Below are 57,671 nucleotides of genomic sequence, written 5' to 3' on the forward strand. Positions count from 1 at the left end.
CGTCCCGCCTGCTTCATACCATTCTTTTTCTATAAATTTAACTTCTGAACTAAACCTCATCCCACCCTGGGAGCACAGGAGTCTCGCCTGCTTTATACCATTCAAAATTTAAAATTCACTTCTCACTATACCGCCCGTCGATGGCTGGCAAGCCTCGCTGGGAAGGGGACAGAGTCTCTAGACTGCCTACAGGAATTTAACTTCTCCCTCCGCCTTCTACCGCCTGGTCGAGGAATGGCAATTCCTCGCGGGGTGTATGAGGGGCAGAGCTCCCTCATCTAATAATTCCAAAATATCACTATAATCCCCCCTACGCCCGTCGATGGCTGGCAAGCCTCGCTGGAAGGGGACAGAGTCTCTAGACTGCCTATATAAGTTCATCTCCCCTATTGCCTACGGTATTAGCCACAAGCCGCTCTTAAACTGTACCTTCCTTCCGGAGGAAACATTCTCACATGGGGATGCCAAATTGCCGCACTAAAGACTTATTCATAAAAATAGCTTACAAATTCAAATCTATTTGTAGCGACCTTCTCGCCTAAGCTTTGCGGAGTACGCAAAGCCCTGCTCTATTAAAGTATTGATATTTACTTGGAGGTAGGAGTCACTCACACAACACAATTCCCACTATTTTCACAAAAGTGCTTTACCCACTTTTGATGCGGAGCCTGTCTTAATCAAGACATAACTAAACGTCAAATAATACCTGAATAACGGTATTATTCACTTGTTAAATAACACCTGATTTACGACATTATTTACCGATGCTACCAAAATCAAAAAGACTTTAAAAGGAATGAACTTATTGAAAAATAATAAAACCCCCGAGTTATTCACTCGCCAAATAATATCCGAATAACGACATTATTTACAGCTAAAGCAAATTGATACAACAGGCACCCATAATAGAAACAAGTACAATTATCACCAAAACCACTTCACGTTATACAACAGACGAATTAACTTAGAAATCAAAAATCCCGGGAAAATCAACCGCCATATAAAACCATGTTAGATTAGACAAATAATGAAAACATATAAAAGTCATAATAAAAATTTAAGAATTTATCCTTCACCAGAAGATGTGTTTTTATCTGATATAGAAACTCATAAAAAATATTTGTTACCCTGTTCCCTCTTATACTTACCTAGTTTAGATAATTCATTAGATGGATATCTACCCATAATTATACCTATAGAACCTGAATGGGGTTGTGTAGGTTATCTAACAAATGACTATCATAATTATTATAGTAGAGAAAACTGGATTGGTTATAAAATAAAAAATGGTAAATGTTCTTTTATAGGAGACTTTAAATTTTTCCATCAAAGTGCATTTGAAAACAAACCTAGTTTAACTGAAGACGAACATTCTTTGTTAGAAGGTGCCATAACAGGTCATCCAATAATCCTGAACAGTTACAACTTGCAAAAGAAACGGTTAACCCAATTAAATTTTTTAAGTAAAATTTTAAATAAACAAAACAATCCTATTTTATTTAGCAGAGAGCTAGATGATAATAGTTCATTAGGTAATTGGGCTCAAGTTGAAATGCCTTTATCAGAATCAGCATATATTGACAGCCATGGTGATCGCAGTTACAAACGTGTCCCCATAACTCAAAGTGGTAAAGAATTTATTTATATTGGTACTGTAGAAACAAATAACTATGTAGCTCTTTCAGATGATATGTATTATGGAACACAAATGTTGATTTTTTATCAACCAGAAGAAGAACTCATGTTAACTACATTTGAATACAGTTAATAAATCTAACAAGAAGCCGGAAGGAAGATTTTCGCTAAGGCTCAATCTCCCTCAGCTTAGACGTTAACTAGTAATAAAAATAGATGAAACGAACTTTTAACAGATTTGATTATTACCTCGACGACGACAATCAAAAGGTTGCATGTAAAAGAAAAAGAAATCTGAAAATTCACCTTATAATTAACGTGGCATTGATTCTATTTCATTATTTATTTCAACATGCAATGAGTGAGGTGTTATTTATCGTAATATGGGCATCATGGTTAAGTATGATAATTCATTTATATCCAAAATATAAATGTACCAAATGCAATCAAAAAATGGTTAAACAATTAAACAGAGCTGACCACATAATGTTTACTTGTGATAAATGTAAATTGTATATAGACTCTAACTTAAAACAAGAAGAAATAGACTAAAAAGCTAACAAATGAACATACTTTTCATATGCTCCATGAACCGATGGAGGAGTCCCACTGCAGAACAAATCTATAAAAATCATAGTCGCATTAATGTTCGATCTGCGGGAACAAGTAGAAAAGCAAAAAGAACTATTTCATATTCCGACATAAAATGGGCTGATGTAATCTGCGTCATGGAATCAAAGCACAGAAGTAAGTTGAAAGCTGATTTCAGAGATTTGATGAATCACAAGAAAATATATGTCTTAGATATTGAGGATAATTATAAATATATGGACTTGGAACTTATTGAATTATTAAGTCAAACAATTGATCCAATAATCGAAAGCTCAACGGGACTATAATCAGCAAAGATCTATATCCTAAATCGTTTTCTCTAGGCTAGAATGCAGATGGCACCATGATAATCTAAATTTTCTAAAAACAAAAAAGCCTCATTTAGTTGAGGCTTTTTTGTTGTGATATTTTGTGAGTGGATATAGCCTCTTGATAGAAGCGTATGAGAAGATCTATTTCTTATACTTCTTTTTATGTTGATCGGATTTAAGGGAGTGAAGTTTTTTTGTTAATGCATGATATTCATCCCATGAAATATCGCCCCATTTTCCTTCATCGGCTAATTTAGCGGCATTCTTTTTTATAGCGGCTAAGCGGAAGTAAATTTTAGAGGCTTCAGGGTACCCCTTTTCCAAACTCTTTTTCGCTTTCATTTCGTACTCAACTGCGGCTGCACGAAAATCATCACCTCCCTTACCTTTCTTGCCTTCAGCAATTAAACTTGTACTCAAGCACAGAATTAGTATGATAATTAATTTTTTCATTGTTCTACCCTTCTTATTATTAAAGATTTACCGAAACTCATTGTGGAGCTCTTACTTACTTAATCTATAGGATATAGTAAAAACCTTTCACGACGAAAGATATTTTTATAAATTTCTTTGAAATTAGTTTTTTAAAATAATTATGAGGATCGAGGTTTTATTTAAACATTTCGGTATAAAATACATTTTAAAGACATCGTAAACTTACCTCAAGTAGAAGTAAGACAAGAAATAAGCTACATAAAAAAGAGAATAGCCTACATTTAAAAAGCACGCGAGCTTGCTATTTTTTATACTGGCAGTATATGGAGGTCGCAAATTTAAAAAACTGAGGCATACCGATAAGAGCCCGGCAACGACCGGCGTAAGGTTTTTTATGAGATGATAAATAAGCACTTCTGACTTATTTGATTTTTTTGTCGGTGAGCCTTAACACAAAGGTATCTATTATGGATAAATTCACCGATCTGGGCCTCGAGCCCTGGATTACTCAATGTCTTGAAGCTAAAGGTTTCAAAGAACCATCTCCCATTCAAGAACAGGCCATACCTGTTTTATTAGCTCAGGATCACGATATTATTGGTCAAGCTCAAACGGGAACAGGTAAAACTGCAGCTTTTGGTCTTCCTATTGTTCAAAAAATTGAGCCAGGCCTCAAAAAGCCACAAGCTCTCATTCTTTGTCCTACTCGCGAATTAGCTATTCAAGTTAATGACGAAATCAAAAGTTTTTGTAAAGGCCGTGGTATCACGACTGTTACTCTTTATGGTGGCGCTCCGATCATGGATCAAAAACGCGCACTTAAAAAAGGTGTTGATTTAATTGTAGCCACTCCTGGTCGCTGTATTCACTTCATTGAAGATGGTAAGCTCGACCTTACTAGCCTTCAGTACTTAGTACTTGACGAAGCTGACGAAATGCTCAACATGGGTTTTGTTGAAGACGTAGAAAAAGTTCTTAAAGCTTCACCAGATGAACGCACAATGCTCATGTTCTCTGCAACTATGCCTCCACGTCTGAAAAAGATCGCTGAATCATACATGCGTGATAGCATCACTATTAAAGCTAAATCTGAAACCATGACAATGGAAACAATTGATCAAGTGGTTTATGAAGCTTACCCTGAAAACAAATTTAACGCGCTCTGCCGTATCATGGATCTTGAGAAAGATTTCTACGGGATCATTTTCTGTCGTACTAAAGTTGAAGTAGAAAAAGTATCTGCGGGCCTCGCAAATGAAGGCTATGCTGCAGACTATATCCACGGCGACGTCGCACAGGAAAGTCGTGAACGCTTACTCAAGCGTTTCCGTAACCGCAACATCTCTTTGCTCATTGCAACTGACGTTGCCGCTCGTGGTATTGACGTAACTGACCTTTCACACATTGTGAACTTTTCTCTACCCGAGCAATACGAATCTTACGTTCACCGCATCGGCCGTACTGGTCGTGCAGGTAAAAAGGGTACAGCTATCACTCTAATTACGCCGAAAGAGCGTAGTAAAATGAGCTTCATCGAGAAGAAGACTGGCGCTAAGACTGAGCGTCGTAAACTTCCTTTCGGCGAAGAGATGATCAAACTTAGAATTCAAAAGCTCAGTAAAGAACTCGCTCATTTCCAAGAAAATAATGCAGAACTCGAAGAGCTCGCACCAATTAGAGATGTAGCGACTCAACTTCTTGAAGAAAACTCTCCAGTTGATCTCATTACTGCTCTCCTCTCAAAGATTTTTGGTACAAAACTCGATGCGAGCAACTACCCAGACATCAACTGCTCTGCAGCTAAGAAAAAGTCACGTGACTCACGCAATTTCAAAGGCAATACTGATTCTGGTGATAACAAGTCACTTTTCTTTGCCAAGGGTAAACGTGATGGCATGATGCCTAAAAAAGTTATTAGCTTCATTTGTGGTAAAAGTAAAATCCAACCACGCGGGATCGATAACCTCAAAGTATTTGATAAGTTCTCTATCTTTACAACGAATGCAAATGATGCAGAACGCATTATCAGATCTTGTAACCGTAAGGGCATGACACCTGTCGTTCGTTACGATCGCGGCTAAGCTTAGCCCCACTTGATTTTAAAAAGCCTGAATGATTTCATTCAGGCTTTTTTGTGCCCTCATGTCAACAGTGTGATACTGTTTATATGAGTGCACTATAAACAATAACATAATTATCCATCTAAGCGTGACCAGCTTGTTTATGCGCCGTTCCTTCAGAACGGTAAAACTTCTTAAATATCAGCTCTATGGTTAAAACCACAGTCTGAATTATACTATGTACCATTGGCACAATCGAGTCTCATCGTTAAGTAGATAACCGTACACAATAATTAATACTGTCATTAAGTTTTATCAGTAGAACTACTATCTAAACACAAAAAAAGCAGTGATTGACTCACCGCTTTTTTCAAATTATGACCTAGCTAATTAGCCGTGGCACACTTTATATTTTTTCCCTGAACCGCAAGGACATGGATCATTGGGGCGAACTTTAGGTGTTTCACGCTCAATGGGTTTACGCACTGGAGGAGCCTCAATAATCTCTTGCTCTTCAGGCTGAGCTTCCATTTGCATCATATCATCAATGGAGACGCCTTCTGGATCAAGCCCCTGCTGCTGAAGTAACTTGAGTTGCTGAATGAGGTTTTCAAATTCAACATCTTGCGCTGACTGCTCAGTCATTGGAATATTGTGTAACATCTCTTCAATAGACTCAAGTGAAACTGCCGTACGGAACATGTTAGATAAAATCTGCTGTGAGATATTATCCTCGAGCTCAGCAAAGAGCTGGAAAGCTTGTTGCTTGTATTCAATGAGAGGATCTTTCTGTGCGATACCCGCAAACTGTACGTTTTGGCGCAAGCTATCCATAGCACGCAAATGTTTAATCCACAGTTCATCGAGTGCACTTAGCATTATGTTGCGCTCAAGGTACTGAATCTGAGCTGGATCTTCGTGACTTTCTTTCTCTTCATAACCACTAACAACACGCTTAATGATGACATCTGCAAGCGGTGCAATTTCGATGGGCTGTTCGAAATCAAAACCATTCAAATCGAAATCAAGTGGAAAAGTTGTTCCTAACCATTGCTCGAGCTTCTCTTTGTCGACACGGTAAGCACCGCGACGCCCCGTAGAAAAGACTTCAACTTGGTCTTCAATTGTGTTATTAAGGATATCATAGAGGCGGATTTTTGGGTCATCAGAAACTAAGATATCTTTACGTAGTTCATAAATAATCTCACGTTGCTTATTCATCACATCATCATATTCAAGCGTGCGCTTACGAATCATGAAGTTTTGGTTTTCAACTTTTTTCTGAGCATTCTCAATCATCATGGTGGCCATGCGACCCTCAATGCTCTCGTCTTCATCCATGCCCATTTTCATACGATCTAGAATTCCAGTCATACGGTCGGCAAAAAGACGTAAAAGGTCATCTTCAAAACTTACATAGAAAACACTTGAACCGGGATCACCCTGACGTGAACAACGACCACGTAACTGACGGTCAATACGACGTGAATCATGTCGCGTTGCACCCAAGACGTGAAGTCCACCCAATTCAACAACTTCTTCAGTCAATTTAATATCGGTACCACGACCAGCCATATTAGTTGCAATAGTGATTGCACCACGTTGACCCGCATTAGCAATGATCTCTGCCTCTTCTTGGTGACGACGAGCATTCAAAACGCGGTGGGGAATTTTCTCCATGCGCAAGAAGCGACTAAGGATCTCTGAAACTTCAACTGTGGGAGTACCAATGAGAATTGGACGACCAATTCCATTGACTTCTTTAACTTCATTAATGATTGCTTTGTATTTGCCTTTCATCGTAACAAAAACACGATCATCAACATCTTTACGAATACACGGACGGTTGGTTGGAACTTCAAGGACATCTAGCTCATAGATATCTTTAAATTCTTTGGCTTCCGTTACCGCTGTACCCGTCATACCACCAAGTTTGTCGTAAAGACGGAAATAGTTCTGAATTGTAATTGTTGCTAAAGTCTGTGTCTCACGTTCGATACGAACGTTTTCTTTAGCTTCTAGAGCTTGGTGTAAACCCTCAGAGAAACGACGACCCGCCATAGCACGACCAGTATTTTCATCAACAATGACAACGCGATCTTCGCCATTATCATCTGGCGCCACAATGTAGTGAATATCTTTGATGTAGAGACAGTAAGCTTTTAAAAGCTGAGAGATATTATGCATCTCTTCAATTTTTTGTTCATACTGATCCTGCGCTTCACGTTTCTTTTCGATTTTCTCAACATCTTCGTAGGCTTCATTAGAATCAATTTCTTGCATGAGTTCTAAAATATCTGGAATGACGTAAGCATCTGGGTCGTTTGGCGACATGTAGCTACGGCCCTGGTCGGAAAGGTCGGCGTCGTTCTGACGTTCGTTAATCACGAAATAAAGTTCGTTCTTAACTTCTTGAAGAACTGATTTATTGGCATCTGAATTGATAAAGAGCTCTTTCTTTTCAACCGCACGGCGCACATCAGGATCTTCTAAGATACGGATAACCTGATTATTACGGGGCATACCCATACGCACTTTACAAATATCGAAAATTGCTTCATCGAATTCATCTGAATCTTTTGCTGCAGACTTAAGTTTTTCTCTAGCATCGGCAATAAGCTTGTTACAGATCTCGACCTGCTGTTTGTAAACGCGATTAACATGTGGATTAAACTTATCAAACTGATGCGTTGACTGAGCAACTGGCCCAGATATGATGAGAGGCGTTCTGGCTTCATCAATCAAGATAGAGTCAATTTCATCAATAATCACAAAGAAGTGATCGCGCTGAACGAGCTCTTCTTTCGACATCGCCATACCCATGTCGCGCAGGTAGTCGAAACCAAATTCTGAGTTTGTACCATAAGTAATATCGCACTTGTATTGCTGACCTCTAATATCAGGTGGCATCATACTTTGAATACAGCCCACTGTTAGACCTAGGTAGCGGAAGATGGTTCCAATCCACTCCGAGTCACGTTTCGCAAGGTAATCATTGGTTGTTACCAACTGACAGTTTTTACCAGAGAGTGCATTGAGGTAAAGCGGTAGACTCGCTGTAAGAGTTTTACCCTCACCCGTCATCATTTCCGAAATACCACCATCGTGAATCACCATACCGCCGATGAGCTGAACATCGAAAGGGATCATGCTCCAAACTTCTGTCTTGTCCATGTAAGTGACTTCTTGACCATAGAGGCGACGACAAGCATTTTTTACAGTTGCAAAAGCTTCAATTTTCAAATCGTCCAAAGTTTCACCTTTGGCTAAACGGTCACGGAATTCTTGCGTTTTTCCTTTGAGTTGATCTTCGCTAAGGCTTTGGTATTCTTTTTCTTTTGCGTTAATCGCATCAACTAGGGGCTGCATGCGTTTAACAAAACGTTCGTTAGACGAACCAAATAATTTCTTTAATAAGGGGGCAATCATTTTAAATCCTGATTGTAATGATGTAAATAAAAAGGGAGTTTGAACCGGGGGTTCAAAAAAGTGTGCTTAGGCGCAAATAGTTATTTGCTGAGCCGGCTCATCATCATATAAAATCAATTGAACTGATTGTAACAATTCAAGACTAGGTGCTATGAGCGTGTGTGCTTGATAATGATCGACAGCCTTCTGCGAAGCATGCTCATACGGAGTCTCTTGCTTTGTAAACTGCTGGTAAAAGTCATTAGCTTGTGATGATTTTTCAAGAATATTAAAACGCAAGCCATTGAGTGTCGAGCTTTTGTCTTTAGTGACTAAAACAGCGGTAAGGCGACTTCCCTTTTGCTGTTTTTCAATGCGTAAAACTCCTTCTTTTTGCAAGCGATAAGATGTCTTCGGGCTGAGCTGAAGCTCGCCGTGGACAAAATCGGCTTCGATGTCATTCATGGCATTAACTGCGAGAACGACGAGGAGTAAAACTTTTAGATTTTTTGGCATCTTGAACTTTTCTAATTATTGATCGCTCAAGATAGGTAAGTTCGAGTGGAAATCAATCCTTATAAAGGCCTTATTACATGAGTTTTCACAAGAAAAGCCGCTGTGAACACAGCGGCTTTTCTAATCATGAGTTTTTGTTTTTAAAAGCGAACTTTATTTAGCTTCACTCTCTGACTTTTTCTTAGCGTGATGATGACGTTTGTGAGCCCATTTCTTTTTCATCTGCTCACGCATTGCCTTCAATGTATCAGGCGACACACGCATGGTCATTTCTAGAATGCCATCCATTACTTGAGTCTTAAAATTATCAGCGCTCATTTTCATTTGTGGTTTTGCGATTGCAAAGCCCATCATCATTTTTACAAAGCTTTCAACGCCTTTTAAATCCTCTTCTTTCTCCATGGATAATTTAGTTTCAACAATGAAATCTTTTTCAAAAGTCACTTTACCAAAAAAACCTTGGTAAGTCTGCATCATGGGGTGAGCGATCTCAACTTTGCCTTTGGGTTGATGAACGGCAAAAGCAAGTGTGTCCTTATTGGATTCTAATTGATTGATGAAGAAACTATCCGAAATAAGTGATTCTGATGAACTTAAGGCCAATGCCTGTTTAACTGTTTCATACTCACCTGCCACCCATTGAGTCGGAGAAATTTGTGCGTAGGTGTATTTGCGTTGTTTAAATGGAACTACATAAGCGAGTTTGCCAGCGATCGAAGATTTCTCAAAATTTAAGCGATTCTTGCCTTGGGCTTTTTTCTCTTTATATTTAGCTTCTAGCTCACTTAAATTAGGTGCAGTTTTATATTCAATGAACATCAACCACTGACGAATACGCTCTAATTGAGCTTCCGAAGTTCGAGTTTGCTTGAGTTTAATAAACTCCGACATATTTGCGGTAAAGGCAAAACTTTGCATGTTTTTGAGATCAATCCCCACCTTCTGACACCACTGCATCTTGGGATTTTCTGCATACTTTGATTCCATACATTCCATCACCATGGGAAGTTCAGCCACAGATTGAGGCTGTGAAGAAAATAAATAATCAAAATTTTGAGGGCTATAGCGCAAGGCCAATGGTTCGGCAAAGAGGCCAAAACTAAAGAATAAACTTACTATTATATACTTCATATCACATCCTATCATTTTTTTGCGTGAGTATAAAGCTATGCTAATAAAGAAGATAAAACAAGATTTTATTGGGTTTTATTCAAGTTAAGTTACAAAATATGTGATACTTTAATCTATATCTCGATCATATGAAAAAAGCTAGGCAAATAAACCAAACAACACAGGCTAAGGAAGCCGCAAAAATCGCTTGTGGCGCCTGACTCTTTACATGATCCATTAGGTCACACCCCGTACTCATGGAACTTAAGACCGTCGTATCAGAGACTGGCGAGCATTGATCGCCAAATACCGAGCCATCCATCACACACGCAAAACAAATTGTCATGAACAACATTGCGGACTCCGCAGGAATCGCTCCACTATTAGCAATTGACCACGCTAAAGGCATCGCCAAGGGGAAAACAACTGCGTAGGTTCCCCAGCTGGAACCAGTTGAAAATGCAATCACAATAGAAATCAAGAAAAGGATAAAAGGAAGAAGCATGTATGAGACATCTCCACCAATAATCTCGACTAAATAAGTTCCCGCTCCAACTTCTTTACTAACTGCCCCCGTCACAAAAGCCATCAATAGAACAATTGAACCACCAAGAACCCCTTTCATTCCACTCACGGCCGCCTTAATTGTCTCCTGAATCTCCATACCTTTAAAGACTGCCATAGTAATCGAAAGTGCAAAGGCCAAACCAAATGCTAAAAGAATATCGGGAGAGTCGTAAATAACATATGTTCCTATTGCGACACCAAGAAGCGTAAATAGCGGGAGTAAAAACTCAATCACATGCGGATTGTAACCCTTTGGCATATCGACATTACTCAACTCATCTACTGCTAAAGGTTCCGAGTTTGGCGCATCCAGTTCTCCAGTTTCACGCGAGCGTTTTTTAGCCTCTTTGAGGCGCTTGCAAGTGAACCAAGGCTTTTCAATACTGAGCATAAAGGTCCCCAAGACCGCAAAAATGGCATAGAAACAAAAGGGAACTGATTTAAAGAAGAAATCGATACGATCCAATTCAGTCGCCAAAAAAGCCACACCAGGAACATAGATGAAGGCCTGCACATATCCTGGCCAGGCATTAAAGGCTAACTGAGACGCAATTGGCGAAGAAGTTGAGTCGACTATGTAAGACAACTCTTCATGGGAAATATTTTCTTTATCCGCCACAGGTTTAACTGACGTTCCCACCAAGACTGAAGAAATAGTTCCACCTTGAAAAAAAACCACTCCCAATCCCCAAGCCACGAGTTTAGCTGAGCGTGGTCCTTTAACAAACTTTTCAGTCATGAAATTCGCAAAGGCCAAGGAGGCTCCCGTCCTTTGCCATATGCCAAGAAGGCCGCCCAATAACCACAAATATAGAACTAAAGTTTTGGCGGGACTTTTTTGCGCTAACATCTCGACGGTATACTCAGGAAAGTGATAGGAACCAATCATGATCGCTCCACAGGCTGCGCCAACCGTCAAGGAAACGATTGGTTCACGAGTAAAAAAACAAAGTACAATCGCTGCCAAGGCGGGGAGTAAACTAAAGAAATTAAAGTGATAGGCTTTTTTGAACTGAAAATACGAGGTCTTTTCGTCTTCGATTTTTTTAAGAAACTGCTCTTCGGGAAGTTCATCAAGCTCACCTTTTTGAGTAAAAGGACTCTGCTCCCACAAGACGGCTTGATCAAGAAAAACTTTTTTCTTCTTGTAGGTATAATAAGCTTGCCCCTGCTCATCCACTTCGTGCTGGAGCTTAATTTCTTGAATGGCAACATTGGGCTTAGTGTATTTACTTAGGCCAAAAGCCAAGAGGAGAAATGAAACAATGAGAATTGCCTCAAAAAATGTTTTTTTCTTCATAAGTTCATTTCTTCCTATTATTCATTTAAATTTTTCTTGGATTCAACTTGGGCACAAAAAAGTCTCGGTTAAACCGAGGCTTTTTTATTAGTGCTTAAGCTTTTGCGGAAGCCGCAAGTTTTTTGAGTGCAGCAATATCCTCAATTGTACTCAAATCACCTTCAATATCACGACCTGCAGCGATCTCTTTCAAGACGCGACGCATGATTTTTCCAGAGCGAGTTTTAGGAAGTGCATCAGCAAAGTGAATTTGATCGGGACGTGCAAAGGCACCGATTTCACCAGCAATATACTTTTTCAAAGCAGTCTTATCTTCTTCTGTTTGAGTGAAACCACTATTAACGATGACATAAGCAGCAATGCCTTCACCTTTAATATTGTGTTCAAAACCAACTACTGCAGCTTCAGCCACACTTGGGTGAGCCACTAGACAACTCTCGAGTTCCATAGTTGAGAGGCGGTGACCTGACACGTTTATCACATCGTCGATACGACCGAGAATGGTGATATAACCCTTCTCGTCTTTAACGGCACCATCACCAGCGAGGTAATAACCCTGCTCTGCAAAGCGACTCCAGTAAACATCTTTAAAACGCTCGAGGTCGCCCCAAATATTAGTAAGCATTGAAGGCCAAGGTTTACGGATAACCAAAAGACCACCTTTACCATCGGGTACTTCATTACCTTTTTCATCAACAATTGCTGCATCTACACCAAAGAAAGGAGTCGTTGCACAACCTGGACGCGTTGCAGTCACACCTGGAAGTGGCGTAATCATCACAGCACCAGTTTCTGTCTGCCACCAAGTATCCATAATAGGACAACGAGAAGCGCCAATTTTTTCGTGATACCACATCCAAGCCTCTGGATTAATGGGTTCACCTACTGTGCCGAGAAGGCGAAGTGAGGAGATGTCATGCTTCTCAACATGTTCGTCACCCCAGCTCATGAAAGCACGTATCGCTGTAGGAGCTGTATAGAAAATTGAAACTTTATACTTTTCGATCACATCCCAGAAACGATCGAGATCAGGGAAGTTTGGAGCACCTTCGTACATGACAATTGATGCACCATTAAGTAAAGGCCCGTAAACCAAGTAACTATGGCCTGTAATCCATCCAACATCAGCTGTACACCAGTAAACGTCAGTATCTTTCATATCAAAAATATATTTTGTCGTCGTGTAAGTCCCCACCATGTAACCAGCAGTTGAATGCTGAACACCCTTGGGCTTACCCGTAGAACCAGAAGTATAGAGAAGGAAAAGTGGATCCTGTGACTTCATTGTTTCTGCTTCAAAAGCAGTACCTGCAGCAGGATAGATATCGTTCCAGTAAATATCGCGGCCATCTCTCATTTCGTGATCACATTCTGCGCGCTGAACAACGATACAAGTTTTGACGATATCAGTCTGGTTAATAGCCTCATCAACAATGTTTTTAAGACCTAAAGTTTTCCCACGGCGCCAGCCACCATCAGCAGTGATGACCACTGCGGACTCCGCATCTTTTACTCTGTCTAAAATGGCACCAGAAGAGAAACCACCAAAAATCACTGAGTGAATTGCCCCAACTCTCGCACAAGCAAGAACTGAAATCATTAATTCTGGAACCATTGGTAGATAAATTGTTACACGGTCGCCTTTTTTGACGCCTTGCTCACGTAGCATAGCCGCCGCACGACAAACGCGGTCGTGAAGTTCTTCATAAGTAAGTGTCAAACTATCGCCAGGCTCGCCTTCCCAAATTAAAGCCGCTTTTGTGCGTCTTTCTGTATCTAAATGGCGATCGAGGCAGTTTTCCGTAATGTTAAGTTCCGCACCATCAAACCATTTCGCGACTGGAGCATCTTCCCAGTTAATGACTTGGTCCCACTTCTTTTTCCATGTAAAGCCTTCCGCAATATCACCCCAGAATTTCTCTGGACTACGGATTGACTCCATATACATGGCATCGTATTGACCTTTTGATTTAATGTGTGCTTGTTCAACAAATTCGAAAGTAGGTTCAAAAAGCCTATCTTCCTGCATAGTTACTTCAATATCGTTACTCATCTTATCCCTTCAATTTTTATTAAAACTTGACTAAAGAATGAACTGGACCTGACTCCAGTAGCTGTTTTCCATTTAAAAAACTTAGTTCGACAAAAAATGCGTATCCCGCAGTTTTTGCTCCCATCTTTTCCACTAAATCACTTGCAGCACGTGCGGTCCCACCCGTTGCCAAGACATCATCGATCACGAGGACCCGATCGCCTGCATTAAAGGCATCTTCTTGGATTTCTAGGGTAGCACTGCCATACTCTAAATCGTAGGATTGTGAAACAACTTTACCCGGGAGCTTCCCTGGTTTTCTTGCCATCACCATGCCTAAATTGAGTTTTTGTGCTAGAGCAGTTGCAAAAATAAAACCTCTCGAATCAATTCCTAGGAGATAATCTATCTCTTGATTTTCGATAAGTTTTGCCATCGCATCAATCACCTCAGTGAATTTTTGTGGATTAGCTAGTAGCGGACTAATGTCTTTAAATATGATTCCCGGACTCGGAAAATCCGGAATATCCCTCAAACAGGAACTAAAGTCCTCACTCATTCTTATTACCTAAATTTATTTTATATTTCATTTTCTAGCAACGACACCACACTAAATTGCAAAAAAACATCTGTAAAAGTAGGAAAAAAAACTCTAAAGTAAAGCCATACTGCCTTGAAAAGGCGAGCCTCAGAGGCAGTTTTTAAAGGATTTATCATTTTTTTAACTTTGGGGAACAGAAATGTCATATTCCTGTGAGCACTGCGGAAGGGTTTTCGAGACAAAATTATCGACAGATGGAGGCATAGATTTCTGTTCCTTTTGCGACAAATTAAACATTGCCATACTAGACAATGGTTCTGATATCATTTTTGGCGACTTTTTAATTGAAGAAGCCATTGGCGCTGGCGGTCATTCTATTGTCGTAAAAGCCAAACATATACCATCAGGAATTGACTACGCTTTAAAGCTCTTTTTCAGTAAATGCGAAGATGATAATCACATTTCACAAGAGTTCCTACAAGAAGTAGAAACGGCTTCACAACTCGTCCATGAAAACATTGTGCGCATTTACGAAGGTGGGGTCCATGAAAACATCATGTATATTGTCATGGAACATATAGATGGCCTTAACCTAGGAGAATATTTAGAGCTCTACGTTCAAATGGAACCCAAGGAAGCCGTTGCCGCCATGGTACACGCCTGCAATGCCCTCGATTACGTTTGGTCCAACTTCCTTATGATTCACCGAGATGTAAAACCCCACAACATTATTGTCACCAAAGAAGGGGCTGTAAAACTTTGCGATTTTGGCTTAACTTCAAATCATGAAATGGCTGTCCAAGAGAGTCGTAATATTTTGGGAACTCCTTTTTACCTCTCACCTGAAATGATTCAAACTGATATCTACCAAGATAATCGTTCTGATATCTATTCTCTGGGCTGTACACTCTATCACTTAATTGTAGGCCTACCGCCTTTTAATTATGGCGGACTTCTAGAAGTTGTTAATGCGCGAATTGAAAATCCGCCACCGGACCCTAGAGAAGATTTTGCCGAATGCCCCGAGGCTTTGGCAAAAATCATCATGACGATGATGGCTACTGATTCTGACGAACGCTATGCCACTGCCTTTGAAGTTTCCGAAGACTTATTAAGATTTTTAAAAGACGAGGCTCCGCACTTAGTGGATCCCAACCGAGAAAGAGCCAATCAATGAAAAGTAGCAACAACCTTGTATGGATGGATTTAGAAATGACTGGACTAGATCCAGTAAAAGATAAAATCATCGAAATCGCCACCCTCGTCACCGACAGCGAACTCAACATTATTGCCAAAGGTCCCTGCTTAATTATTCACCAAAGTGACGAAGTCATGAACAACATGAATGACTGGTGCATTAAACACCATGGCCAGTCAGGCCTTACACAAGCTGTCAAAGACTCCAAGGTAAGCCAAGAAGAAGCTTGCCAGCAAACACGTGACTTTATCTTAGAGTTTTGCGAAAAGGGTCGCGCTCCCTTATGTGGTAACTCTATCGGTCAAGACCGCATGTTTTTAATGAACCACATGCCTGAAATTATTAACGTTCTGCACTATCGAGTTGTTGACGTTTCAAGTATGAAGGAACTCTTCAATCGCTGGTATGGCCAGAAGAAATCCTACTTCACCAAAAAAACAACTCACCGAGCTTTAGATGACATTATTGAATCAATTGAAGAATTAAAATTTTATAGAGAAAAGTTCCTCATTCCAAAAGATGAGTTGAAATAGCCTTAGATCTCAACCAAAAAAAAGCCCTTCGTTAGCGAAGGGCTTTTTTGATTTTATAAAACTAAGAACTACTGATGCGCCATGGCGTAGTATAAACTCATCAAAGCATAAGAAGTTACGAGTTGGCGATTATTTTCCTGCCAACGCTTTTCGGGATTAACCCAACTGCCCTCTTCTGCTTGCATAGAGAGTAATTTTTTACAAAGATCCTTGCGCCAGTGGTGCTGAGCTCCACTTTCACCTTCGACTACTTCAATTTCAGCTGCATGTAAAGCTTTTGCAAAAGTATGAATGTAGTAAAAATGTCCCTGAAGTTTCAAACCAGGGTTTTCATCTAAAGTGTAATTATGCTTTACCCATTCCATGGCTGCTTTAATACGCGGGTCATCTTTATCAACTTTTGCATAAATCATTGACTTTATACCCGCATAAGTCATACCAGCATAAGGAGCCTTATCTGGACCTTCAGTTTTTGAGCGATCTGGTGAGTAACGAAAGCCACCATAGTTTCTTTCTTTCCACTCGATATCTAATTTTTCGTCATTTTCTTTCGTCGACTGACAGCGCTCAACAAATTCCAATGCTTTTGCCCACGCCTCACGTGTCGCTTTTACATCTTCAGGACTCACACCTTCTTGATCAACTGATTCAGTTAAATAAAGGGCCTCTAAAGCATACTGAGTATTTGAGAGGTCTGACTTTGTTTTTGTTGAACCATAACCGATACCACCTTCTTCCACGCCTGTTTCAGGTCCGAACTGACTTTTCACTAAGAAGCGTCGTCCTTTACGAATCACATCACCATATTTCTTACTATCAACTAAATAAAAGGCCATCAAGGTTACTGAGGTCGTGTAATTTGGGTAGGCATGTTCACTACGGTCATGTATTGATCCATCGGGATTCACAAATTGATTTAAGTACTTAACCGCTTTGGTAATCTGTGGCTCGTATTGATCTCGTGATGGTGACATCGCTAAAGTTGTCACAGACAAAGCTGTGTAAGCAGGAACCCCACCGTAAAGCCCCCAAGATCCGTTATCGTTTTGCTGAGAAAGCAAAAAGTTTTCACCCTTTTTCATCGAGGCTTTAACTTCAAACTTTAATGAGTTATCTATACTCGCTTGAGCAACAGTACTCATGGCAAGTAGTAGAGCTAGAATAATCTTTTTCATAATTTCATACCTAATATTTTTTCAACAAAGTGTCACTTATGTCAAATTTATCACTTTTACATAAAAAACCCAGTCTAAACTGGGTTTTTTATCAAATCTTAAAGAATTAACTTCAGATTAATGGTGAGAGAAAATACGCTCTGGTGCGTGGTACAAAGCCACACCCAATTCATTAGCGCGCTTAATCACATCTGCATCCTTTAATGAACCGGCAGGTGCAATGACTGCCGTAACACCAGCTGCCGCAGCAGTTTCTACACCATCTGCAAAAGGAAAGAAACCATCACTGGACATTACTGAACCTTGAATATCTTCCTCACCCTCATACTTAAGTTTAAACTTAGCAATAGCTTGTTCAATAGCTCCAACACGATCTTGCTCACCTGTACCAACTGAAACAGTCGTACCATTTTTCACAAGAACAACGCCATTGGAACGAACATTAATATTGAAGTACCAAGCCGCTAACATATCTTTCTTTTCTTGCTCAGAAGCTTGCACAGTTGATTCTTGAAAACCACAAGCTTTATTTTCACCGGTTGCCGGTTTCAAATCTGCAATACTTTTTAGTGATGTGGTTAAAGGAGCCGCAATTACAATGGAGCCATCTGCTAAAGTCTTTAAGCTATTGTGACGATCGGCTTCTTCACCAGTATAACGTGGTAAATCGCTCAAATTACCACACTGAAGAATACGAATAGCTTTATTCATTTTTACATCAGGATTAGTAAATACAGCCATCGCCGCTTCATCTACTTCAGGAGCTACAACACATTCAACAAATGAAGACATAATCTCTTTGGCCGTAGCTTCATCAACAGTCGTGTTAAAAGCAATCGTACTACCAAAAGCCGCTCTTGGATCTGCATCACGAGCTTGGACATAAGCTGTAAAAACATCTTTAGCCGTAGCTGCGCCAGAAGGGTTAACGTGCTTCATAACTGCACAAGTTGGCTCATCAAAAAATTTCACGATGTTTAAAGCATAAGAAATATCTTCTAAGTTTGTCTGAGAAAGACCACTCTTACCGTTTTTTAAAACTTTGAGATCGCCAATAGGACTTGCGACTCCAGCAGGCTTGTAAAAAGCAGCTGTTTGGTGAGGGTTAGTACCGTAACGCAGGTCATCAACTTTTGAATAGTCAGCACCACAGATAACAAGATTGTCTTCATAGGAACCCTCATTACGATTGAGGTATGCACTTCTAGATAAAGTCTTTTCAGACATGATTATTTTTCCTTTTTTGATGTTTGTAAATATTTTTTGATGTTAATAGCGCCAGGTAAAACCGCAAGTAATTCAGGACTAGTTTCACTAAAAACAATAGTTAATTTATTAATGTAGTGATTACGCTTGGAGACTTGGATACCTTGTGCAAATTTTTGAAAATCTGAAATTGATAAATTTATTAATTGCGCCGAATAATTTGCACAAGCAGCAATATACCAAGTTGCGCTCGAATGTTCATTCAGCCAAGCACTCGCTTTTTTCTGATCAAACTGAGCCCACCTTTTAAGCACGACAGAAACTAAGCTATAGTTGAGAAAATCATTACTTTCAGCAAAGTCTAAAAATCTCGGTATATTCTCCTCTTTCACTTCCCATGCCAAGAAGTTAACCACCAGATTACTCATATCCTTATCCTCTATACTCCTAAAGAGTGCCAGACTCTCTGGGCTAAAAGTGTAATTGGGGTGGATCAATAATTGCGTCGTGTATAAATCTCTAAGCTTTGAGCCCGTTATTTTATCGCGAGAAGATTTTATTTGTTTTTTACTGAGTTGATATTTTATAACTGAGCTCAACATGTGCTTAACGCTTGCTAAATAATCATCATATATTTCTTTTGCATTTATAAATGAGGAATTTAGAAGATCATCAATCAGTGGCTTTTTATTAACTTCAGCTGGGAAGTTTTCTACAAAATAAGAAGATAACTGAAGGTTCTTAGTCATCCCTGAAACAAGGTCATCCTGACTATAAAATATCAATTCTCTTAATAGACTCTTTGGCGTTTCGCTTATTAGCCAATCAAAGGCTTTCTGTGGGTTTTTATCCGCGAAGCCACGTAAGAGCGAAGAACGTATCTCCCCCAACTCACGCAATTCAAGTACACTTAGATCTGCCATCAAACGACTTGGGTTTTCTTTGGCGAGTTTACTATTGACTAGGTTTTTAAATTTTTTCAGTTCTTTTTTGGAACGAATTTTACTTAAATAATTTTCTTTTGGCTTAGTTTTCTTACCAACCGAAGTCACTGCGATCCAGCCATAACATAAATCTTTTTTGTAAGACGAAAGACTAAGTACTTTTTTGAGAATCACTTTTTCGTTTTTTGGAAAAGCTCTTTCTATAAAATCTTTCAAATAGGCTTCACGTTTCTCTGGTTCTAAGCTAATAAAAATCCAATCGAGATAAGACACCGCATTAGTGGCGCAATTGAGTAAAAAGACGAAACGAATCAACTTTTCTTTATCGGGGTTTTTGGAGTTCACCATCCATTTATAGGCTTTCGCAAAGTCATTTTGTGCCCAAGTATTCAAAGTTAAAAGAAGTAGATTCTCATACTCAGGTAAAACTTTTAGGTCATCCAAATAACTGACGGCTTGTTCGGGTCTACTTTGAGCCCAAATTAAATAGATTCCTTCTAGAGTGTACGAACGCCAATCTCTTTGTTTTAAATTCAAAGCTAATTTTATACCGTGGTAAGGCGATAACTCCCCACGGTCAACAACCGCACGTAGTAAGCCCTCTTCAATAAAGGCTTGATCTTGATTTGAAATCAACCATTCGCCACACTCTTGAGGTGAGCTTAGCATCCACATGGGTAAAAGTTCACTAAAAACTAGTGATTTACGCTCATTTGATTCCAGACTGAGTGCCCAAGCCAAAGTGCCTTGAGCATTCTCCCTTATCCAAGCTTGAAGGGACTCCTGAAAATAAGTGGTATTTGCCGAGATTTCAGTTTCCGGCAATTCACCGATTGCAGGTGTTGAGTTCTCTTCTAGAGACGTAGGCTTTTTTATTGCCTTGGTAAGCTCAACTAAGTCTTCGGCTTTATATTTTTCTTTAGCTCTTGCTCCACGCCAGCTCAAAACTGATACATAAACCGCCATGGCAGCACATAGAGCGATTAAAGCGCGGAGAGATAAGCGAATCATTTTTTAGCGTGATCTAACAACCCGATCAGCTAGCTCAGCCAATGCAGGCATCATATTTAAGAAGCATTGCTGATACATTTCATCATCTCCACCAACGGGATCTTCGACACCTAACTTACTGTCGAGTAAAGTTAGTAAGAGGCGAGCTTTTTCTTTGGCTTCTGGAAAATCTTTAGTCAATTCATTGAGCTGAGCTTTCTCCATACAAAAGATCGCTTCGCAATCACTTACCATCTCAGCCGTAACACGACGAGAAATATGATTTTCAATAACGACACCTAGGTTGGACATAAGTTCAACAGCTAATTCAGAGGCAGCAGCACCTTCAAGTGCTTGAGTACCAGCAGAGATCGCAGCAACACCCGTAATTTTATTTTGAGTGCACAAATGATTAAAAAAAGCGGCAGCCATAGGGCTACGACATGAATTGGCATTGCAGACAAAAAGAATATTCATCATTTATCCTGTATCTTAAAATTTATTAAATATAAAAACTTAAGGTAATGCAAAAATCATTTTTCACCTCATTGAACAATGATAAAATGACTTATTTATCTGCCCAACCCCAACGTTTTGAAAAAGGCCAAAAAACGGCAAAGGCTGTACCCATTAGGTTTTCACGTGGGACTGTGGCCCAATAGCGGCTATCTAGGCTATTATTGCTATTGTCACCCAACATGTAGTACTGATCTTCACCCATAGTGAAAAGATCTGCGTCTTCAGTAAACTCCATCTTGTAGCCATTATTAAATTCAGCTTTAACTAAATAAGGCACGTAAGAATCAGATCGATAAAATAAAATTGCGTCATTTGTCGTAACTTTAATCATATTATCACCCAAATCTTCTACAGGCTTAGTTTTATTCCCCAGTGCAATCGAATAAGCATAACGCTCATTAAGGGGCACTCGTTTATAACCATTAAAACCATCTTTTTTACTCATGACATTTGCAAATCCCTGATGAATTTGGTCCATTTTTACAAATTGTTCTTCACCTTGTTTACGCAAGTATAAATCACGGTTTGAATCAATTTTTAAAGTATCACCAGGTAGCCCTGCCAAGCGTTTAATATAAAATTGCCCGCCTAAACTTTTACCATCATACTGCTTAATATTTTTAGTCTCAAAAACGGCAATATCACCCCTTCTCGGCTCGCGTAAATTATACACATAGCGATTAACGAATAAATTATCACCGGTCTCTACATAACCATTCATTTTCTGAGAACCCGAATCAGCATACTTCGATTTTGACCATAATTCGTAAGCCTCGGCAAGGTGCTTCATTTGCCCTGGGAAGTCATTTTTCTCGCCTTGGTTCACGGTGTAATAAGTACGAGTAAACAATTTTTGAACTAAAAAATTTCTTTTATCATCAAGCTGCTCCGTAGCACCAATAATAGGAACATCATCATTAAAATATGAACGCCCAAAATAGATGGGGTAGAGATAATTTTCACGGAATTTTTCGACTTTAGAATCGTCTTCTAAATAAACATTAATTCCGTGAAGCGTGGGACGCATTGAGTTGGTTGGAATCTTAAATGGCTGTAAAATAACAGCTCTAAAGGCAAAGGCTATAGCCACAACAACCACGAAACCTTCGATCTTAGCGCCCCAATCTGAGTACTTCTTGCGAGGAATTTTGTTATTCACCGCATCGAGTCTTTCTTCAATTTTTTCTACTTCAGCAGACTTATCTTTTAGAGCCGCTTGAACTTCTTTGCGTAAATCGCGCAATTCCTGATTCAGCGCCTCGGGGTATAAATCTTCATTCATACGAGTTTCGTGTTTAAGAAAACGTAAGAACTCTTTGAGCTTACGCTGACGTTTAACCGATGCAGTCAGAGCCACATGAGCCCACACAGCCCAGGAAATGACTATAACTAATAAAATATGAAGATATAAATCGCCCATGAATTACTCCGAAGTCGAGGCCTTAAGCACCTGGACAAAAGCTTCCTGAGGAATATTCACTGTACCAATCTGCTTCATGCGTTTCTTACCTTCTTTCTGCTTTTCAAGAAGTTTTCTCTTACGTGAAACATCGCCACCATAACATTTGGCAATTACGTTTTTGCGAAGAGCGCTAATTGTTTCACGTGCAACAATTTTACCACCAACACATGCCTGAATTGCAATGGCAAACATTTGACGTGGAACTACTTCTTTCAAACGTTCGGCAATTTTACGGCCACGTGATTCAGCGTGGTCGCGATGCACAATAGATGCAAAGGCATCAATGGGATCACCATTAACTTGTAGATCTAATTTAACGAGAGGAGCTTGCTGGTAACCGCTTGGTTCATAGTTCATCGAACCATAACCACGAGTCATAGATTTGAGGCGGTCATTAAAGTCAATAACAATTTCATGCAAAGGTAAAGTTGCAGTCAACATAACATGACGATCATCCACTGCTTGAGTATTTTCACAAAGCCCACGTTTTTCCATAATCAAACTCATAGCGGCACCAATGTAGTCATGCGGGATCATGATATTAGCTTTAATTACTGGCTCTTCGATATAATCAATTGTTGATGGATCAGGTAAATAAACGGGGTTATCCACTTCTAGCTTTTCACCACTTTTTAAGTAGACATGGTAAATAACTGAAGGGTAAGTCGAAATAATATCCATACCATAGTGACGTCTTAAACGCTCCTGGATAATCTCCATATGCAAGAGACCTAGAAAACCACAGCGAAAACCAAAGCCCAAGGCGGCCGAAGACTCTGCTTGGTAAATAAAAGAAGGGTCGTTCAATTGCAATTTACCCATACTCAAACGCAAAGCTTCAAAGTCGGCACTATCAATTGGGTAGATCCCCGAATAAACCATTGGTAAAACTTCTTCAAAACCGTCCAAGGCTTTTTCTACTGGAAAGGCTTTAGATGTAATTGTATCACCAATTTTTGATTCAGCTGTATCTTTAATATTAGCAATAAGATAACCTACTGAACCTTCCGTAAGCTCACTTAAAGCTTTCATTTTTGGCGTAAAAACACCCACTTCTTTAACTTCGTAGGATTTATTGGTCTGCATCATAGTAATTTGATCACCAGCCTTCGCAGTTCCTGAAACAACGCGAACATAGTTAATCACACCGCGATATGAATCATAACTTGAGTCGACGATTAAACTTGCCAGGCGATCTTCTTCTGGATCTGGAGGACAAGGGATACGATCAATAATTGCTTCAATGATTTCAGGGATACCCTCGCCAGATTTAGCGGAACAAAGAAGTGCTTCTTCACTTGGAATGGCTAAAATCTCTTCCAATTGCTCATAACACATAGCTAAATCAGTCGCAGGTAAATCAATTTTATTGAGCACAGGGATAATTGTTAAACCCTGCTTCATTGCTAAGTTAATATTCGCTACCGTCTGTGCCTGTACACCTTGAGTTGCATCAATAATTAGAACTGCGCCTTCACAAGCGGCTAATGATCGACTCACTTCATAAGCAAAGTCCACGTGACCTGGAGTATCGATTAAATTAAGTTCGTATACTTCCTCATCCTTAGCCTTATAAGCCATAGTAACGGGGTGAGCTTTAATGGTGATTCCGCGCTCGCGCTCCAAATCCATATTATCCAATAACTGCTCTTCCATTTCACGATCACTTACCGTGTTGGTCATCTGTAAAAGCCTGTCAGCCAATGTCGATTTACCATGATCGATATGAGCAATAATACTAAAATTTCGGATTTTGTTTCTTTCCATAGTGTCTATCTCTAAAGTTATTTTGTTTTGAGCGCTATCCATAAATGATTCATCAAGGCACTCTAATCTAAATTAATCCTTTGAGGATAATCGTTTTAACCATCAATTCAACACTAACACAAAGCAAACTGACTGATCATAAAGATCAAATATATTAATCCGCTCTAAACAAACAAATGACTTTTTTTCAAAACTCATTATATTGCCCCACTTTGATAATTTAACATTAGGAAACAAGATGGATCCAGAAGACGCACTCATTGAAAAAATTCAAAACAATTTAAGCAACAATGGCTTCCCAGAGAAAATCGTTGCCTTCCCAATAGACAAGATCCAAGCCATCGTAGAGAAAGATCAACTAGAATTAGATATGATCTTATCACGCCTATCCATGGCGGGTATCTACTCAGAAGAACAAGGCGATAAATTAATCTTCTCATCTTCTCCTGACAGCTTCAGCACTCAGAATGATGAATCTAATGAAGATCCCGCAACAGCCACTGATGGTCTTGGTGATTTACTCAAAGGACTCGGAGATCTACCCTTTGATCCCGCATCTTTTGCAGGAAAATCGAAAGACGACATAATGAACATGGGTAAAGAAATGATGGAGAAAATGTCTGAGACTGATAAAGCTGAACTCTTTCAGAAATTCATGTCTATGCCCGCTGAACAAAAAGAAAAGCTCATGGGAAAAGCAAAAGATTTTAATCTTTTTTAAAAGCTACGCCAAGAATATAAAATAGAACTCAGTGGTCGTCTAAAGAACGCCTACTGAGCTCAACCCACATGGCTGCTTCATCTTCAAGCTGACCTTGCTTACGAACTTCTATCCAAGAATCCAAAGTTGTGTGTGAGCCATTATCCAAATAATCGTTAATAAGTTCTTCCCAATCGTCTCTTGGGTACCAATGAGAACTCATGATGTCATACTCCATCACTGACTGTAACTCTTTTGGGATTTGCTCTATAGAGTCTTTATCTAGGTACTCACAGCCCTGCAAGAGAACAATTACCGCTTCTCGATCAATATGCTTTAGGTCAGAATACTGAGGTTTCAAAGGTAGCTTTTCGCTAATATCCGGAAAACACTGCTCTAAAGCCAAGCCCTGAATAGGCTCGATTTCATCTAAGCTCAAACGCTCATCAAGCTCTTTCTGTAAAAGTCCCTCAAGTAAAAGGGAGATATCTTCATCAGGACCTAAACGAGGCAGTATTTTCTTCAGTAAATCCTGCGACAAAGGAACATTAAGGTCTTTTTTATCCTTAGCCAAGACCTATTCCTTGAGCCCTATATTACTACCTGGATAGGCATTAAGATAGAAGTATACCATAATGCGATATTCATCATCATAATCTTCAAAACGAACCGCACCCGTCCAAGCATGTAAACGGCGCTGCAGCTCAACCATGTAACGAATAAATTCATTTTCTTTAGGGTCATAACTTGCTCTAAAAGACAAAAAGTTGTTATACCACAAACGATATCTCACCCCTGCTGTCAAAGTCTGTCTCTCTTCATAAAAACGAGAAAAACTTGATGCGTATGTTGAGCTATACATCGTTGAAGCATTTGAATACAAGTTTTGGCTCTCAAACTCATTTCTATAGAGATAATTCAAAGTGTACTGAAGTTTATCGGGATCTCCCACCGCGGCAGTAAGTGAAAAAATATTCACATCATTCTCTTCTAAGTCTACGATAATATCTGACTCGAAAGACAAATTATCCCTTGGGTCAAAGGTCACATTCGTACCCAAGTCGCCCACACCTTCACGAGCATCATCTTCATCACTCGGCAAATGAAAATCGACCCAAGTATTTACAGTAACCAAATTATGTACTTGACCATCTCTTCTTGTTTGAAAGCGGTTTTTAACACCCGTACGCACCCAGTGCTGTTCGGCTATCCTATCGGTTTCATCAAAATAATACAAGTTTTCTCTATCTTCTGAAACATAAGGGATGTAGTTATGGTTCATGTAAGGCTCAATCACATGGCGCAAACCATTAACGTTCATCCATTCATTTTGAACATCGAGATTTACCTTATAAGCCTTGAAACTTAATTCATAACCAATTTCCGCCACCAACCTAAGGGCATCATCACCGTCATCATCATAGTTGTTATACGTATAACCGGGATCATTATAAGGATCATTCCCATATATCAATCGACTCAAGTCTTGATCACTCACATCACCATCACTTGTATCTGAGTAATAGGTCAACCTAACAGCTGCACGTGGCGTAAAATTCAGCCAATTATTTATTTTTGTGTTATAATGAATGGCATGTAAACTATCCAATCTTGCTGATTCATAATCTTCTAAATCAGAGATGGGATCATCATCAAAGTCGCGCCACTTTGCTTTATAGGAACCAAATTTATTTTCATTGGTGTAATAAAAATCACTATTAGCTATACGATAATTCGGCAAGTCATAGCGTAACTCGGGGAGACGTTCAACAGTGGAATCAAAGTCATTTAAACGTGCATTCGCACCTAATGATAGAGAGTAGTTGTCACTTAAATATTCCAAGTCAACATAATTGAGCGATGAGTCAAAGTTTTTATCAAAAGAGCTTCCGTTCTCAACATAATCTTCTTTATACTGTAAATCAGAAGTCAAATCCAATTTCAAACGCCAAGTAAGCTTATCCATTATATCCCAGCGATGAAATACATCGACATTATACCTATCATCAGGCTCGTCAAATCTCTCGAAATCTTCTTCATCAAAATTTGCATCTGTATTGGGCATATAATAAAACAATGATTTAAACTCGTGATTTTTACCTTTGCTCTCTGTCGACACACCATAGGCCATGCCGTGATCTGCACGAAAATCAACCATTGGAGTTACTTTGACATTTTTATTGACTTTAATCTCGCGACTAACGAGTAAAAAAGCTCCCCAATCTGAGCTATAACCTGGGACAACTTTAAATTGACCATCACTACCATCTAAGTGGCTTGTTAGATAAGGTAGATAAAAAATTGGAACATCTGCTACGTAGGTTTTAATTCCGTGGGCATCATATGAGCCATCTTCGTTATAAACGACCTTGTCTGCCTTCCAGTAATAGTGAACATCATGACCAAGATCACCAAGGTCACAAGTCGTAAACTTAACGTTATAGCCAGTAATAGTTTTATCTTCTTTACTCTCAATCTTGTCACCTAACAAATACCAAGAGCCAGTTTTCCCCTGGTATTCACCCACATTTATCACGCGGGTTTTTATGTTACCTGTAACTTCTTGAGCTTTGATTTCGTCTCCCGCCTCCAAGCCAGTGGCTACCACATTGCCAGTGGCTTTAAAATCAAATGTCTGAGTATTAACCTCAGCGTAATCACAAGTAATTAAACCTTTACCTGTACTTATTCGCACATTATTCTTGAGGATGAAAGTATTTGTTTTTTGCTGAAACTCAGAAGAGTCAGCATTCACTTGAGAACCCTTAAAGTTAAAGAGCCCCTGAGCATTCAAGTCACTACTTGCTATAAAAATTATACTTAGACAAACTGTAAGCCAGTTATACATTCGTTTCATTAAACAGTCCCTTATTCTAATAAGCTATCAAGATACTCTCAAAGCAGTCTCTGTCTAACCAAGAGAGTAGCTTTCATTAGCCATTAAATACTTTTTAAAGCTTAGAGCAAGGCTTTGTAGGCTTCTACCGTTTTTTCAGCTATCGAAGTCCAACTAAATTCATCGACTGCACGCTGACGACCTGCTTGCGCCATGCGTTCACGCAAATCGGGATCTGCAATTAAACGGTTGACTTCTTCCGCCAAATCATCAGAAAAATTCTGTGGATTAACAGGTTCGTAAGGAGCCTCATCGAGTTGATGAACGGGAACTAAAAAACCCGTTTCATGATGCACAACCACTTCTTTAATGCCGCCAACTGCACTTGCAACAACTGCCGTCTCACAAGACATTGCTTCGAGATTTATAATGCCAAAGGGCTCATATATAGATGGGCAGCAAAAGATGTCAGCATGTGAATAAAGTTTAATAATAGACTTTTTATCCAACATTTCTGAAATCCAGATCACACCTTCGCGATTTTCGCTTACACGATCAACCGCCTCTTTCATTTCTTGTTCAATCTCAGGTGTATCAGGTGCACCTGCCGCCAAAACAATCTGCGCTGAGGGGTCAATTTTTGGAATTGAATTCACAAGATGAATTATCCCTTTTTGACGAGTGATCCTACCCACGAACAAAACTATGGGACGATCTGGGTCAATCCCATAGGAGCGCATGAGATCGGGGTCAAGTGTTTTCGAATATTCTTCCGTGTCAATACCATTATAGATAATCTGCACTTTTTCTTCATCAACATTAAAGTGCTTCATCACGTCATCTTTTGTATCTTTAGAAACTGCTATCACTAGATCTGCAGATTCGATCGCAGTCTTTTCTACCCATGAAGAGACATCATAACCACGACCAAGCTGCTCAGATTTCCATGGTCTTAAGGGCTCTAAACTATGAGTCGTCACAACCAACTTTGATCCGTATAACTTTTGACATAAAAGCCCTGCAAAATGCGTATACCAAGTGTGACAATGAACAACATCTGCATCACTAGGCTCCATCGCAAATGATTGACAATGATTTAGGGTATTAAATAAGCCTTTGAATTTTGCTTCGCCATTTTCGGGGAAATTAAGCTTAGGCTCATGTCCTTTGACTGAAATATTCTCACCCTGCACGTCCTGATCACCAAAACACCTAACTTCTGTGGGAATCAATTTTGCTAATTCTCTACTTAAATACTCAATATGAACACCAGCACCACCATAAACGTTGGGGGGAAATTCATTTGTTAACAAAAGACTTTTCATACCTATCCTTTTTTCTTATAATAATTGATCAATAACTTTCCTTATCTCACCGGAACCCCATCCGCGCCCAGCTAAATAACGGTATAATTTTTGACGTTTTTTAAATTCATCACTTTCTCGATGCAAAGATTTTAACTTCTTTTGCGCCAAACGCAACAGTTCATCAGGGGCCTCGTCTTGAGATAGTGTAAATTCTTGAACAATTTCACGTACTAAATTAGCCTCCAAGCCACGCATGCGCATTTTCTGACTCACAACACGCGGGCCAAAACCTTTCTTCGTCAACTCTTTACAATAGAGCTCTGCAAAACGCCTATCATCTAAATAACCATAGGATTCCATTTCTCCTAAAACCTTATCGATGAGTTGAAGACTAAAATCTTGTTTGTCTCTGAGCTTTTTTCTAAGCTCTCCCCTACTATGTAGTCGTCTAAACAGTAAATCGGATGCTTTTTTGCGACATTGATTTAAGAGTTTTTCTCCGAAAAAGCTCTGGTAAAGCTCCTCGGAAATTTCGGCACCTAAGTCCAAACTCTGACTTCTATACTGGAAGGGATCTAAAACGAATTTCTCTTTTGTATCTAAGCTTATTTCTAGCCTACCATCTTCAAGAAATTTGCGTTTAATTAACCTCCTTTCAGCCAAGGGTTAACCCCATATTATCAATAAGTCGTGCGGGACCGAATTTTGCAGCAACGAGAACTCGAATCTCTCCAGCATTCATAAAACCATCTAACTCTTGGAGGCTCTCTGCATTTAAAAACTCAATATAATCTACTTGACCACCACTAGATTCAATCATCTCATGCATTTCACCCTTCAGAATCTCAGGTGTAATTGAAGGCTTGTTTTTAATTTCTTCCAAAGCGTAATTGAGAGATTTTGAAAGACTCAAAGCATTGCTTCGCTCTTCATTACTTAAATAACGGTTCCTAGATGACATGGCCAAGCCATCCTCTTCCCGAATTAATGGTGCCCCAATAACTTCCACAGGAAAATTAAGATCCCTCACCATACGTCGAATAACTGCCAGCTGTTGAAAATCTTTCTCACCGAAAATCGCACAGTCCGGAAGCACTGCTAAAAATAATTTTGTGACAATTGTAGTCACTCCACGAAAATGACCCAGTCGCTTAGCACCACAAAGACCTAAACCCACTTGAGTTTCATCCACCCAAGTGGAACTACCTTGCGGATACATTTCCTGTGCAGATGGAGTAAAAACAGCATCAGCGCCTTCTAAATCACACAAATGCATATCTTCCTTTAAAGGACGTGGGTATGCATCTAAATCTTCTCCCTCACCAAACTGGGTCGGGTTAACAAATATAGTAACGATGATTTTTTGAGCGTACTTCTTTGCAAGTCGTATTAGGGACAGGTGCCCTTCGTGTAAAGCTCCCATCGTAGGAATTACAGCTACCTTATCACCACAAAAATGCCACTGCTTAGAAAGCTCCTGCATTTGAGCAATCGTCTTAACTTGCTGCATTAATACCAATTCTCATCAGAAGGAAAAAAACTCGATTTTACATCTTGCTTGTATTGACCAAAAGCCCCTTCAATCTGCTCAGCTAAATTTAAATACTTTCTAGCATGCCTAGGAGTAAAACGTGGATCCAAACCCAGGATATCATGCATTACTTGAACTTGGCCATCACAGATAGCACCTGAACCTATACCAATAATGGGGATATCTACAGCCGCAACAATACGCTCAGCCGCCTCTTTTTTGACACATTCCATCACTATCGCAAAAGCGCCAGCTTCTTGGAGGGATAAAGCATCTTTTAATAATTGTTCTTCATCCTCTTCCGTTCGCCCACGAACTTTGTAACCACCTTTCACTAAAACAGCCTGAGGCAACAGACCTATATGTCCCATAACAGGGATCCCACCTTGAACCATCAATTTAACGAGATCAGAAACCTCTTCGCCACCTTCAATTTTCACTGCGCTAACTAGACTCTCTTGCATAAAACGCGTCGCATTCTTCAAGGCCTCATGACTTGAACCATGATAAGACATAAAAGGCATATCTGCCACAACCAAAGCTTCCTCTGAACCTCGCACAACAGCTGCACTGTGACGCAAACAATCTTCTAAACTGACTGGAACTGTTGTCTCATGACCTAGAACCGTCATACCCAGTGAATCACCAACAAGTAACAAGTCCACCCCTGCACGATCAGCCAACAAGGCCGACGTTGAATCATAGGCGGTGACACAAGCAATTTTCTCAGCACTTTTATAGAGCTTCCAGATATCGCTGACTGTATTTCTCATCTTTAATCTTCCAAAAATTTTTACGGCTCATAGGCTAATTCTTATGTCCCATTTTTCAAGCTAATCTCACTAGCCTTTTCGCCTCAAAAACTAAATTGAAAAAAACGCCCACTCCATATTAGCTAAAGCTATCACGGTGGCATCCACATTTAATCCACCCTCCAAAGTGAACTAAAAGTAGTAATTCAAGCTCAGACCAAATTCGTTCCAATCTTGGTGAAAGGAATCCGTCCACTTAAAGAAACCTGTTAGGCTCAAGCTTTTGCTTACGCTCCAATTCAGACTACTCTTCAACTCAGTCATCTGATTACTCTGCCCCAAAACACCCCAGCTATGACGCCCAGATAACTGCGCCGAACTATGCTGATTGAAGTAATACATAGTCCCTAACTCTGGACCAATGGATAACATATAACTATCATTGAGAACTCCTGAGAAATGAAGCGATGGACGCAATAGACCATAGACAAGTATTGAATCTTTAAAAAGAGAACTTTGACCAAAACCAGTATCAATATAAGTCGCCACATGCAAGTCCTCATCATCTTCTCTCAAGCGAAGCGCCTCTGCCCCCACATCAACTACCCAAGACATCGGATTAAAATACTCATCCACAGGTGCTAGTGAATGAATCGTCGCCAACTGAAACTTTCTCAACTCCAAGTCTTTATCATCATAAAAATAATAAAGCTCAGTATTCAGAACCTCAATGGCACTACCCTTTAAATAACCCGCCCAGGCATCTTCTAAAGCATGGTATGCAGGACGTAAACTCAAACCCACAAAGGCTTCGTCATCATAAGAACCCACACTTGTTTTTACACGCATGGAATCATGACCTTCTGCAGGATCAAAAGGCACCGCATATTCATAAGGTTTATCATTTCGCCCCAACTTAGATCTTGTCCGTAAAGTACCTAAGTAAAGCTCTTGATACTCATCCTGATCCATTTCTCCATCGGCTAAATGAATGAGCATGAGTTCCACTGCCACATCGTAAATTCTGCGTTGCTCTTCCATCGTGTAAGTCGACAAAAGTTCCACTTCTTCTGGCTGGGCTTCTCTTCTCGATAATTTTTTTGACAAATTTTTCTGTGAGGGTTTTAATGGCTGGGCGACAGATCGTATTTTGGTTGATTTAGAAGGTCTATACTGACCTTCTTTAAGTAAGCCATTGCCTTTCACTAATTTAATTGTATCCACTGGCAAAACCCAAAAATCATTTGCTTGTCTTGCCAAATTCAACCCTGGTCGTGCAGCATCAATGGCAAAAAGCAGATTGTAAGAACAATTCTCATCAAAGAAATAATAATCCGAATTAACCTCTTCCATTTCAATGACATGCATCAAAACACGCTCAACTTCTTTTTGCGTAAATTTAAAATCGTATTCCCACACATCTCTCATATTGTGGTCAGAGTACTCGATAACTTTCTCGAAGTACCGCACTATATTAAATGTCCCTGGGTACATACCTAGAACACCCTTGATAGCAAACTGCACGCCATCTGTTTCTTCAGTCCTCGCTGAATAATTCACCGAATATGCCATGAGTTTCTTATTGCGCTTACCCTCTATGTTAAGAAGTGTATGCCCAAAAAGGGACGAAGGATTATTCATGTATTGACTTGGAAAAATCAATTGAACTTTATTGGGTTCAATATTTTTAAGTATGCGCTCAAACTTAGGACTATGATCGGAAACAAAGACTTCTTTTGCCTCTGGAATCACTTCCAACAACCAATCTAAACGCGCGGGAAATAGATTCACTACATGCTCATTTTCACTAGGGTCACCCCTTGAAAAAGCCTCCAAACAAGCCTCTAATTCAGCCTCGGGATTATACTTACCTTGCGGAGATAGAAAAAACTTGTCATCATCAACAACACTTGCTTCCGAAAAAAAACCTTTATCATAGTGAAGTAAATTCAACCAATGCCTCTCGGAGGCCACACCACGTTCTTTTGCTAATTCTTTTAAACCAGCTACATCCATTGCACCTACTGACAAAAGCAGTAGGAAGCATAATAAATACTTCATCGTTTCCCTTTATAATATTGACAGTATTAATATACTTGAAATGACGATCTTATACAGATAAAACGAGTGATTTAAGCACAAAAAAAAGCCGCCGATTTTCATCGACGGCTTAAAAACTATAGACTTACTGAGCCTTTTGCAAAAGTCATAAAACAAGCTGAATAAAAGTAGAAACATGTTATCTCAATAGTTACCAAAACAAAAAGAGAAAAAACATGAATCTACCCGGCTTATGGGATACCATAGAAAAGTATTTATTTCCAGGCTTAGAAGAACTTTTAGGCGGAGAATTAACTAAGAAAGAGAAAGAGTTTGTTCGCATCTGCACAATAACTGAGCTTGATCAGTTCAGCCATGAATTTGAATGGTGTGGATTTGGGCGACCTCCGAAAGATCATTTTAATATAGTGAAAGCTTACATAGCCAAATCCGTTTATAACTTCGATACAACAAGATCTTTTATAGACTTTCTCAAATCAAGTACAAAGATACGTCGTTTATGTGGTTGGGAATTTGCAAAACAGCTTCCTCATGAAAGTACTTTTTCTAGAGTATTTGCAGAAATCACCGCCTCTCAGCTCTGCCAAAGAATCCATGAATTCTTAGTGGTAAAACATTGTGGAGACACCTTAGTACCGCACATTAGTAGAGATTCTTCAGCAATTGAAGCTAGAGAAAAAGTCATGTCTGAACCAGGGGCTGAGCCTAAAGCCCCTAAGAAACGAGGGCGGCCTAAAAAAGGTGAGATCCGAATTAAAGAAAAAACCGTAGTGGAAAAGCAGGTCGACCGGTCACTTGAAGAAAACTTAAAAGAGCTCCCAACGCACTGTAATAAAGGGACAAAGAAAAACAGTAATGGTTATAAAGTTTCATGGAAAGGCTACAAGCTTCACTTAGATTGTATTGATGGAGATATACCAGTCGCAGGCCTATTGAGTTCAGCGTCTTTACACGACAGCCAAGCGGCAATCCCTTTAGCACAGATTAGCGCACAACGCATAACTAATTTATATGATTTAATGGATGCAGCCTATGATTCACCTTCTATCCATAAATTCAGCCATCTTTTAGGACATAAATCTATTATTGATCACAATCCTAGAAAAACTGGGGAGAAAAAGATTTTTGACCCGCCTGAAAAAGAACGGTACAAACAGCGGTCATCTGTTGAAAGAGTCTTTTCGAACTTAAAAGACAACTATGGTGGTAGGATGATCAGAGTACGAGGACATGCAAAAGTCATGACTCATCTAATGTTTGGCATTATTGCAATAACAGCAAACCAACTCTTCAAGACTATTTAGCAACTAACATAAAACTATACGTCATGATCAACTTGCGTCCATTTTTGGCTTGTTTATACTCACATGTATCCAATTTCGAGATACATGTGAGCGAGATCTTAAGATTTATCCTGGATGAACTTTTTAATCACTCTAATTCAGGACTTTTGCAAAAGGATCTTACTAACTTAGCTTTTTGCAATATCCATGATATTTGCTACAACTTCAGTGTGAGTCACTTCGTTAGTAGAATAGATATTAGCGAAGTTATCTTGAAGCTGAGTCTTGAAAGCTTCTTTGTCTTCAACATTCAAGATTGTTGCAATAGTATCTACTGCTTCACCTTGGCCCATAGCGATATCCTTCGCTACGTTATCCATATTACCAGCGATGAAAATATTCATCTGCTCTTGCGCCCAGAACTCAGCAGGTTTTTCTGCATCTAAAGTACCAGAAGTAATACCGAATGTTTGGTTACAAAAAATATGGTTAGTTGTAACAGCGGCAGTCTGAGACATTAAACCGTCGTTATCTTTGAAGATCATTGTACCTACACCAATACCGACGTTATCCTGTGGAACTGCAAAAGCACTTACTGCACCAAAGAATAAAACTGACGTTAATAATTTTTTCATTGTATTACCTCTTTTGTTTATGTTAGGGTTGCGATAATTTTACAAGGTCAATTAATACAACGCAAGATTTTCCTTGAGGAAGCTGGCTACATTAACTGATTTTTAATATTGCGGATCCCTACTTAAATTTGTCGTGATTTTTCTATATAAACTCCTTGCAGGAAATACTTTTTACGATACCTTAGCCACTCTTTAATTGATCGCACCAGCTCTCTCTCATACCAAACGATGTGCAATCGAATCAAGATTTTAATATTATAGAATAAGCATAAGGGCAAATCCATGTCTATCACACTCAAGGCCGCTAAACGTGAAATCGTTGGCAAAAAATCAAAGAAACTTCGTAGAGAAGCTATCGTCCCAGGCAACCTCCAAGGTCGCAAGATCGAAAACGTAAATATCCAAATTGAAGAAAAAGCTCTTCAAGTTGCTATCAAAGCTGCTGGCACTACTAACATCATCGAACTTGATGTTGACGGCACTAAGCACGAAGTACTTCTTCGCGAAGTTCTCCGTACCACTAACCAACAGCACTTCGTTCACGTTGAGTTCTACGCTCCTGACATGGACACAGCAGTAAAAACTTCTGTACCAGTAAAAGTAGTTGGCGACAACAAGCTTATCACTGCTGGTGGTATCCTCGTTACTCCTCAGTCAAACATCGAACTTGCAGCTTTACCAAAAGCGCTTCCTGAGTTCATCGAAATTGACATCTCAACTCTTGAGTCTTTCTCAGATGTTATCACTGTTGCTTCACTTCCAACTCTCGAAAACGTTGAGTACCTCAGTGCGCCTGGTACTTCACTTGCATACATCGCAGAAACTCGTGCTACACGTTCTGCTGCAGCTGAAGAAAAAGCAGCCGAGTAAGTCTAATTTAGTTTTTAAGAAGCCGACCTTTTGGGTCGGCTTTTTTTATGAGGTCAAACATGTCATTTCCAGATACCCTTCCCGCTCCCATCAAAACTTGGTTTGAAAAACAAAGTTTCAAAGAACTCCTTCCCATTCAAGGTCTCGTTCTGAGAAGATCTTTAGAAGAGAAGCAGCTAATTATTTCATCACCCACGGGGTCTGGAAAAACCCTTGCCTTCCTCATCCCCTTAGCAAAAAAGCTCGCAACATCACCGAAGTCTCGCATCCTCATCCTGTCGCCCTCACCTGAGCTCGCCATGCAAAACATCAAGGTCATCCGAGATATACTCCCAGAAACTAAAGCAACTGCCGTTATTGGTGGAGTTAATATTGATCGCCAAAAAGATCAACTCAAAAAACGCCCGCAAGTCATCTCGGCAACCCCTGGTCGCCTACGCGATTTCATCGTTAGAGGACTCATCAAGCCCAAAGATTTTGATCTACTCATCATCGATGAAATTGATGCCCTGCTCCGCGAAGGCATCGAGAACCTAGTTGCAGACCTTCTCCAAAACATGCCCGTCGAAACACACGAGTGCATCGTTGCTTCAGCAACTATAACCAACAAAACAGAAGAGTTACTCACCTACTGGCGTCCAGAATTTTTCTTGATTGAAAATCGCGAGATGCCCACAACTCAACACTCCTACATCTTCACCAACCCCAATAGGCGAGACATTTGCCTAATGAAACTTATCCGCAAGGAAAAGATCAAACGGGCCATTGTCTTTGTCAATAGCTTCGAGCACACCCGCCACACACTTAAATTCTTCGAAAAAGACAAACTCAAAGCCACTTTTCTCGAGGCCGGCATTAGTAAAACTGCACGAACTCAGAGACTGAAAGAATTCAAAGATGGCAAAACCAATTTCCTCATCACTACAGATCTACTAAGCAGAGGCTTTGACTGCACCGACACAGCCGTCATCCACTACCACTGCCCTATCACTATTGAAAGCTTTAAGCACCGCAGTGGACGCACAGGAAGAGGCTCACAAAATGGCGCTAACTACCTTATCATTACTGAGACCGAACTATTTTATATGGGTAAGTACGAAAGGAAGATGGACATCAAATTTGCCGAAATTGATCTGGCCAAAAACCACAAACCAAAAACACTCGACGATAAAGACACTCCTGATGCCCCCGAAAACACGAAGCCAAAAGCTCCGCAAGAAAAAACTCGCCCAGTGGTAAAAAACAAAAAGAGTAAAATCAAAGCTCAACTTGCCAAAGAAGCAAAAAAAGAAAAGTTGGAAGCGGCGAAGAAAAAGAAAAAGCGCACCAAACGCAAAGGCAAACCCGGCTCACATAAAAAGAAAGGGCCTCAGAGCTAAGCTCAGAGACCCTAAAGACTAAGTTTTTAAAAAGCTTAGATACCGCTGTTTGATAAAAAGTTGGAAACGCGCGAGAGTAAACCAGTCACTTGTGGATGAGATGACTCAAAATCCTCAATCATCTTGGTCAAATCATTCACCAAACCCTCTTTCTCTGATTCCTGTTCAGATTTCAACTTGGCCACTAAAGCCTCTAACTCAAGCTTTTTATCGCTATCGAGTTCAGCATTGTGGATCTCCTGCTCTAACTTTTCTAAAGTTTCATTCATTACAAATCTCCTGTTTTACTTAATATAAATCCATGCGCAGGAATAAAAGCTCAGCACAAACAAAAAAGCGACAATTATTGTCAAAGCTCCCCCTCCTTAGAAATAAAGAGATATACGACAATTGTATGACAGATTAAAAAGCATACGTTTTTTGTAAAAGCATCTGTAAGTTGGTGCTTCGCACTCACTTGAGCATAAAATAGAAATATCTGTTAAAAATTTAACAGGTAGTCTTGATTTCCTCATTCGATCATTTATTTTATGCGCGATTTATGAATGAACAAAAAAACAACAAACGACCCCCTTCGTGGATAAGTACTAGCAGCCTGGGTCTTGAACTTGCAATCGTCCTTGGCGTTGGAGTTTGGGCAGGAAACAAAGCTGATCAAAAGTACGGATGCGAACCACTAGGAGTTTTATTAGGAGTTTTTTTCGGATTTATCTACGGATCATATTCTTTTTGGAAATTACTCAAAATGAATACAACAAAAAAAAAGAAGGATAAAAAAAGACAGTGATGCAAGCTCTTAGCAAGCCACTCAACCTCGCAGCCATCTTAACTGGCCCTGTACTTATTGCGATTTACGCAATAAGCGCAAACGTCTCTTTTTTATCCGCCAACTTCATCACCCCACTCTGCCTCATCCTTATTAATAGTGTTGCACTCATCATTATTAACCAGATTTTCATGACGCTAAAAAAAGACATCACTCTTGGCCTCGGACTCAAACTTGCCAAATCTTTTTTATTGATTGCGATCCTCGCAATAGCCCTTTTCGCTCAGATCTTAAGTGACCCAAAATTCGCTTGCTTTGCCTTCTTGATTGGCTATAGCTCAAGCATGATTTTCGAAACCCTTTCATATAAAAATAACATCTCAAAAAAAGTAAATTAGCATGAACGTACTAAATACACTCCTTGCGGCTTCAGGCCAAAACCACCCCACCAAGATGGATGCAATTATCCACTGGATTAAAGATCACATGTCACTCGCAGGCAAGCACTGGTCACCTGCTGGCTTTGGTGAAGGCCCTCACATCTTCAGTAACAACTTCACAACTCAGTCATTTTTCTTGATTCTATCCGCTACAATCACTTTAATTCTTTTTGGTGTGCTCTATAACAAGAAGCAAAAGACTCCCACTGGTCTAACAAACTTCCTCGAGCCTTTCGTTATTTATGTTCGCGATGAAATCGCTGTTAAAAACATGGGCGAAAAAGATGGTAAAGCTTGGACACCATTCTTTTGCTCACTCTTCTTCCTTATTCTTGGTTCAAACCTTCTCGGCCTTATCCCTGGCAACGCCACTGCTACAGGTACTTTTTGGATCACTGGTTCATTAGCACTCATCGTTTTCCTTTGTATGACGTTAGTTGTCGCGATCAAATTTGGTCCCGTAAACTTCATCAAGGCTTTCATGCCTCCTGGTGTTCCTACTTGGGTTCTTCTCCTTCTCACTCCACTAGAGATGATTGGCCTCGTAGTTAAATGTGTTTCACTCACAATTCGTTTGTTCGCCAACATGCTTGCGGGTCACATCGTACTTTTCTCTATCATGGCACTACTCTACGTATTCAGCTACTACGCTATCTTGGCTTACCCTATCGCAATCGGCATCTACGCTCTTGAAGTATTTGTTGGTTTCCTACAAGCTTACGTATTCACTTTCCTTGCAGCTCTATTCATTGGCGAGATGTTCCACCACGCACATCCTCACCACGATCATGACGAAGAGCACGCACACTAAACCCCTTTCTTGAAAAACAAGATTCTTAAACAAAATAACAAAACAAAACAAAAAATAAAAAACGGAGAACTAACATGTTCAACTCTATCCTCGCTCAAGCAACTGAAGCTGCTGTAACTGGTACACAACTAATTGGTCCTAAAGCTGGTGCTGCAATCGGTGCTGGTATCGTAGCTGTAGGCGCTGGCCTTGGTATTGGTAAACTTGCTGCTTCAGCAATGGAAGGTATCGCTCGTCAACCAGAAGCTGGTGACAACATTAAAGGTTCTATGATTGTTGCTGCTGCACTTATTGAAGGTGTATCACTTTTCGGCGTTGTTGTTTGCCTTCTTGCAGCACTATAATCCTTTAGCGGTTGAATTTTATGAAAATGGTAAAAGTTAAAGCATTAGCTTTTGCCTGCCTCGTTCTAACAGCTATGCCAACTATGGCGGCGGATGGAGCAGATGCGGCGGGACAATACGGCGAAAATGCCGCCATACCTATGGCAGTCATTTCGTGGATTTGTTTCTTCTCACTCCTCATCGTCGGCGGCAAAATCGCTTGGAAGCCAATTTTGGCTAACCTCGATGCACGTGAAACGCGCATCCGCGAATCTCTTGAAAACGCTGATCGTATTGATAGTCAGTTAGCTGATGCTGAAGCAAGCACTAAGAAGCTTATTTCAGATGCCGAAGCTAGCGCTAAAACTATCATTACTGGTGCTAAAGAGACTGCTCAAAAACTCGCAAAAGAAATTAACGACACAGCAAAAGCTGAAGCTCAATCACTTAGAGAGAATGCCCTCAAAGATATTGAAAACGCTCGCGCCAAAGCCGTTTCTAGCCTTCGTGACGAAAGTGCAGAACTAGCTGTAACACTTGCAGGCAAACTTATCGGAGAAAATTTAGACTCCGAAAAAAGCCGTGTACTAACCGATAAAATAATCGATACTCTCTAATCATGTTGACCTCAAAAGCAGCCAAAAGATATGCGAAGGCCTTTTTTAGCCTGGCGCAGGACAAGGGTAAGCTTGACGAAGTAAGAGCGGATTTTAACGCTCTTGCGCAGCTCGCAGCTCAGTCGGAAGAATTAAAATCATTTCTTTCATCTCCACTCGTAGCCCAAGATAAAAGGCTTGAGCTTTTGAAGTCTCTGTTTGAAGGTAAAATAGGCGCAACTGCCATGAGCTTCATTACTTTTCTTAACGAAAAGGACAGAACTCCAGTTCTCGCCGAAGTCTGTGAATATTTCGAAGTCTTCTGTAACGAAGCTGCCAACGTGCAACTCGTCACTATCACTTCAGCCCAAGAATTGAGTTCTACTCAAATCAAAGCCATTGAAGTGAAACTAGAAGCTAAGCTCAACAAAACTATCAAAGCCAGCACAGAAATTGATGCTGCTTTACTTGGTGGTTTTAAAATTGCTATCGGCGATCAAGTTATTGATCATTCAATCACAGCTCAACTTAACTCTCTCAAACAGAGTATCGTTAACGCGTAAAGGAAAATAATTATGGCAACAGATATTAAGCCGGAAGAAGTTTCAGCCATCCTCAAAGAGCAGTTCGCTGCTTTTGAATCGGGTGCTCAGACTTACGAAACTGGCAAAGTCCTAAGCGTTGGTGATGGTATCGCCCGCGTTTACGGCCTCGAGAATGTCATGGCTGGTGAACTCGTTGAGTTCGCATGTGGACTCCAGGGTCTAGCGATGAACCTCGAAGAAGACAATGTTGGTGTTGCGATCTTTGGTGAAGACAAGCAGATTTGTGAAGGTATGGAAGTAAAACGTACCAATACAATCGCATCTGTCCCCACCGGTGATGCACTCCTCGGTCGTGTTGTTGACGCATTGGGTAACCCAATCGACGGCAAAGGCCCTATCAATACCGAGAATTCTCGTCCAATTGAATTTAAAGCACCTGGTATCATGGAACGTAAATCTGTTCATGAGCCACTCCAAACTGGTGTAAAAGTTATTGACGCCCTCACTCCTGTAGGTCGTGGTCAGCGTGAGTTGATCATTGGTGACCGTAAAACTGGTAAGACTACTCTTGCTGTTGATACGATCATTAACCAAAAAGGTAAAGGCGTTCAGTGTTTCTACGTAGCTATCGGCCAAAAGCGTTCTACTGTGGTTCAAATCGCAGAGACTCTTAAACAGCACGGTGCTCTTGAATACACGACAATTATTGCAGCTACTGCTTCTGACCCTGCTCCAATGCAGTTCCTCGCTCCGTACTCAGGTACTGCGATGGCAGAACACTACTGTTACCTCGGTTCACCTACTTTCGGTGGTACTGAAGGCGTAGCAGGCGGCCACGCACTCATCGTTTATGATGACTTGACTAAACAGTCACAAGCTTACCGTCAGCTCTCGCTCCTACTCCGTCGTCCTCCAGGACGTGAAGCATTCCCAGGTGACGTATTCTATACTCACTCACGTTTGCTCGAACGTTCTGTTAAGCTTTCAGAGTCTGAAGGTGCTGGTTCTATTACTGCACTTCCAATTATCGAGACTCAAGCGAACGATGTATCTGCTTATATCCCCACAAACGTAATTTCGATTACAGATGGCCAGATCTTCTTAGAATCTGACCTCTTCAACGCTGGTCAGCGTCCTGCAATTAATGCCGGTCTCTCTGTATCACGTGTTGGTGGTGCTGCTCAAACTAAATCTATGAAGAAGACAGCCGGTACACTCCGTCTTGACTTGGCTCAGTACCGCGAACTCGCGGCATTCTCCCAGTTCGCTTCTGACTTAGACCCTGCTACTCGTGCTCAGCTCGAGAAGGGACAACGTTTGATGGAAGTATGTAAGCAAGGTATCAATGAGCCTCAATCAGTGGCTGAACAAGTATGTCTCATCTATGCAGGTACAAATGGTTACCTCAACGATATCCCAGTAGACAAAGTTGTTAGCTATACTGCAGAGCTCAACGAAGCCCTGTCAACACGCTATAAAGATTTCAGCGACAAGTTCGCTGTTGAAGTCAAAAACGACGACTTCTCTAAAGATCTTATCGCCGAAATGACAGACATTGTTAAATCTACTACAGAAAGCTTCAGTAGCTCACTGTAAATAAGCGGATAGAACTATGCCCAGTCAAAAAGAATACAACGTAAAAATCGCGAGCTTAGGTAACACTGCCAAAGTAACGAAGACCATGAACATGGTCTCCACGGCGAAGTACCGTAAAGCTCAAGATGCTCAGGGCAGCTCAAAACTCTATTCAGATCAGCTAAACCAGGTTATTGCTGGCTTAGCTGCCTCTGGTGGTGAGCTTTCTCATCCCCTTATGAAAACCCTCGAAGTTAAAAAGGTTCTTGTTATCACTTTCACATCTGACAAAGGTCTATGTGCTGGTTTTAATAATAACCTTATCAAATTCGTAGAAAGCTTTCGTCGTGAAAACGCTGACAAGTATGAAACAATTGATTTCATCACTTGCGGCAAGCGCGGTTACAATGCTCTTCGCAAGACTAGCACTGTAGTTGCCAACTACGACGACAAGACTTCTAATCCCGAATTTGAAACCGCTCGCGAAATTGGTGATAAAGTTCAGAAACTCTTTATTGACGGCGAATATGACCAAGTCATTATTGCTAACAACAACTTCGTTTCTGCTCTTTCTCAGATCCCTACCCTCACAACTCTACTCCCAGTGAGTGGCGCTGAGGCTGAAGAAACTGAGAGCACCGACAACGCTACGGACTACATTTACGAACCTGGACAAGCAGAACTTCTGAGCTATCTGCTTCCTAAGACCGTAAACTTCCAAGTTTTCAAAGCTTTTCTGGAAAATGCCGCTGGTGAACACGCTGCGCGAATGGCTGCTATGGATGCTGCCTCGACCAATGCGAAAGACCTCATACAGAAATATACTGTTCTGCGCAACCGTGCACGTCAAGCAGCCATTACGACTGAATTGACCGAGATCGTTGCCGGCGCTGAAAGTTTAAAATAGGATAACTATTATGTCAGAATCAACTAAAGGTACAGTCCTTCAGATCATGGGTGCCGTGATCGACGTTGAATTTTCCGGTGGAACTATCCCTGGTATCTTCAACGCATTGAAAGTGACTAACCCTTCAATTAACGACAAAGAGGACAACCTCGTTCTCGAAGTAGCCCAGCACTTGGGTGAAGGCGTCGTTCGTACCATCGCTTTGGACTCTACTGAGGGTCTTCACCGTGGTGCTGTTGTTACCGACACTGGCGCGGGCCTTAAAGTTCCCGTTGGTGAAGAAGTTCTTGGCCGTGCCATGAATCTCCTCGGTGACCCAATCGATAATAAACCTGATGTCGAGACCGACGAAAAATGGGAAATTCACCGTGAAGCTCCCGCTTTTGCCGATCAGGACACAGGTACAGAAGTACTTGTTACTGGTATCAAAGTAATTGACCTCCTCGCTCCCTACCGTAAGGGTGGTAAAATTGGTCTCTTCGGTGGTGCTGGTGTAGGTAAAACAGTTCTTATCCAGGAGCTCATCAATAATATCGCACAGGAATTCGGTGGTAACTCCGTATTCGCTGGTGTAGGTGAGCGTACTCGTGAAGGTACTGACCTCTACGAAGAAATGGCTGAAGCTGGCGTACTCGAGAAAACTGTTCTCGTATACGGTCAGATGAATGAGCCTCCCGGTGCTCGTGCTCGTGTAGCTCTGTCTGCACTCACAATGGCGGAATACTTCCGTGATGTGAAAAAGCGTGACGTACTTCTCTTCGTTGACAACATCTTCCGTTTCACTCAGGCCGGTGCCGAAGTATCTGCACTTCTCGGTCGTATCCCTTCTGCGGTAGGTTACCAGCCTACACTAGCAGTAGAAATGGGTGAACTCCAGGAACGTATTACATCTACTAAAGACGGTTCTATTACATCTGTACAAGCTGTATACGTACCTGCGGATGACTATACTGACCCGGCTCCAGCAACTACATTTGCTCACTTGGATGCAACTACTGAACTCTCACGTCCTCTTTCTCAGCTCGGTATCTACCCTGCGGTAGACCCACTCACTTCTTCTTCGACCATCTTGGCTCCTGAAGTTGTTGGTGAGGAACAGTACCAAGTTGCGACTGACGTGAAAATGATCCTCCAGAAGTACAAAGAGCTTCAGGATATCATTGCGATTCTCGGTATGGATGAACTCTCTGAAGAAGACCGCCTCACTGTAGAGCGTGCTCGTAAGATTCAGAAGTTCCTTTCACAGCCTTTCCACGTAGCAGAAATCTTTACCGGTCTTAAAGGTAAATATGTTGCATTGGAAGACACTGTTCAGTCCTTCAAAGAAGTTCTCGAAGGTAAACATGATGATGTTCCTGAGCAAGCATTCTACCTCGTTGGTGGTATCAACGAAGTACTTGAGAAAGCTAAAAGCCTCGAAGGTTAATCATGTCATTTCAACTTAAAATCATCACTCCCGCACGTCTCGTCTTCGAAGGCACTGTCGATTCAGTTCGCCTCCCAGGACTCGACGGGGATTTTGGTGTACTCGACAATCACGCAGCTCTCATCTCCGGCATTGCCGTTGGTGCCCTGCAGTATGATGTCAACGGCCAACGCAAGAGCATCAAGCTCGAAGGCGGCTTTGTTGAAGTGAACGACAATGTAGTAAGTGTACTCGCGGACAGCGCTCAGCTCCCAGAGTAAGCTCACTCATTGCCCTTCCTAAAGCCCCAAGTTCGCAAGAACTTGGGGCTTTTCTTGTGTTTTAGTGTCTTATGCTTAAGACCCAAAAGTTGAATTCCTGCGCATCCAGCCGGTATAACTCATACGCGGTCGTGTAGCAGGTAGAACCTCATGATAAAAAACACTACTATCAAAGAGTACCAATCGGTTCCCTATCGGATTTATATCCACAAACTCATGTTTATCCATATACATGCGCAGCTGTCCACCATTTGCCTTAGACCAATTACGACGGTTAAGGTACAAAATAAAAGTTAAAATCCGATTATTTTGATTGCGATGACAATCCAAATGTTTAACATAAAAAGTACCAGGAGGATAAACTGCAAAATGACTTTCATTCTCCTGCAATGGCAAAAACAACTGCTGCCGTAAATTTTCCTGTAAATTATCAATTATATCCAGTATAGGATAAATACTTGGATGACAATTCGATCTCTGGACCCAACGAATAGCATCGCCACGTACTTTCTCACGACGTTTTTTTGACTTACCCACTGTAGCAGGTTTCAATAAACCCTCTTGATAATCACGACTTGCTGCTATCGCAAGTTGTTTAAAACTACAATGAGGTAAAAAATTGTCTATCACACTCCAACGTTTAGAGCTCAAGTCTAACAAAATATTTTCTTTATGCTGATTCCATAATCCCGTTTTTGAAACAAGATCAAAACGCTTAGAAATACCACCTTTCAGATCCACAGACATATTTAAACTCTCTATCTTTAATAATGTTGTTTACTCCACCGAGAGCAAACACCTCAAAAATTACTGCTCCATTGAAAACAAACCATATCTGAATCACGAGAGTCACATGAATCTTTATAGATAAGTCTTACTCTCACTGAATAGGTGCTTACTGAAGCAAATGAGTAATGCTCCGTAGGTTTCGTCAAGACTCAATCAATGGCACCCTTTAGTCTGTTGTCAATGACCAATGCAAGAGCCCTAAGCGCTTGCAAACTTAGTTTTTTACTTTTCCCTGAGAGCACCGAATTTAATTCGGCTTCATAATTATGATTCAAGACCGAGGTACTTTCCACTAGCTTGGCACTAATTGCGGGCATCGCAATACAGGTTTCTCTCGCCAAGATGAGAAGGCGCAAAGTTCGATATATAGATTTTTCACCTATGCGCACCGAATTCCATTCGGCTTCAAACTTGCGGACTCCGCAAATACGCGCTCGTCAATTGACTACATCACAACTCCGTACAGTATCCCTCTCGAGACATCCCAAAAAATTAAACAAAGCAAAAACAACCATAAGCTTTTAGATAAAAGTATATAACATCCCAAATTAAGAGTTCTAATCATGCCTAAAACAATAAATAAACTTATTCTTAATATAATCCTATGAATTAATACTCAATTTTGGATAACTAAGCAAGTACTGTATAAAGCGACTCCCTAGACAAACTCATGTCAATTATCAAGCCATGTTATAGTTAATGGATATAAAAGAGCAAATACACTCAATACCTAACTTATAATCCACATGGTAAATTATGAAAAATGCACTAGAAGCAAGTATCATCCTTAATGAAGTTTTAATTGTAAGTTTCCTATGGCCTCGAGGTGAAGTTCAATGTATTTCAAAAGATGCTACTTATACTGCATCGTCAGTATCGAAAAATAGGTTTCATTCAGTCTTAATGACAAGTGAGGGCCCTTTATATGATGAGCAGTTTGCCTTCCATACTAATAAGATCCAAGACCTTTACATTATAATTGACCTCTGCAAACTTAAAAAAATAGAATCTCTATACATCAAAAATAGAACCGGCCCACCTATCTCTACCCAAGAAGGAGGCGTATCAGTCTGGCTATCAAATACTTCTGAATTTGAAGATCAACCTGACTGGAAAGCAGAAAAAACTCAAAATGATTGGACTGTAAAATTACCTCAAACAACATCTTCACGTTTCATCAAATTGGGCCTACTTGGTAAAAATAAAGTTTTTCACTTAGCACAAGTTAAGGTATTTGGCTGGGACAAATAAATACACGATTAACCAGTTAACGATGTATTAAGATATTTGACGAGACCGCAGGTATGGGCGTCGATGATTCCGAGATCACTCTCACCTACATCCGTTCTCCCTACCGCAAATCTAATGAACTCATCCTCGCCCACAAGACTTTCGAGTTTCCAAAGAAATTCGACGTCGTCGCCCTCTACGTCCAACTCGAAACCCTTGCTCATAGCAACATCCAAAAACTCAATGAGTAGGTTTTAGGGGAAGGTTTTTACCTGAGGAATGCTGTGCTCCTTAAGAGTAGATGAATTATGAATTGGGCGCTGCCCCCTTCGTACTACCCCTGCAAGGAGTCGCGACTCCTTGACCAGCGGATATCAATTTCAATCTGTAGATAATTATTCTCTGAAACGCCTGGCGAAGGATTGGGCCTCGTCCGAGGCCTTTAATATTTTTATAACCCATAATTTTCATGGAGCAGTCGAGGTAAGCAGAGTCTGAAGTAATCAACGCCAATAAATCACATGATTTTCACTAACACTCATTTATTTAGTATGTAGAAACCCGCACATCTTATTAAAAATCGTGTAAAAATCGTTTTAACGCACCTAAACAATATCAGTTTTTATTTTTATAATTAGTTTAAAATGAATTATTTGCATAAAAATAATCCAATAAATACCTAAATCCTGCTAACAGTTTTCTAATCAAAAAAGCTTAAAATGAAATCAACTTTAAAAAAAAGGTATGTACGCGATGTTTAAATCATCCAAGTTCTTAACAAAAACAATAGTATCTGGAACAATGTTATTGTTTACTCAATTACTATACGCACAATCAACTTTGGTTACTATTACAGAAGATGCTACCGCTACTACTAGTTCACTGTCAAATACAGATTTATATGACTTTAATGATCTAAGTAATGGTTTAAACTCAAATGTTTCATGGGATGGTGTTGGTTCTTTTGACCAAGTATATGTACGTGAAGCCAATAGGTTTGGTGGCGCTGTAGACGAAAGCACTGGGCAAGGATCAAGATTCTCTTATGTCAAAAGTGCTTATAATATAGAATCGAGTACTTTAACCTTAGACAATTCAAGTTCTTATTTTGGAATGTGGTGGTCCGCAGGTGACTCAGCTAACCTTTTAACTTTCTACAACAATGATAACGTAGTTGCCCAATACACAACGCAGTCAATGTTTGGTAGCCTTAACTTAAGTCAAGATTACTACGGCAATCCGCTCACTGGAGGAAATGGTGGTGAACCCTACGCCTTCATAAATTTCTTTGGCGATGCCGAAACATCTTGGAACAAAATAGAACTTACTCAACTTGGTGGTGGAGGATTTGAATCAGATAACTACACCACTCGTATAGAAACATTTAATCCTGATACCGACAGCCAAGAAGCTCTTGGCACAATAATAGCTGAAGTTTCAGGTACTGAAACTACCAACCTAGATGCTCCATCAGAAAACTGGGAATGGGCTTTTGAAGAAAGTGCCCCAGGCGCACCTACTCCACCAATTTTTGCTTTAATGTTCTTCATCGCAGCCATCATAAAAACAAAATTTCTAGGCATATAGAGGTAGCATGTCTAGCGGAGAGGAGCAAGCAGAGGGCAATCACCCACTCTGGAAGGGTTTGCTTCCTTTAGTTATTTTATCTACTCTATCATCACTCGACACCGTAGTTGATATTTACGGTGCAATTTGTAGGCCCATAGCACTATTTATAATAAGTCTCACTGGCTTAATTGTAAGTGATCAAGGAACCAGCTTCACTGTAGCTCACTTAAATATACCATGGACAAGAGACTGTGCTGGTATGAACACACTACTCGTTCTTCTAGCCATATACGCATGGATGAATCGAAACACTGAACAGAACTCTCGTTATTGGCTCAAAATGCTTTGTGTCATCCCACTAGCTATCATTTCCAATGTACTAAGAGTCTTAACTTTAGTGGGCTATCGCTACCTATTTTTCCCTGAAGTCGAATCTCCACAAATGCATTATTTTTGGGGTTTATTTTGGTTGATCCCCTTTGCACTCTTTACCATACCTGCCAGTACCGAGCCCTCAAAAAAATCACTCTGCTTTGAACTCTTACATATCTCAGCCGTTGTTGGACTAATTGCACCACTTCTGAACCTGAGCAACCACTGGATTACTGCAGTTGGGGTTTTGTTTCTTCTTCTAAATAGTAAATTTAAAAGTGATGATGAACCTTACGATGCAAAAATTCTAATCATATGGATCACTGCTGCCCTGACTATAAGCTGGTCAGGAATAGAGTCTCTATGGTTGCCCTGGTTGTTAGTATGCCCACTAACAATTAATTCTAAGTGGCTGTTTAGTTATTCAGGCTTTGGATGCTTAGCTACTTCATCACCTCTTTTTGTTCTCATTCCCTATGCGAGTATTTGTGCTGGTGCCATCTTCTTTTTTACAATTATGAATTGGCCAAAAGTAAAAACACCAGAAACAACTACCCAGTCTCCGCCTAAGATATCAAAACTTCGAAGTCTGCTCAGTTCAAGCTTAGCTCTACTACTCTTTCTTCCCTTCGTTGCATCAATTTTATTCAATTCTGTATCCGATAATCTACAACCGCCCCCCACTATGAATAAGAAAATTATTCAGGGCATGGGCTATCAACTACAACTTAACAATCAATCCCCTAAACTCGGTCTTCTATGGTATGATCCTCAAGGAAGTAATAGGCACCATGCCCTAGAAGTCTGCCTGCAATATCGCGGAATTTATTTAGAAAGCACTGAAGTCAGCTCAGTAAAAACTGATGGTGAACGCTGGTTTACTGAGTTTTTTATCGTTAAAAACAAACTCGTTTCAAACCATAATGATTATATATGGCAGACCCTAGGATTTCGTAAAAATCCAGGAATTCATATCATACTCGTTGCCAATAAAAAAGATTACAGCGCGACAAACTTTGAAGAAGAAGCACAGGCAATTGTTAATCAATTATATAAAGCCATAAATAGTTAATTACAGAAAATAATTTCCTTGTAACTAACGATCCTGGAGATTTATACCAGATAGTTTAAAAGTATTGCTGCTGGTCAAGGAGCTGCCTAATTCGGGGCAGCTGTTCAACTCCAGTAAGCGCCACCATTTTTCCCAAAGAATTAGAAGCCTCCGCTATCCTCGTAGTAGACCGCCAATTCCCCAGCGATCATTCCGCCCTACTTATAGAATTCAAATGGAACCCTCAGCCTACCAAGCCTTAGTTTAAATCACCACTAAATTACTTGAACTTAACTGTTCGATTAAATATTCTCCCACAAAAAGTTAGATGATTTACACTAAAAAACCGTACCTACGAAAATAACTCTTACTTCAATAATGATTTAAATTCTTCGAAGTTTTTGAAGTCACCACTCTCTTGCCAAGCGGCTCCGGCGTAATAAGTAAAAGTTTCACCTGAACGAATTTTGGTGGTGAGCAAATAATGATCATGGGCTTCAAGGGACTCAACTATATGATCAAGTACCTGAATGGCGGAATAGATTCTCTGTTTCTTGTCGGCGAGTTCACTATAGGCCCAGGCATTAACGAATTTCGCAAGTTCTTGTCCTTCATTATGCGATTGACGCAAACCTACTACTACAAGGATTTCTTCAGCTCCTTCGATCTCGAATCGACATTCAATTTTATTAAAATAAGAACCACGTTCAAGAGTAATAAGCTTGGTTTCTGTTATTTTTGCATTGCCAACTTGGAGCTCAGGAAAATCGAGTTCAAATACAATGCGTTTGGGCCCCTGCTCTAGGATACGGCTCTTAATCCAGTACTCAGTACAATAGAGCTGATCATTATGCAAAAACCCTAGGCCTCCAGCACCCAAGGTGCGACCAACTTTATAGAAATCTGCGCCCTCACCACGATCGGTGTGATAATCTTCGCCGGCATCATTGCGCACATACCAAAGATCAATAATGGGGTAATCCACTTTCTTCGTCCAGATATCAATCCCACTCAAAACGCCCCCTGCTTTACCACATTCGGGCCCATACATACGAAAGGCAATCTTATCGTTTTCCCAAGTAAAGTCATCTTGACGCTCAGGTGCATGACGCCCATAGCATAAAACACTATAATCAACATCTTTTGAGTTCTCACATCTATCAGAGCTCTGACAGCTCGCCAAAATTCCAGCCAACAATAATAACATCAATTTTTTCATTTCTTTCTCCTTAATATTTAAAATTCATCTTCGAAAAGAAAACTTTTTGAGAAAAGGCCCTGCCGGACGGGCAAAACATTCTCATCCGCCCCTATGGCAATAGTCTCGAGCTCATCTTCCAAAAAATTTTACACTTATACTTTTTACCCGAACTAACATAGGAAATGTGACATCACCCTTGCACAAAAATTCTTGAAGGGAGAGTTTGAGAGGGAAACTTCTTCTAAGAAGTTTCCCTCTCATAAATCCCATAAAATTTAGAACTTCATCCACTCGCGTAGGCGCATATTTTTTTGTTCATCGGTGAGGTAATCTGTTTTGCGAAATTCGGCTTCTTCATGGGTAGCAATCCACTGATTAAGAGCCGCGTTGAGTTCTTGAACTCGATCTTTTGCGGACTCCGCTAAATTGTTGCTCTCACTGGGATCGGCTGCTAAGTCAAAGAGCCAGAATTTAGGACCACTTGAATAATCTATACGAATCAATTTCTGATTCCCTCTACGCATAGCAAAAATCTCCTGACTCGCCCAGAATAAATCTCGCTCAGCAATCTTTTCGTCCTTTAATAGGGGACTTAGGATATCCTGACCATCAAGCTTTTCATTTTCTATTCCAGCTAAGCTCATAAGCGAGCTCCCTATATCGAGAGAAATGATGGGGCTTTCGTTTTTACCTGGCTTAATTTTATTCGGCCAGCTAATAATTGTCGGTACACGAAGGCCACCTTCCGAGAGTCCGCCCTTTCCACCACGAAGTATCCCATTCTTGCTAAAGTTGGAGTAAGCACCGCCATTATCATTCAAAAACCAAATGAGCGTCTTCTTTTCTAGACCTAAGTCTTTTAAGGAAGTTTGTAAACGTCCGATATTATCATCCATCGATTTTGTCATGGCCGCAAGAATTTGGCGATTGGGATCTTTGATTTTATCGAAGAACTTGAGGTCTTCTTGCTTCGCATGCATGGGAGTATGAACTGCAGAATATGCCAAATAAATAAAAAATGGCTTCTTACGATTTTGTTCAATATAGCTGATGGCATCATCGGTGAGTAAATCCGTCATATACATATCTTTAGGCTCATTGATGAACTTGCCATTACGCTCGAGCCTGTAGGCAGGCGTTTTCCTTTCCTCTGCCTCGAGTGGAAAAAAGGAACGATGCCCCGCCGCAAAGCCGAAGAAATAATCAAAGCCACGTTGATTTGGATGAAAGCGTCGTTCATGGCCCAAATGCCACTTGCCAAAGGCCGCGGTTTTGTAACCCGCTTCTTGCATATAATTAGCAATCGTTTTTTGCGAAGTTCGCAAGCCAAAAGAATGCGTATAATTATGTGGCAAGTTTAAGTGGAAGCCGAGTCTCTGTTGGTATTTTCCTGTGATCAGACCGGCACGACTTGGTGCACACATGCAGGCCGTCACATAGGCATTGGAAAATTGAACTCCGCCCTGAGCTAGTTGGTCAAGATTTGGAGTTTTAAATTCTTGGCTCCCCATAAATCCAAAATCAGCATAGCCCGCATCATCAGCCAAAATGACGATGACATTGGGTTTTTCTGCCTTTGCAAAAGGCGCAAAACCAAGTATCAAAACATAAAATAATTTTTTCATAAAGAATATCTTCGAGAGGGAAACTTCTTGAAAGAAGTTTTCCTCTCGAGCTCTCCTTTCAAAAACTTTTGGAAAACTAATCATTTCTATCTCCAATATAATTTCTCTTTAAGCTGAACGCTAAAATTTTTGAGGGTGGAGTTTGAGCTATTGCCATAGGGGCGGATAAATCTTTTTGCCCGTCCGGTAGGACTTTTAAAAGTTCCCTTCTCATAAAACCATCACCTACCTCGACAACCAGCCACCATCGACGGCAATAGTGTAGCCCTGGAGGTAGGATGCTGCTTCTGAAGCAAGAAAGACACAGGCACCCTGCAAGTCTTCGACTTTGCCCCAGCGACCCGCAGGAATACGCTCTAGAATCTGACGGTTACGATCGGGGTCAGCTTGTAGTGCTGCGGTATTATCCGTTGCCATATAACCAGGTGCGATGGCATTAACATTGATGTTCTTCTCTGCCAATTCATTCGCCATGAGGCGTGTAAGTCCCATGACGGCTGACTTTGAGGCTGTGTAAGAAGGAACGCGAATTCCACCTTGGAAGGATAACATCGAGGCTACGTTAATGATCTTGCCTCCCTCATCCTGTTTCACCATTTGAGCCGATACCGCTTGTGAAAGAAAGAAAAGTGTTTTTTGATTGACATTGATGACGTCATCCCAATCTTTTTCACTAAATTCAGCTATGGGAGCACGACGAATGATTCCGGCATTATTGACCAAAATATCTAAACGTCCAAGCTCATTCACAGTTCGATCTATAATCTCGGGAATACAGCTCTGATCTGTCAGGTCTGCTGTAATGATAATGGCTTTGCGCCCGAGAGCTTCAATTTTCTCCTTACTTTCTTGCATTGATCCACGTGCAACGAGTGCGACGTCAGCACCTGCTTCCGCTAAGCCTATGGCCATTGCTTGACCGAGCCCTTTCGAGGCTCCAGTTACGACGGCAACTTTACCATCTAATTTAAATTTATCTAAAATCATTTTATACCTACTTAAGCTCTTTAACTTCGATGTGATCCATATCAGTGAATTCTTGGTTTTCACCTCCCATGCCCCAGACAAAACTATAGGCACAGGTCCCCGCACCAGAATGCAGTGACCAACTAGGTGACACGACGGTTTCTTTATCTCGGGTAATGATGTGACGTGTTTCTTCTGCACTGCCCATCATATGAAAAACAGCTGAATCTTCATTGAGATTAAAGTAGGTATACACTTCTGAACGACGCTCATGAGTATGGGGCTTCATGGTGTTCCAAACCGAACCTGGCTCAAGTACCGTTACACCCATAACTAATTGACAGCTTTTTATTCCACCATTGGCGTGAATATACTGATAGATTGTGCGGTGATTAGAATCTTCGAGTGAGCCCATTTGTACGGGGTTTGCATCATTCTGTGTCGCCAAAGTCGTGGGATACTCTGTATGGGCGGGGTAACTCACCAAATGAAAGTAAGCTGGGTTTTTCGGATCCACACTTTCAAAGCTAACGTCTTTACTACCGCGACCAATATATAGACAATCAATATTATTCATTTCGTATTCTTTGCCATCGACTATCACTTTGCCTGGAGCACCTAAATTGATGACTCCGGCTTCGCGGCGCTGACAAAAATATTCAGCCGCGAGTTCTTTTCCCGCTTCCAATTTTAAGGGGGCTAACGTTGGCAAAAATCCGCCGACAACAGTTCGATCCACTTCACAATAGACGAGTTCTGATTGTCCCTCTTGAAACATATTATCTAATAAGAATGTGCTGCGCAATTCTTCTGTACACATGCGTTTATATTCGTTGATACCAACTGTATATCTCGATTTCATTTTCATTTCCTTTTTTATTTATAAAGCTTTCTCATTGAGGAGCGCTTTGCTCCTCTAATTTGTAGCAGGATGCCGAACATCCTGCACTCTCTCTTATTTTCCCAATAATTTATACACTTCACTTCCCGCTAGAAGGAAGGCGCCTACACCGTAGACTTCTGTATCACTTAACTTCACCGCTTTAGGATCTTTGCCTATGGCCTGAACCCAACCGACTTTACCATTTTCGTCAACGCTGCGCATGAGGGCATTAATAGATTTCTTAACTACTGGTCGATAAATCTGTTCATTTAAAATCCCATTATTGATACCCCAAGCCAAGGTATAACAAAAGAAACCCGTGCCAGAAGTCTCGCCACCCGGAAAAGAATCCGGATCTAGTAGACTTGCGCGCCAAAAACCATCAGCTTGTTGAAGTGAACTCACCTTTGCTGACATCTCTTTAAAAAGCTGAATATATTTTGGACGATCAGCATGGTCTTGCGGTAATACTTCAAGTACTCTGACGAGTCCGCCCATCACCCAACCATTGCCACGACTCCAAAATACTTTTTTGCCATTGGCTTCACGCTTGTCAAAATAAGCGGCATCACGATAGAACAACATTTCGCTTTGATCATATAAAAAACTATGAGCCTTCCACCACTTACGATTCATAAAGTCTAAATAAGCTTCATTTCCCGTGAGCTCATACATTTTTGCAAAAGCAGGCGGCCCCATGAATAATGAATCACACCACGACCATTCCCCACTCCAACAAACTGCTAAGTGATCGGTCATATCAACGTCTAAATTTTCATCCATCAATTGCTTAAAGGCTTTTGTTGAGTGTTTCAAATAGACTTGTTTATTATCAATTTTTGCGAGGTCCGCATAAACTTGTACAATAGTGTGATTATCCGCAAAAGTTGTGGTCTTTTTTCCCGCATGCTCCATGGCATCAAGAATTTTTGAATCTGCCGTTTTTTGAAATTTGGCGTACTCAGCCCTATACCAATCTAAATCGTGCTTTTCACCTGGGCTTTGGTCACCAAGAGTCCATTTCAGCCCCTGTCCTACCGATTTGAGTTGTTCATAGAGTCCTGGATTTTTCGAGATTTTATAGAGTTCCATGCTGCCCACAAACCAAGTCGCATTGGTCCAATCCCAATCACCACGGCTTCCGCCTTTAGTTTGCTGACGATTTTCCCACATCCAATCATGACTCTTTTGCATTGTGTCGATTAATTGCACACGCATTTCAGCAGGAGTCTTTTTTTCAATTTTCTCGCTTTGCGCACAAGAGAAAAATAAAAAAGCTAAAGAGCTTAAACATATCTGGGGTAAAGATTTCAACATAAACACCTCATTAATAAAATTGACCAAAGACTTTCGGAAGCCAAATGGAAATAATTGGAAGAAAAGTGATCACCAATAAAGAAATCACCATAGAAATAAAAAAGGGAATCATGGGACGAGTAACTTTGGATATACTCGTATTGCCCACACCACAGCCGACAAATAAACAGGTGCCAACTGGGGGAGTGCACAAGCCGATACTTAAATTAGCAATCATGATAATGCCAAAGTGAATGGGGATCCAGGTACTTGCGGGAACGCCTAATAATTCGGCGCCACCACTAATTTTAATAAAGACGGGCAATAAAATTGGTGTGAATATTAAGACCGCAGGAGTCATATCCATGAAGGTTCCCACCACGAGTAACAAGATATTTATGATGATAAATAATACCCAAGGACTATCGGATATTCCTAATAGCGCTCGGCTCACATTCTGGGGTATTTCTTGATAGGCCATGAGCCATGACATGCCCATGGATGCGCCAACCAGAAGCATCACCACCGCCGTGGTGATTCCCGAATCTCGTAGAATGGCAGGCATTTCACACAACTTAACTTCTTTGTACATAATCACTGCCTGGAAAAAGGCGTAGACTACGGCGATAGCAGCCGCTTCTGTAGCTGTGAAGAAACCGCTCAAAATTCCACCGAGGACAATAAAAATGAGCAATAAACTCATGAAAGCCTCACGAAAAGCCTTCCAAACCTGAGTCATTGTACAACGATCTCCACCCTTGTAGCCACGTTTTTTGGCAATCAGACCTGCTGTGATCATTAGGAAAAGTCCACAAATTATTCCGGGAATCACACCTGCCAAGAACATGGCACCCACTGAAACACCTCCGGAAACTAAGCAGTACACAATCATAATATTACTCGGCGGAATCATCATGCCCGTTGTCGCTGCCGTTGTGGTGATGGCAACAGAATAATCACGATCATAGCCCTTTTCTTCCATCGAAGGGATCATGAACCCACCAATGGATGATACCGCCGCAACCGCAGAACCTGATATAGCGCCGAAGAACATACAAGAGATGACATTGACATAAGCTAAACCACCTGGAAGTGCTCCTACCAAAGTCGCGGCAAAATTAATCAAACGGCGAGCAATGCCTCCGCGTCCCATGAGATTCCCCGCGAGGATAAAGAAAGGAATTGCGAGTAAGGCAAAGCTATTCACACCTGAGGCAATTCTAAAGGAGACAATGGTTTCAGCCGGTATTCCACCTAAATAAGTCAGAGTGGCAAAAGTTGCCAAAGCAATGGATACAGCTACGGGAACATTGCTAATTAATAAGACGGCAAAGCTTAGAACGAGAATGAGAATTGAGGTATCCA

General features: G+C 40.6%; 52 protein-coding genes (1 of these 52 running past the window's edge). 23 read left to right on the forward strand and 29 right to left on the reverse strand.

Translation table 11 applies throughout. The annotated features are described in order from the left end of the window. Nucleotides 1-1,027 precede the first annotated feature (1,027 nt). Both PQO01_RS20790 and PQO01_RS20795 read left to right on the forward strand, forming a co-directional pair. Nucleotides 1,028-1,768, forward strand: a complete 741-nt coding sequence (locus tag PQO01_RS20790; RefSeq protein WP_274314041.1) for a hypothetical protein — start codon at nt 1,028-1,030, stop codon at nt 1,766-1,768. 430 nt (nt 1,769-2,198) lie between these two features. After that, nucleotides 2,199-2,534: a low molecular weight protein tyrosine phosphatase family protein gene (locus PQO01_RS20795; protein WP_274314042.1), complete on the forward strand. Its 336-nt coding sequence runs from the start codon at nt 2,199-2,201 to the stop codon at nt 2,532-2,534. Between the two features lie 165 nt (nt 2,535-2,699). On the opposite strand, the gene PQO01_RS20800 is transcribed toward PQO01_RS20795, so the two are convergent. After that, a complete protein-coding gene (locus PQO01_RS20800) occupies nt 2,700-3,011 on the reverse strand; it encodes a hypothetical protein (protein WP_274314043.1) in 312 nt (103 codons plus the stop codon). A gap of 449 nt (nt 3,012-3,460) precedes the next feature. On the opposite strand from PQO01_RS20800, the gene PQO01_RS20805 reads away from it, so the two are divergent. Then, complete coding sequence (locus tag PQO01_RS20805) at nt 3,461-5,074, forward strand: DEAD/DEAH box helicase (RefSeq protein WP_274314044.1); 1,614 nt, start codon at nt 3,461-3,463, stop codon at nt 5,072-5,074. A 369-nt stretch (nt 5,075-5,443) separates the two neighbouring features. Here PQO01_RS20805 and secA read toward each other — a convergent pair whose 3' ends face one another. From secA to PQO01_RS20835, 6 genes are all read right to left on the reverse strand, one after another. Then, nucleotides 5,444-8,482 carry a preprotein translocase subunit SecA gene (gene secA, locus PQO01_RS20810; protein WP_274314045.1) on the reverse strand — a complete coding sequence of 1,013 codons (3,039 nt, stop codon included), beginning with the start codon at nt 8,480-8,482 and terminating at the stop codon, nt 5,444-5,446. A 66-nt stretch (nt 8,483-8,548) separates the two neighbouring features. Next, nucleotides 8,549-8,977, reverse strand: coding sequence for a hypothetical protein (locus PQO01_RS20815; RefSeq protein WP_274314046.1), 429 nt, complete (start codon nt 8,975-8,977; stop codon nt 8,549-8,551). 153 nt (nt 8,978-9,130) lie between these two features. After that, nucleotides 9,131-10,108 (reverse strand): hypothetical protein, encoded by a 978-nt coding sequence (locus PQO01_RS20820; RefSeq protein ID WP_274314047.1) that lies wholly within the window; start codon nt 10,106-10,108, stop codon nt 9,131-9,133. Between the two features lie 124 nt (nt 10,109-10,232). Next, a complete protein-coding gene (locus PQO01_RS20825) occupies nt 10,233-11,954 on the reverse strand; it encodes a Na+/H+ antiporter NhaC family protein (RefSeq protein ID WP_274314048.1) in 1,722 nt (573 codons plus the stop codon). Nucleotides 11,955-12,048: 94 nt separating this feature from the next. Next, on the reverse strand, nt 12,049-14,007 hold the full coding sequence (acs, locus tag PQO01_RS20830) for an acetate--CoA ligase (protein WP_274314049.1): 1,959 nt from the start codon (nt 14,005-14,007) through the stop codon (nt 12,049-12,051). 19 nt (nt 14,008-14,026) lie between these two features. Next, nucleotides 14,027-14,545 (reverse strand): adenine phosphoribosyltransferase, encoded by a 519-nt coding sequence (locus PQO01_RS20835; RefSeq protein WP_274314050.1) that lies wholly within the window; start codon nt 14,543-14,545, stop codon nt 14,027-14,029. Nucleotides 14,546-14,726: 181 nt separating this feature from the next. On the opposite strand from PQO01_RS20835, the gene PQO01_RS20840 reads away from it, so the two are divergent. Together PQO01_RS20840 and orn are read left to right on the forward strand one after the other, a co-directional pair. Further along, complete coding sequence (locus PQO01_RS20840) at nt 14,727-15,704, forward strand: serine/threonine protein kinase (protein WP_274316161.1); 978 nt, start codon at nt 14,727-14,729, stop codon at nt 15,702-15,704. Further along, complete coding sequence (gene orn / locus PQO01_RS20845) at nt 15,701-16,258, forward strand: oligoribonuclease (RefSeq protein WP_274314051.1); 558 nt, start codon at nt 15,701-15,703, stop codon at nt 16,256-16,258. The genes PQO01_RS20840 and orn overlap by 4 nt, the downstream gene beginning before the upstream one ends. Before the next feature lie 68 nt (nt 16,259-16,326). Here orn and PQO01_RS20850 read toward each other — a convergent pair whose 3' ends face one another. The 6 genes from PQO01_RS20850 to lepA form a co-directional block, all read right to left on the reverse strand. Beyond that, nucleotides 16,327-17,433, reverse strand: a complete 1,107-nt coding sequence (locus PQO01_RS20850; protein WP_274316162.1) for a prenyltransferase/squalene oxidase repeat-containing protein — start codon at nt 17,431-17,433, stop codon at nt 16,327-16,329. Between the two features lie 117 nt (nt 17,434-17,550). Next, a complete protein-coding gene (locus tag PQO01_RS20855) occupies nt 17,551-18,660 on the reverse strand; it encodes an IMP cyclohydrolase (RefSeq protein WP_274316163.1) in 1,110 nt (369 codons plus the stop codon). Between the two features lie 2 nt (nt 18,661-18,662). Beyond that, the gene (locus PQO01_RS20860; protein ID WP_274316164.1) at nt 18,663-20,594 is read right to left on the reverse strand and encodes a hypothetical protein; all 1,932 of its coding nucleotides are present in this window, start codon (nt 20,592-20,594) and stop codon (nt 18,663-18,665) included. Between the two features lie 3 nt (nt 20,595-20,597). Further along, entirely contained in the window at nt 20,598-21,050 is a 453-nt protein-coding gene (locus tag PQO01_RS20865) for an arsenate reductase/protein-tyrosine-phosphatase family protein (protein WP_274316165.1), read from the reverse strand. A gap of 91 nt (nt 21,051-21,141) precedes the next feature. Beyond that, complete coding sequence (locus tag PQO01_RS20870; protein ID WP_274316166.1) at nt 21,142-22,512, reverse strand: S26 family signal peptidase; 1,371 nt, start codon at nt 22,510-22,512, stop codon at nt 21,142-21,144. Between the two features lie 3 nt (nt 22,513-22,515). Then, nucleotides 22,516-24,321 carry a translation elongation factor 4 gene (lepA, locus tag PQO01_RS20875; protein WP_420792939.1) on the reverse strand — a complete coding sequence of 602 codons (1,806 nt, stop codon included), beginning with the start codon at nt 24,319-24,321 and terminating at the stop codon, nt 22,516-22,518. A 238-nt stretch (nt 24,322-24,559) separates the two neighbouring features. Between lepA and PQO01_RS20880 the strand changes: the two genes are divergently transcribed. Continuing rightward, the gene (locus tag PQO01_RS20880) at nt 24,560-25,042 is read left to right on the forward strand and encodes a hypothetical protein (protein WP_274316168.1); all 483 of its coding nucleotides are present in this window, start codon (nt 24,560-24,562) and stop codon (nt 25,040-25,042) included. Between the two features lie 28 nt (nt 25,043-25,070). Here the strand turns inward: PQO01_RS20880 and PQO01_RS20885 are convergent, their stop codons facing one another. The 7 genes from PQO01_RS20885 to PQO01_RS20915 all read right to left on the reverse strand — a co-directional run bounded on the left by PQO01_RS20885 (nt 25,071) and on the right by PQO01_RS20915 (nt 33,508). After that, a complete protein-coding gene (locus tag PQO01_RS20885) occupies nt 25,071-25,595 on the reverse strand; it encodes a hypothetical protein (RefSeq protein ID WP_274316169.1) in 525 nt (174 codons plus the stop codon). 3 nt (nt 25,596-25,598) lie between these two features. Beyond that, on the reverse strand, nt 25,599-27,878 hold the full coding sequence (locus tag PQO01_RS20890) for an LPS-assembly protein LptD (protein ID WP_274316170.1): 2,280 nt from the start codon (nt 27,876-27,878) through the stop codon (nt 25,599-25,601). 101 nt (nt 27,879-27,979) lie between these two features. Next, entirely contained in the window at nt 27,980-29,182 is a 1,203-nt protein-coding gene (glgA, locus tag PQO01_RS20895) for a glycogen synthase (protein ID WP_274316171.1), read from the reverse strand. Nucleotides 29,183-29,197: 15 nt separating this feature from the next. Further along, nucleotides 29,198-29,827: a regulatory protein RecX gene (locus tag PQO01_RS20900; protein WP_274316172.1), complete on the reverse strand. Its 630-nt coding sequence runs from the start codon at nt 29,825-29,827 to the stop codon at nt 29,198-29,200. Continuing rightward, nucleotides 29,820-30,674: a pantoate--beta-alanine ligase gene (gene panC / locus PQO01_RS20905; protein WP_274316173.1), complete on the reverse strand. Its 855-nt coding sequence runs from the start codon at nt 30,672-30,674 to the stop codon at nt 29,820-29,822. Before panC ends, PQO01_RS20900 begins: the two co-directional genes overlap by 8 nt. Then, entirely contained in the window at nt 30,674-31,468 is a 795-nt protein-coding gene (gene panB / locus PQO01_RS20910) for a 3-methyl-2-oxobutanoate hydroxymethyltransferase (protein ID WP_274316174.1), read from the reverse strand. Before panB ends, panC begins: the two co-directional genes overlap by 1 nt. A gap of 171 nt (nt 31,469-31,639) precedes the next feature. Continuing rightward, entirely contained in the window at nt 31,640-33,508 is a 1,869-nt protein-coding gene (locus PQO01_RS20915; protein ID WP_274316175.1) for an Lnb N-terminal periplasmic domain-containing protein, read from the reverse strand. Nucleotides 33,509-33,723: 215 nt separating this feature from the next. Here PQO01_RS20915 and PQO01_RS20920 point away from each other — a divergent pair, with 215 nt between their 5' ends. Further along, nucleotides 33,724-34,812: a transposase gene (locus PQO01_RS20920; RefSeq protein ID WP_274312032.1), complete on the forward strand. Its 1,089-nt coding sequence runs from the start codon at nt 33,724-33,726 to the stop codon at nt 34,810-34,812. A gap of 167 nt (nt 34,813-34,979) precedes the next feature. Here PQO01_RS20920 and PQO01_RS20925 read toward each other — a convergent pair whose 3' ends face one another. Beyond that, nucleotides 34,980-35,426 (reverse strand): DUF3015 family protein, encoded by a 447-nt coding sequence (locus tag PQO01_RS20925; protein ID WP_274316176.1) that lies wholly within the window; start codon nt 35,424-35,426, stop codon nt 34,980-34,982. Between the two features lie 282 nt (nt 35,427-35,708). Between PQO01_RS20925 and PQO01_RS20930 the strand changes: the two genes are divergently transcribed. Together PQO01_RS20930 and PQO01_RS20935 are read left to right on the forward strand one after the other, a co-directional pair. Continuing rightward, nucleotides 35,709-36,296 carry a 50S ribosomal protein L25 gene (locus PQO01_RS20930; protein WP_274316177.1) on the forward strand — a complete coding sequence of 196 codons (588 nt, stop codon included), beginning with the start codon at nt 35,709-35,711 and terminating at the stop codon, nt 36,294-36,296. 59 nt (nt 36,297-36,355) lie between these two features. Continuing rightward, the gene (locus tag PQO01_RS20935; RefSeq protein ID WP_274316178.1) at nt 36,356-37,675 is read left to right on the forward strand and encodes a DEAD/DEAH box helicase; all 1,320 of its coding nucleotides are present in this window, start codon (nt 36,356-36,358) and stop codon (nt 37,673-37,675) included. 35 nt (nt 37,676-37,710) lie between these two features. Here the strand turns inward: PQO01_RS20935 and PQO01_RS20940 are convergent, their stop codons facing one another. Beyond that, nucleotides 37,711-37,944 (reverse strand): DUF4404 family protein, encoded by a 234-nt coding sequence (locus PQO01_RS20940; protein ID WP_274316179.1) that lies wholly within the window; start codon nt 37,942-37,944, stop codon nt 37,711-37,713. A 272-nt stretch (nt 37,945-38,216) separates the two neighbouring features. Here PQO01_RS20940 and PQO01_RS20945 point away from each other — a divergent pair, with 272 nt between their 5' ends. The 10 genes from PQO01_RS20945 to atpC all read left to right on the forward strand — a co-directional run bounded on the left by PQO01_RS20945 (nt 38,217) and on the right by atpC (nt 45,324). Next, nucleotides 38,217-38,462 carry an AtpZ/AtpI family protein gene (locus PQO01_RS20945; RefSeq protein ID WP_274316180.1) on the forward strand — a complete coding sequence of 82 codons (246 nt, stop codon included), beginning with the start codon at nt 38,217-38,219 and terminating at the stop codon, nt 38,460-38,462. Further along, nucleotides 38,459-38,839 (forward strand): hypothetical protein, encoded by a 381-nt coding sequence (locus tag PQO01_RS20950; protein ID WP_274316181.1) that lies wholly within the window; start codon nt 38,459-38,461, stop codon nt 38,837-38,839. Before PQO01_RS20945 ends, PQO01_RS20950 begins: the two co-directional genes overlap by 4 nt. A 1-nt stretch (nt 38,840) precedes the next feature. Next, the gene (gene atpB, locus PQO01_RS20955) at nt 38,841-39,692 is read left to right on the forward strand and encodes a F0F1 ATP synthase subunit A (RefSeq protein WP_274316182.1); all 852 of its coding nucleotides are present in this window, start codon (nt 38,841-38,843) and stop codon (nt 39,690-39,692) included. Between the two features lie 74 nt (nt 39,693-39,766). Beyond that, on the forward strand, nt 39,767-40,036 hold the full coding sequence (locus PQO01_RS20960; RefSeq protein ID WP_274316183.1) for an ATP synthase F0 subunit C: 270 nt from the start codon (nt 39,767-39,769) through the stop codon (nt 40,034-40,036). Nucleotides 40,037-40,056: 20 nt separating this feature from the next. Beyond that, nucleotides 40,057-40,632 (forward strand): F0F1 ATP synthase subunit B, encoded by a 576-nt coding sequence (gene atpF, locus PQO01_RS20965; RefSeq protein ID WP_274316184.1) that lies wholly within the window; start codon nt 40,057-40,059, stop codon nt 40,630-40,632. Nucleotides 40,633-40,634: 2 nt separating this feature from the next. Continuing rightward, nucleotides 40,635-41,174, forward strand: coding sequence for an ATP synthase F1 subunit delta (gene atpH, locus PQO01_RS20970; RefSeq protein ID WP_274316185.1), 540 nt, complete (start codon nt 40,635-40,637; stop codon nt 41,172-41,174). A 12-nt stretch (nt 41,175-41,186) separates the two neighbouring features. After that, entirely contained in the window at nt 41,187-42,752 is a 1,566-nt protein-coding gene (atpA, locus tag PQO01_RS20975; RefSeq protein WP_274316186.1) for a F0F1 ATP synthase subunit alpha, read from the forward strand. Between the two features lie 16 nt (nt 42,753-42,768). After that, nucleotides 42,769-43,638 (forward strand): ATP synthase F1 subunit gamma, encoded by an 870-nt coding sequence (gene atpG / locus PQO01_RS20980; RefSeq protein ID WP_274316187.1) that lies wholly within the window; start codon nt 42,769-42,771, stop codon nt 43,636-43,638. A 10-nt stretch (nt 43,639-43,648) separates the two neighbouring features. After that, on the forward strand, nt 43,649-45,064 hold the full coding sequence (gene atpD / locus PQO01_RS20985; RefSeq protein ID WP_274316188.1) for a F0F1 ATP synthase subunit beta: 1,416 nt from the start codon (nt 43,649-43,651) through the stop codon (nt 45,062-45,064). Between the two features lie 2 nt (nt 45,065-45,066). Then, entirely contained in the window at nt 45,067-45,324 is a 258-nt protein-coding gene (atpC, locus tag PQO01_RS20990; RefSeq protein WP_007281419.1) for an ATP synthase F1 subunit epsilon, read from the forward strand. Nucleotides 45,325-45,399: 75 nt separating this feature from the next. Here the strand turns inward: atpC and PQO01_RS20995 are convergent, their stop codons facing one another. Beyond that, on the reverse strand, nt 45,400-46,071 hold the full coding sequence (locus tag PQO01_RS20995; protein WP_274316189.1) for a 2OG-Fe(II) oxygenase: 672 nt from the start codon (nt 46,069-46,071) through the stop codon (nt 45,400-45,402). A 798-nt stretch (nt 46,072-46,869) separates the two neighbouring features. Here PQO01_RS20995 and PQO01_RS21000 point away from each other — a divergent pair. From PQO01_RS21000 to xrtZ, 4 genes are all read left to right on the forward strand, one after another. Next, nucleotides 46,870-47,364, forward strand: coding sequence for a hypothetical protein (locus PQO01_RS21000; RefSeq protein WP_274316190.1), 495 nt, complete (start codon nt 46,870-46,872; stop codon nt 47,362-47,364). Nucleotides 47,365-47,417: 53 nt separating this feature from the next. Further along, entirely contained in the window at nt 47,418-47,594 is a 177-nt protein-coding gene (locus tag PQO01_RS21005; RefSeq protein WP_274316191.1) for a hypothetical protein, read from the forward strand. 550 nt (nt 47,595-48,144) lie between these two features. After that, on the forward strand, nt 48,145-48,930 hold the full coding sequence (locus PQO01_RS21010; protein WP_274316192.1) for an Npun_F0296 family exosortase-dependent surface protein: 786 nt from the start codon (nt 48,145-48,147) through the stop codon (nt 48,928-48,930). A gap of 7 nt (nt 48,931-48,937) precedes the next feature. Then, on the forward strand, nt 48,938-50,356 hold the full coding sequence (gene xrtZ / locus PQO01_RS21015; protein ID WP_274316193.1) for an exosortase Z: 1,419 nt from the start codon (nt 48,938-48,940) through the stop codon (nt 50,354-50,356). Nucleotides 50,357-50,702: 346 nt separating this feature from the next. On the opposite strand, the gene PQO01_RS21020 is transcribed toward xrtZ, so the two are convergent. The 6 genes from PQO01_RS21020 to PQO01_RS21045 all read right to left on the reverse strand — a co-directional run. Continuing rightward, on the reverse strand, nt 50,703-51,554 hold the full coding sequence (locus PQO01_RS21020) for a DUF4861 family protein (RefSeq protein ID WP_274316194.1): 852 nt from the start codon (nt 51,552-51,554) through the stop codon (nt 50,703-50,705). Between the two features lie 257 nt (nt 51,555-51,811). After that, nucleotides 51,812-53,161 (reverse strand): sulfatase-like hydrolase/transferase, encoded by a 1,350-nt coding sequence (locus PQO01_RS21025; RefSeq protein ID WP_274316195.1) that lies wholly within the window; start codon nt 53,159-53,161, stop codon nt 51,812-51,814. Nucleotides 53,162-53,386: 225 nt separating this feature from the next. Beyond that, nucleotides 53,387-54,148, reverse strand: coding sequence for a 2-dehydro-3-deoxy-D-gluconate 5-dehydrogenase KduD (gene kduD, locus PQO01_RS21030; protein ID WP_274316196.1), 762 nt, complete (start codon nt 54,146-54,148; stop codon nt 53,387-53,389). A gap of 7 nt (nt 54,149-54,155) precedes the next feature. Further along, nucleotides 54,156-54,989 (reverse strand): 5-dehydro-4-deoxy-D-glucuronate isomerase, encoded by an 834-nt coding sequence (kduI, locus tag PQO01_RS21035; RefSeq protein ID WP_274316197.1) that lies wholly within the window; start codon nt 54,987-54,989, stop codon nt 54,156-54,158. A 93-nt stretch (nt 54,990-55,082) separates the two neighbouring features. After that, a complete protein-coding gene (locus tag PQO01_RS21040; protein ID WP_274316198.1) occupies nt 55,083-56,327 on the reverse strand; it encodes a glycoside hydrolase family 88/105 protein in 1,245 nt (414 codons plus the stop codon). 10 nt (nt 56,328-56,337) lie between these two features. Continuing rightward, nucleotides 56,338-57,671: the 3' portion of a TRAP transporter large permease gene (locus PQO01_RS21045; RefSeq protein WP_274316199.1), read on the reverse strand. It continues 1 nt past the right edge of the window; only the last 1,334 of its 1,335 coding nucleotides appear in the window; only part of the start codon is in view: it crosses the right edge, with 2 bases visible at nt 57,670-57,671; the stop codon is at nt 56,338-56,340.

Source organism: Lentisphaera marina (genome assembly GCF_028745505.1).
GTDB lineage: Bacteria > Verrucomicrobiota > Lentisphaeria > Lentisphaerales > Lentisphaeraceae > Lentisphaera > Lentisphaera marina.

Coding starts and splice junctions, on each gene's coding strand:
- PQO01_RS20790 (WP_274314041.1), top strand. CDS start 1,028: ATGAAAACATATAAAAGTCATAATAAAAATTTAAGAATTTATCCTTCA.
- PQO01_RS20795 (WP_274314042.1), top strand. CDS start 2,199: ATGAACATACTTTTCATATGCTCCATGAACCGATGGAGGAGTCCCACT.
- PQO01_RS20800 (WP_274314043.1), bottom strand. CDS start 3,011: ATGAAAAAATTAATTATCATACTAATTCTGTGCTTGAGTACAAGTTTA.
- PQO01_RS20805 (WP_274314044.1), top strand. CDS start 3,461: ATGGATAAATTCACCGATCTGGGCCTCGAGCCCTGGATTACTCAATGT.
- secA (WP_274314045.1), bottom strand. CDS start 8,482: ATGATTGCCCCCTTATTAAAGAAATTATTTGGTTCGTCTAACGAACGT.
- PQO01_RS20815 (WP_274314046.1), bottom strand. CDS start 8,977: ATGCCAAAAAATCTAAAAGTTTTACTCCTCGTCGTTCTCGCAGTTAAT.
- PQO01_RS20820 (WP_274314047.1), bottom strand. CDS start 10,108: ATGAAGTATATAATAGTAAGTTTATTCTTTAGTTTTGGCCTCTTTGCC.
- PQO01_RS20825 (WP_274314048.1), bottom strand. CDS start 11,954: ATGAAGAAAAAAACATTTTTTGAGGCAATTCTCATTGTTTCATTTCTC.
- acs (WP_274314049.1), bottom strand. CDS start 14,007: ATGAGTAACGATATTGAAGTAACTATGCAGGAAGATAGGCTTTTTGAA.
- PQO01_RS20835 (WP_274314050.1), bottom strand. CDS start 14,545: ATGAGTGAGGACTTTAGTTCCTGTTTGAGGGATATTCCGGATTTTCCG.
- PQO01_RS20840 (WP_274316161.1), top strand. CDS start 14,727: ATGTCATATTCCTGTGAGCACTGCGGAAGGGTTTTCGAGACAAAATTA.
- orn (WP_274314051.1), top strand. CDS start 15,701: ATGAAAAGTAGCAACAACCTTGTATGGATGGATTTAGAAATGACTGGA.
- PQO01_RS20850 (WP_274316162.1), bottom strand. CDS start 17,433: ATGAAAAAGATTATTCTAGCTCTACTACTTGCCATGAGTACTGTTGCT.
- PQO01_RS20855 (WP_274316163.1), bottom strand. CDS start 18,660: ATGTCTGAAAAGACTTTATCTAGAAGTGCATACCTCAATCGTAATGAG.
- PQO01_RS20860 (WP_274316164.1), bottom strand. CDS start 20,594: ATGATTCGCTTATCTCTCCGCGCTTTAATCGCTCTATGTGCTGCCATG.
- PQO01_RS20865 (WP_274316165.1), bottom strand. CDS start 21,050: ATGAATATTCTTTTTGTCTGCAATGCCAATTCATGTCGTAGCCCTATG.
- PQO01_RS20870 (WP_274316166.1), bottom strand. CDS start 22,512: ATGGGCGATTTATATCTTCATATTTTATTAGTTATAGTCATTTCCTGG.
- lepA (WP_420792939.1), bottom strand. CDS start 24,321: ATGGAAAGAAACAAAATCCGAAATTTTAGTATTATTGCTCATATCGAT.
- PQO01_RS20880 (WP_274316168.1), top strand. CDS start 24,560: ATGGATCCAGAAGACGCACTCATTGAAAAAATTCAAAACAATTTAAGC.
- PQO01_RS20890 (WP_274316170.1), bottom strand. CDS start 27,878: ATGAAACGAATGTATAACTGGCTTACAGTTTGTCTAAGTATAATTTTT.
- glgA (WP_274316171.1), bottom strand. CDS start 29,182: ATGAAAAGTCTTTTGTTAACAAATGAATTTCCCCCCAACGTTTATGGT.
- panC (WP_274316173.1), bottom strand. CDS start 30,674: ATGCAGCAAGTTAAGACGATTGCTCAAATGCAGGAGCTTTCTAAGCAG.
- panB (WP_274316174.1), bottom strand. CDS start 31,468: ATGAGAAATACAGTCAGCGATATCTGGAAGCTCTATAAAAGTGCTGAG.
- PQO01_RS20915 (WP_274316175.1), bottom strand. CDS start 33,508: ATGAAGTATTTATTATGCTTCCTACTGCTTTTGTCAGTAGGTGCAATG.
- PQO01_RS20920 (WP_274312032.1), top strand. CDS start 33,724: ATGAATCTACCCGGCTTATGGGATACCATAGAAAAGTATTTATTTCCA.
- PQO01_RS20925 (WP_274316176.1), bottom strand. CDS start 35,426: ATGAAAAAATTATTAACGTCAGTTTTATTCTTTGGTGCAGTAAGTGCT.
- PQO01_RS20930 (WP_274316177.1), top strand. CDS start 35,709: ATGTCTATCACACTCAAGGCCGCTAAACGTGAAATCGTTGGCAAAAAA.
- PQO01_RS20935 (WP_274316178.1), top strand. CDS start 36,356: ATGTCATTTCCAGATACCCTTCCCGCTCCCATCAAAACTTGGTTTGAA.
- PQO01_RS20940 (WP_274316179.1), bottom strand. CDS start 37,944: ATGAATGAAACTTTAGAAAAGTTAGAGCAGGAGATCCACAATGCTGAA.
- PQO01_RS20945 (WP_274316180.1), top strand. CDS start 38,217: ATGAATGAACAAAAAAACAACAAACGACCCCCTTCGTGGATAAGTACT.
- atpB (WP_274316182.1), top strand. CDS start 38,841: ATGAACGTACTAAATACACTCCTTGCGGCTTCAGGCCAAAACCACCCC.
- PQO01_RS20960 (WP_274316183.1), top strand. CDS start 39,767: ATGTTCAACTCTATCCTCGCTCAAGCAACTGAAGCTGCTGTAACTGGT.
- atpF (WP_274316184.1), top strand. CDS start 40,057: ATGAAAATGGTAAAAGTTAAAGCATTAGCTTTTGCCTGCCTCGTTCTA.
- atpH (WP_274316185.1), top strand. CDS start 40,635: ATGTTGACCTCAAAAGCAGCCAAAAGATATGCGAAGGCCTTTTTTAGC.
- atpA (WP_274316186.1), top strand. CDS start 41,187: ATGGCAACAGATATTAAGCCGGAAGAAGTTTCAGCCATCCTCAAAGAG.
- atpG (WP_274316187.1), top strand. CDS start 42,769: ATGCCCAGTCAAAAAGAATACAACGTAAAAATCGCGAGCTTAGGTAAC.
- atpD (WP_274316188.1), top strand. CDS start 43,649: ATGTCAGAATCAACTAAAGGTACAGTCCTTCAGATCATGGGTGCCGTG.
- atpC (WP_007281419.1), top strand. CDS start 45,067: ATGTCATTTCAACTTAAAATCATCACTCCCGCACGTCTCGTCTTCGAA.
- PQO01_RS20995 (WP_274316189.1), bottom strand. CDS start 46,071: ATGTCTGTGGATCTGAAAGGTGGTATTTCTAAGCGTTTTGATCTTGTT.
- PQO01_RS21000 (WP_274316190.1), top strand. CDS start 46,870: ATGAAAAATGCACTAGAAGCAAGTATCATCCTTAATGAAGTTTTAATT.
- PQO01_RS21005 (WP_274316191.1), top strand. CDS start 47,418: ATGGGCGTCGATGATTCCGAGATCACTCTCACCTACATCCGTTCTCCC.
- PQO01_RS21010 (WP_274316192.1), top strand. CDS start 48,145: ATGTTATTGTTTACTCAATTACTATACGCACAATCAACTTTGGTTACT.
- xrtZ (WP_274316193.1), top strand. CDS start 48,938: ATGTCTAGCGGAGAGGAGCAAGCAGAGGGCAATCACCCACTCTGGAAG.
- PQO01_RS21020 (WP_274316194.1), bottom strand. CDS start 51,554: ATGAAAAAATTGATGTTATTATTGTTGGCTGGAATTTTGGCGAGCTGT.
- PQO01_RS21025 (WP_274316195.1), bottom strand. CDS start 53,161: ATGAAAAAATTATTTTATGTTTTGATACTTGGTTTTGCGCCTTTTGCA.
- kduD (WP_274316196.1), bottom strand. CDS start 54,148: ATGATTTTAGATAAATTTAAATTAGATGGTAAAGTTGCCGTCGTAACT.
- kduI (WP_274316197.1), bottom strand. CDS start 54,989: ATGAAATCGAGATATACAGTTGGTATCAACGAATATAAACGCATGTGT.
- PQO01_RS21040 (WP_274316198.1), bottom strand. CDS start 56,327: ATGTTGAAATCTTTACCCCAGATATGTTTAAGCTCTTTAGCTTTTTTA.